This is a genomic window from Micromonospora sp. NPDC047467, assembly GCF_040643095.1.
Classification (GTDB): Bacteria; Actinomycetota; Actinomycetes; order Mycobacteriales; family Micromonosporaceae; genus Micromonospora.
Genome location: NZ_JBEYTO010000009.1, coordinates 206,558 through 262,010 on the forward strand (window position 1 = coordinate 206,558; position 55,453 = coordinate 262,010).

Below are 55,453 nucleotides of genomic sequence, written 5' to 3' on the forward strand. Positions count from 1 at the left end.
GCACCGGACCGATCGCGACGCCGCCGGTGAGCGTGGCGGTCCAGATCCCGATCGCGGTGCCGCGCTGCCTGGCGTCGTGGAACATGTTGCGCACCAGGGCGAGCGTGGACGGCATCAGGGTGGCCCCACCCACGCCGAGTACGGCGCGGGCGGCGATCAGCGTCTCGGCGCTGTCGGCGTACGCGGCCAGCAGGGACGCCGCCCCGAACGCGACGGCGCCGATCAGCAGGAGCCGGCGACGGCCGATCCGGTCGCCGAGGGCGCCCATGGTGATCAGCAGCCCGGCCAGCACGAAGCCGTAGATGTCGAAGATCCAGAGCTGCTGGGTGGCCGTGGGGCGCAGCTCCTCGCTGATGAACGGGACGGCGAAGTAGAGCACCGACACGTCCATCGAGACCAGGAGCAGCGGCAGCATCAGCACCGTGAACCCGATCCACTCCCGCCGGCCGGCCCGCGGTGCCGGGGTGATGGTCGTCGTCATGATCAACCCTTTCTGCGTATGGCGTACGCTGTTATGCGTAGACCATACGCAGAACTAGGATGGCGGAGCAAGGAGGACATGTGGCGGCGAAGACAGACGACAGCGGGCCAGTGATCCCGCCGGCCATCGAGAGCGCCTGGGGGCTGCGGGAGCGGCCACCGAAAGGCCCCCGACCGGGGCTGAGCGTGCCCACCATCGTGGACGCCGCCGTACGGGTCGCCGACGCCGACGGGCTCGCCGCCGTCTCGATGAGCAGGGTGGCCAAGGAGCTGGGCGCCGCCACCATGGCCCTCTACCGGTACGTCAGCGCGAAGGACGAGCTGCTGATGCTCATGGTGGACACCGGGTACGGCCCGTCACCCGGCCCGCCCCCGCCGGAGCACGACTGGCGCGCCGGCCTGACCCGCTGGGCCTGGGCCGAGCACGAGGTGCTGCGGCACCGGTCCTGGCTGCTGCACGTGCCGATCACCGGCCCGCCGATCACGCCACAGCAGCTCGGCTGGCTGGAGGACGGGCTGCGCTGCCTCGACGCCACCGCTCTCGCCGAGGGCGAGAAGATGTCGGCGCTCCTGCTGATCACCGGGTACGTCCGCAACGAGGCCACCCTCACGTCGCAGATCGCCGAGGGCAGCCGGGCCGCCGGCATCGCGCCGGGCGAGGTGATGCCGGCGTACGGTCGGATGGTGGCCCGCCTCATCGACCCGGCCCGCTTCCCGGCGCTGCACCGGGTGCTGACCGCCGGCGTGCTGACCCAGGACGACGACCCGGACGACGAGTTCACCTTCGGCCTCGACCGCATCCTCGACGGCATCGAGGCCCTGATCCACCGCCGAGCCGCCTGAGGAGGCCGGATGCTGCACCGGGACACCGTCGACACCACCGTCCTGCCGCCGGGTGAGCGGTTCGGGATGTGGCTGGACCTGGTCGCGCGCACGTCGGCGCCCCTGCGGATCCAGTCCGCGCACAGCGCCGACTTCGCCGCCCGCGCCGACTTCCTCCACCTCGGCCCGATCCAGCTGGTGGAATACCGGTACCCGTCGCTGGACGCCACCCGCACCCGCAAGCTGATCCAGCGCTCCGACCCGGAGTTGTACGTCCTCGCCCTCACCACCGGCGGCGTCGGCACCTCCAGCCAGGACGGTCGGCACAGCGAGATCCAGACCGGCGAGTTCACCTTCTACGACGCCTCCCGCCCGCACGACGTCTGTCACCACGCCACCGAACCGGAACGCGACCAGGCCACCTCGATCATCACGCTGATTCCGCACGCCGCGCTGCCGTTGCCGCCGCAGCGGCTGGCCGCGCTCTACGGCGGCCGGATGCCCGGCAGCGAGGGAGTCGGGGCGCTGCTGGCGCAGTTCCTGCTCCGGATCAACGGGCACCCCGAGCAGTACCACGCCGCCGACGCCAACCGGCTCGGCGCGGTGGGACTGGACCTGGCCACCACCATGCTCGGGCGGCACCTGGTCGCCGAGGACGCGGTGCCCACCGAGGTACGCCGACGCGCGCTGGTCACCCAGGTGCAGGCGTACGTCCACCGCCACCTCGGCAACCCGGCACTCACCCCGCAGGTCGTCGCGGACGCCCACCACATCTCGCTGCGCACACTGCACCGGCTGTTCGAGGGTGAGGAGTCCACCGTGGCGTCGTACATCCGGGACCTGCGGCTGGCGCGGTGCCGCCGTGACCTCACCGACCCGGTGCTGCGTACCCAGCCGGTGCAGGCCATCGCCGCCCGCTGGGGCTTCTCCGACAAAGCCCACTTCAGTCGGGTGTTCCGGGCCGCCCACGGGCTGAGCCCGCAGGCGTACCGCGAGAGCCACTCCGATCCGGCGCGGATCGTCAATCAACCGGCACCCATGCGCAACGCGCCCCGGGCAAACTGACAACCATCGGGGGCTGTGGCGAGGCGCCCGCCGCCAGGCGGCGGCGGGCGGCCGCCCGGTGTCGCCTCAGGCCTTCTCCAGCAACTCCAACACGACGCGTTCGGCCTCCTCGCGCGGCGCCCGCGGATCCAACGACGCCACCACCCCGTCGTGGTAGAGGTCGACCACGCGGGGGTCCACGTAGGAGGTACGCGCCACGGTGGGCGTGTTGCCCAGCAGTTCGGCCACCTCGCGCATCACCGCCACGACGGCCTTGCGCCGGGCGGTCATCGAACGCGCCGGGCCGACGGTGGCCAACTCGGTGGCGGCCAGCACGGTGGCATGCCAGGTGCGGAAGTCCTTGGCTGTCATCTCCCCACCGCTGGCGTCGCGCAGATAGACGTTGACCTCGTCACTGCGCACGTCGCGCCACTCCCGACCGTCCCAGTAGCCGAACAGCCGGTCCGCCGTACGCCGGCGACGGCGCAGGTTGGTCAGCACCTGGCACAGCTCCGGATCCTCGATCCGGCGCACCTGCTCGATGCCGCCCTTCGCGGGAAACTCGAAGACCACACAGCCCTTGCGGGACCGGGCGTGCTCGGGCCGCAGGGTGGACACCCCGAACGTCGGCTCGTCGCCGGCCGCGTACTGGTCGCTGCCGACCCGGAACATCCCCATGTCCAGCAGCCGGGCCACCGTGGCCAGCACCCGGTCCCGACCCAGCCCTCGGCCGTCCAGGTCGCGCCCCACCCGCTCGCGCAGCACCGGCAGCCGGCGGGCCACCTCCAGCATGTGGTCGAACTTCGCCTCGTCCTGCTTCTCCCGCCACAGCGGGTGGTAGAGGTACTGCTTGCGGCCGGCCACGTCGACGCCGATCGCCTGGATGTGCCCGTTCGGGTACGGCGAGATCCAGACGTCCTGCCAGGCCGGCGGGATGACCAACTCACGCAGCCGGGCCAGGACGTCGGGATCCTTGACCGGGGCGCCGGCCGGATCGACGAAGAGCCACCCCTTGCCACGCCGTCGACGGCCGTACCCCGGCCGACCCGGATCGCTACGCCGCAACCGCACCGGAGACCCGCACCACCCGTTCCACCTCGTCCACGGCGGCCAACACCTCGTCGAGGTGCACTGCCGTCAACGCCGGATGACTTCCTACCCCGTCCCACCTGGGCTTATGCTCGTCGCCGGCCCAGAGCACCCGGTGCCGGGGCCGATCCGGCGGCGGGCCCCACCGGGCCGGCGGCACCGGCCCGAAGAGCACCACCGACGCCGTGCCGTAGCCGGTGGCCAGGTGAGCCACGCCGGTGTCCCCGCTGACCACCAGCCGGGCGTCGGCGACCAGCGCGGCCAGCGCGCCGAGGTCCGTCCGACCGGCCAGCACCGAGTCGGGTGGCAGACCGGCCGCGTCGGCCACCCGGGCGGTCAGCGCCCGCTCGTCGGCCGAGCCGGTGAGCAGCACCCGGTGCCCCCGGTCGGTGAGCGCCCGCGCCAGCGCGGCGAACCGCTCGGCGGGCCAGCGCTTGGCGGGGACGTTGCTGCCGGGATGCAGCACGGTGGCCCCGACGGGCAGACCGCTCGGCGCGGGTCGCCGCAGCGCGAGGTCGGTGCGGTCGGCCGGGATCCCGTACCAGGACAGCAGCCGGCACCACCGGTCCACCTCGTGCTCCTCGTCGACCCAGCGCGGGCCGTCGCCGAACCCGGCGTCGGTGTTGGCGAAGGCCAGCAGCCGTGCGGGACGGGCGGCGGCGAGCAGCCGGTGTGACTGTGGGCCGCGACCGTGCAGGTTGACCGCGACCAGCGGGGCCGGACCGGGCCAGACCGGCCCGTCCAGCCCGGAGGTGTCCACCAGCCGGCCGACGCCGCCCACCAGGTCGACCAGCGGCGCCAGCGCGGTGGGCGCGGCGAGCGCCAGTTCCCGACCCGGGTACGCGGCGCGCAGCGCCCGCAGCGCGGGCGCGGCGGTGACCAGGTCGCCGACGCCGAGGGCGCGCAGCACGAGGATCACGGGTACGACGTCTCCTGCTCGGCGCAGACCACCAGCTCGCGGACCGCGCAGCCGGGCGGCTGGTTGAGCGCGAACATGACCGCCGCGGCCGTGTCCACCGGATCGTTGAGGTTGGCGTCCGGTCCCGGTTTGTACTGCGGGTCGCGCTCGTCGAAGAACGCGGTCCGCATTCCCCCGGGAATGAGCAGGGTGACCCCGACCTGGCCGGCCAGCTCGGCGGCGAGGGCACGGGTGAAGCCGACCACGCCGAACTTCGCCGCGCAGTACGCGGTGGCGTCGCTGACCGCCTTGACGCCCAGGGTGGACGCGACAGTGACGATGCGTCCCCGCGAGGTCAGCAGGAACGGCAGCGCGGCCCGGATCACCGCGGCGGTGGCCAGCAGGTCGACGGCGACGATCCGGTCCCAGGTCTCCCCCGGCACGTCGGCGAGGCGACCCGGCACGTCCATGCCGGCGGCGGTGACCACGGCGTCGAGGCCACCGGCCTGCTCGGCGAGGTGCTGGGTGGCCACCTCGGCGGCCCGGGTGTCGGCCAGGTCGCACTCCGTCCAGGACACCCCGTCGACCGGCGGCTGCCGGTCCAGCACCAGTGGCCGGCCACCCGACGCGGCCACCGCGGCGACCACCGCCGCGCCGAGCCCGCTGGAGCCGCCGGTGACCAGGACGGTGGGCCCGGCACCGGGGCTCATGGCGGTCATCGGGTCCCCTCCCGCGTCATCGACACCGGCGCGACGACCGGATGCTCCGCTCGGCCGAAGGCCGGGTCGACGCCGGCGCCCCGCCCGCCGGAGCGGGCGATCATGTCGGTGGTGGACCGACCGTCCAGATAGGGCACCACCACCGTGTTCCCACCCCAGCGGCGCAGGACCTCCGCCTCGGGCAGCGTGGTGGCGTCCCCGCCGCCTGTCGCGTAGTCCCCACCCTTGACCCAGACGTCCGGCCGCAGCCACGACAGCACCGCGTCCGGCGTCGGCTCGTCGAAGACCATGACCGCGTCCACGCAACCCAGCGCGGCCAGCAACCGCGCACGGTCACCCTCGGCCATCACCGGCCGGTCCGAGCCCTTGAGCCCGGCGACACTCGCATCGGAGTTCACGCACACGATCAGGCAGTCACCCAACTGCCGGGCGGCCTGCAGGGTCGCCACATGCCCGGCGTGCAGCAGATCGAAGCAGCCTCCGGTGGCCACCACCGTGCCGCCGGCGGCCCGTACCTCGGCGAGCAGCCCCGCGACCGCCGCGACGCCCACCCGGTCAGCGCCCAACCCCACGACGCCGGACAGGCTCGGTGCCGACCGCCGGGTCCGCGACACCGGCTCACCCCTCGCGCCCACCGGCGGCGGCAGGGCCGCGGCCACTCCCCCACCGGCAACGTACGCGGACGCCTCGGCGACCGCCGCCTGCACCGCCTCGGAGACCAGCGCGCCCTCGGCCAGGGCGAGACTGGCGGCGGCGGCGAACCGGTCACCGGCCCCGCAGGTGTCCCCCTCGGCGCTGCCCGGGGTCGGCACCACCAGCGGTGTCGACCCGGCGTGGCAGAGCAACGCGCCGTCCCCGCCCAGGGTCACCGCGACCGCGCCGGCCCGCCAGCGCCGCCGCAGCCCCTGTGCGCCCCGGGAGGCGGTGGCCAGGCGGGACGCCCCGGGCAGCGCGGGCACCAGCTCGCGTACCTCCGACTCGTTCGGGGTGGCCAGGTGGACGCCGGGCACGGCGGCCGGGCCGCGCGGGTGCGGATCCCACACCACCGGCGCGCGGGTGGCGGCCAGCGCGGCGCGCAGCGCGGGCTGCCGGGCCACCCCCCGGCCGTAGTCGCTGACCAGCACCGCCGACGCCGCACCGATCACCCGCAGCACCTCGTCGGAGGGCTGGCCCGGCTCACCGGACGCACCGCCCCGGTCGTGACGCAGCAGCACCCGACCCCGGGCCCGCAACCGGATCTTCTCCGGCGTCGCCCCGCACAGGGCCAGCGGGTACACCCGCACTCCGACGGCGGCGAGCAGCGCACTGAGCCGCGCGCCCCCGGCGTCGTCGGCGAGCGCGGTCACCAGCACCACGTCGGCACCCTGGGCGGCGGCGAACACCGCCGCCAGGCCCGCGCCGCCGGGCCGGTCGACCGCCGAGGTCTCGTCGAGCACCGGCACCGGGGAGTCCGGGCAGAGGCGGTTCACCATCCCTTCCACGTCCCGGTCGAGCAGGGTGTCGCCGACGACCACCACGGGTCCCCTCACGCTTTCCTCCTCATCCTCACGCGTCGACCTGTTGCTCCGCACCGCCGTCGAGCACCACCTCGACGCCGGTGCGTACCGGCCTGCCGGACGGAAGCCGACCGGCCGGCGCGGGCTCGGTCGGCGCCGGTCGGGCGGGTACGGCAGCGGCCAGCGCGGCGGGCAGTTCCTGTTCGAGGTACTCGCACAGCAGGTGGCTGGTGACGAGGTGCAACTCCTGGACGACCTGGGTGTCGACCGACGACACGGCGAGCACCTCGTCGCAGGCGTCGGCGAGGGGGTTGGGGGCCGGCCCGGTGAGCGCCCAGGTCGTGAGGCCGGCCTCACGGGCGGCGTGCGCGGCGGCGAGCAGGTTGGGGCTGGCGCCGCTCGTGCTGAGCAGCAGCAGGACGTCGCCGGGGCGGCCGTGGGCGCGCACCTGGCGCGCGTAGACCTCGTCGTAGCCGTAGTCGTTGGCGATGGCGGTCAGCGCGCTGGTCTCGGCGTGCAGGGCGATGGCCGACAGCGGCGGACGGTCGTCGTGCAGCCTGCCGACCAGTTCGGCGGTCAGGTGCTGGGCCTCGGCCGCGCTGCCACCGTTGCCGGCGACCAGCAACCGGCCGCCGCCGGCCAGCCGGTATGCCAGGTCCGCGCCCCAGCGCGCCAGCTGCGGCTCACACCGCCGGTAGGGCGGCAGCGCCGCCGCGAGGTTGTTCAGGTGGGTGTCGAGCAGGCTGCCCGCCGGCATCAGGCCACCACCCGCGTCGGCCGGCGGACCGTGGCGACCTCGCCGTAGATCCCGGCTAGGCGTTCGGCGGTGGCCGCCCACGAGTACCGCGACCGGGCCCGCTCGGCTGCCGCCGTGGCGTACCGGAAGCGCCGGATCCGATCGTCGAGCAGACGCTGGATCGCGGTGGCCAGGGCGTGCGGGTCGCGCGCCGGCACGAGGTCGCCGGTCGTCCCGTCGACCACTGTGTCGCGGATGCCGCCCACGGCGGTGCCGACGACCGGCACGCCGCAGGCCATCGCCTCCAGCGGGGTCAACCCGAACGGCTCGTACCAGGGGGCGGCGACCAGCAGGTCCGCCGAGCGGTACCAGCGGCCCATCTCCTCCCGGGGCACCGCGCCGACCAGGTGCACCCGGTCGGCGACCCCGCACGACTCGGCCAGCGCCCGCAGCCGCCGGGCGTACGGGTCGGTCTCCAGCAGCCCCTCGGGCGGCCCGCCGACCACCACGCACTCGGCGTCGGGGACCAGCGCCATCGCGCGGACCACCGTCTGGAAGCCCTTGCGTTCGACCAGCCGGCCCACCGTCAGGATCCGCGCCCGACCCGGCTCGCGGTCGGCGACCGGCCCGAGCGGGGTGAACGAGGCGAGGTTGACCCCGGAGGGGACGACGGTCATCCGGGATCGGGGCACCCCCATCCGCACCAGCTCGCCGACCTCGTCGCGGCACTGCGCGACGACCCGGTCCACCGAACGGCCCAACTCCCGCTCGTAGGAGATGCGCCGGGCCGGGCTGGTGTCCTGCACGCCCTGGTAGCGGCGCTTGACGGTGCCCAGCGCGTGGTACGTCTGCACCACCGGCACCCCGGTCTGCCGGCCGGCCGTCAGCGCCGCCAGGCCGCTCATCCAGAAGTGCGCGTGGATCACCTCGGGCACCCAGTCCCCACCCCGCCACCGCTCGACCAGCCACCGACTGAACTCCCGCATGTGGGGCAGCAGCGCGTCCTTGGCGACCGGCTCGGCCGGGCCGGCCGGCACGTGCACCACGTCGTACCCGTCCGGGGTGCGGACGGTCACCGGCAGGTCGGGGGCGTCACGGCGGGTGTAGACCCGCACCTCGTGCCCGGCTGCGGCGAGCGCGGCGGACAGTTCCGCGACGTGGGTGTTCTGGCCGCCGGCGTCCTCGCCTCCGAGGATGGCGAGCGGGCTGGCGTGCTCCGAGATCATCGCGATCCGCATACTTCCTCCTCCAGCAGCCGGTCCCAGTCAGCGAGGAAACGGTCGAGGCCGTACCTGTCGCGCGCGGCGGTCCGCGCCGCCGCGCCCGCCTGACGTGCGGCGGCCGGTTCGGCGATGAACCGGCTGGCGGCGTCGAGCAGGGTGTCCATCCGGGTGGCGAGGGCCCCCGCCTCCGGGGGCACCGCGGTCACCGCCTCGGTGGTGGCGAGCGCGACGACCGGCATGCCGATCGCCATCGCCTCGATGAGGCTGAGCCCGAGCGAGGTCCAGCGGCACAGGTGCAGGTACGCGCGCCGCCGGGCCAGCTCGGCGTGCATCCGGTCCTGGGGTACGTCGTCGTGGCTGGTGAGCCGGTCGGCGGGCAGCCCGAGGTGGTCGGCGAGACCGGCGACGCCCATGCCGAACACGTCCAGCGGCGCGATCTCGGCGAAGCGGGGCAGCAGGTCGGTGCCGGTGACCCGTCCCCGCCGCACCGGCTCGTTGATCACCACGGCGAGCCGGTCCAGTTCTCCGGTGTACGACACGGCGGGTGCGACGATGCCGTGGTCGACCACAGTGGTGCGGGTGCCGCCGGTGTCCCAGAAGATCTGGTTGAACCCGGTGACGTGGGCGACGAGCAGGTCGCTCCGGTCGGCCATCGGGTGGCGGGTGTTGGGCACGTCGCCCTTGGGGGTGTTGTGCTCCACGTAGATGGCGGGGACGTCGCGACCGGGCCGGCGACCCAGCCACTGTTCGGCCAGGTCGACCTCTTCGGGACGTTGCAGGATGACCAGGTCGACGTCGCTGCCCGGCAGGTCGTCGGGGGCCACCTCGACGGCGCTGTCCGGCCAGGGATAGGTGCGGGCCCGGCCGAGGCCGTACGGGCCGCGGTCGGGTGTGGTGGGAACCAGGTAGCGGTGTTTGCCGTGCACGAACGACGTGGTCCAGGAGCCGTGCACGTGCCAGAGCAGGATGTTCATCGGTCGCCACCACCGCTGACCAGCGTCCGAACCGCGTCGACCACCTCGGCCGGGTCGACGCCGCTCAGGCACGGATGCCCCGGTACCGGGCAGGTGGCCGCCCGGGTGTCGCGGCACGGCGCATCGGCGTCGCCGAGCCGGACGGTGGGCACCCGGTACGGCCCCCACTGCCCGAAGGGGACGGTCGGCGCGAAGAGGCTCACCACCGGCACTCCGGCCGCCGCCGCCAGGTGCGCGGGGCCGGTGTTGCCGACCACCACCGCGGCGGCGGCGGCCACGATCGCGGCCAGTCCGGCCAGATCGGTTCGGCCACCCAGGTCGGTGCCGCCGGCCGCCGCCACCGTCGCGGTGACCGCACGCTCGTCGGGTCCGCCGGTGACCAGCACCCGGTGCCCGGCGGCGGTCAGCGCTCCGGCGATCCGCGCCGCCAGCGCGGTCGGGCAGGCCCGGCTCGACGCGGCCGAGCCGGGATGCAGCACGACGTAGCCGGGTTCACCGGCGTCGACCGGGCGGGGTGGCACGGCATCGGGCCGGAGCCGGAGCACGGGTTCGTCGCCGTCGGGCAACCGGTGTCCGGCTGCGGCGGCGAGGGAGAGCGCCCGTTCAGATTCGGGAACGCCCACCGGGACCCGGTGGCGGATGTCCACGAGGGACCCCGGGTAGTCGTCGCTGATCGCGGCGATCCGGGAGATCCCGGCCATCCGCAGCAGCAGCGCCAGCGGCAGGGCGGACTGGTGGAACGAGGTGAACACCACCGCCTGGTCCGCGCCGACGGCGGCGAGGCGGTCGGTCAGGGTCCGCATGGCGGCCGGGTCGACCGGCTCCGGCGCGGGGTCGACCCACGGCAGCGGATGCTCGATGATCTCGTCGACGCCGGGCAGCAGCTCGGCGGCGGCCCGCCCGCGCGGCCCGCACAGCAGCACCACCCGCTGGGCGCCGGCCGCGACAGCGCGGATCGCCGGCCCGGTGACCAGCACGTCCCCGGCCGAGTCCGACCGCACCACCAGAGCCGTCCCCACCGGCTCGGTGACCTGCGCGGGCCGCACCGCCTGCTGGCGGCGCAGGATCTCCCGTACCGCCGAGGGCAGGTCGCTGGCCACCCAGCCGGCGGCGGCGACCTCCTCCGGTCGGGTCACCGGGGTGGGCACCAGCACACCGGCGGCGCCCGCCGCCAGCGCGGCCGCCACGTCGCGACCGATGTCGCCCACCACCACGCACCGCGTCGCACTCGTGCCCAACTCCCGGGCGGCGGCGTACACCAGCCCGGGTGCCGGTTTGCGGCAGTCGCACCCGTCGGCGTCGTCGTGCGGGCAGACCAACCACGCGTCGAAGCGGCCCAGCAGTTCCTCGACGCGGGCGTGCACGGCCCGCATCTGCTCCTCGCTGAAGAAGCCCCTCGCCAGGCCCGACTGGTTGGTCACCACGGCCAGCCGCAGCCCGGCGGCCCGCAACTCGTCCAGCGCCGCCCGCGCGCCCGGGACCGGCCGCACCTTCTCCGGGTCGCCGTTGTACGGCACGTCCTCGATCAGGGTGCCGTCGCGGTCCAGCAGCACCGCTTCGTACAGGGCACCTCGCAGAGACCCGACAGACCCGGAAACGACCCGACCAGCACCGGCATAAACCCGGGCTGACCTGCGCTGATACGGATCCTCCTGGTCCTGTCGCACAGCCGGCGGGTTCCCTGCGCCCCGAGGAGTAAACGTCGTCGTCGGCGCCGTGGGCCAGCGCCGCCAGCGGTGCCCCGCGTCGGCCTTACCCACAGCCGAAGAGAAGCTAACCCAACGCCCCTGTTAGCCCTCGCAAAGGCGCGGGTATGGGAGCACAGTGGCGATAGTGGAGAAAGTGATCGAGGCTTCCCCGCAGCAGGTGTTCGACGTGCTGGCCGACGGGTGGACGTACAGCGACTGGGTGGTCGGGACGGCGCACGTCCGCGACGTGGACGACGCCTGGCCCCGGGTGGGCAGTCGACTGCACCACCGGGCCGGGCCGTGGCCGCTCTCGTTGCAGGACGCCTCGACGGTGCTGGTCTGCGAGCCACCGCACCGGCTGGTGCTGCGGGCCGGGCTCTGGCCGGCCGGCGAGGCGATCGTGGCGTTCACCCTGGAACCGGTCGACGGAGGCTCCACCCGCGTGCGTATCGGGGAGGATTTCGCCGCCGGGCCGCTGCGCTGGGTCCGCACCAAGGTCAACGACCTGGTGCTGCACCTGCGCAACCGGGAGACACTCAACCGGCTCTCCGACATCGCCACGCGGCAGAAGGGGCCGCGGTGACGCGGACCGTCGTGGCGCCGGGCGTGCGCGCCACGCCCTGCGGCCAGCCCAGCGGCCTCCGGACGGGGAGCCTTTTCAATCCGGATCGGGCAACTGGCTACCCTCTGAGGTAGCCGTGTCCGCAAACCGAGGATGTCCGACATGATCGAGCCCGTCCAGTTGCCGTCGCCGTGGCGAGACGCACACCTGACTGTCGTGGTGCCCACCTACAACGAGGCGGGCAACCTCCCGGCGCTGGTCGAGCGGCTGCTCGCACTGCCGCTGCCGGGCCTGCGCATCCTCGTCGCCGACGACAACTCCCCCGACGGCACCGGCGACGTGGCCGACAAGCTGGCCATCGAGCACCCGGAGCGCATCGAGGTGATGCACCGGGCCGGCAAGGAGGGCCTGGGTCGGGCGTACGTCGCCGGGATGACCCGGGCGATCGAGGGCGGCGCCGAGTTCGTGGCGCAGATGGACGCGGATCTGTCGCACCCGCCGGCGGCGCTGCCGGGGATGCTGGGCGCGCTGCTCTCCACCCAGGCCAGCGTGGTGATCGGTTCCCGCTACGTGCCCGGCGGCGAGCTGGACGAGAACTGGCCGCTCTACCGTCGGGCCCTCAGCGGCTGGGCGAACCTCTACGTGCACACCCTGCTGCGGGTACGCATCCGGGACCTGACCGCCGGCTTCAAGATCTGGCGGGCCGACGCGCTGCGGGACATCGGCCTGGAGCGGGTGCAGTCCAACGGCTACAGCTTCCAGGTGGAGATGCACTACCTGGCCACGAAGCTCGGGCACACCATCCTGGAGGTGCCGATCCGCTTCGAGGAGCGGCGCGACGGCGAGTCGAAGATGACCACCGCGACCAAGGTCGAGAGCGCGCTGATGCCGTTCAAGCTGCGCAGCAAGCACCGCAACATCACCGGCTGACCGACGCCCGGCCGGCCCGCGCGGCGGGCCGGCCGGGTCAGTCGGGATAGACGGCGCGGTGGGCGGTGGCGATGGCGGCAGCGTACGCCCGCCCGGTGAGGGCACGGTCGCGCGCCAGCGCCGCGCGGGCGGCGTTCGCGCCCGGCGCGCCGTGCACCCCGCCGCCGGGGTGCGCCGACGCGCTGGCCAGGAAGAGCCGGTCCACCGGCGTGTCCGCCCGGCCCAGACCGGGGATCGGGCGCAGGAACAGCTGCTGGTACGCGGCCGCGGTGCCGCCGCCGAGCGCCCCGCCGACCAGGCTCGGGTTGCCCCTCTCCAGGTCCGCGGGGCCGGCCACGTGCCGGCCGACGACGAGCTGCCGGAAGCCCGGGGCCGCCGCCTCCAGGACGTCCTCCATCCGCTGCACGTGCCCGGCGATGTCCTCGGCCCGCCAGTCCCGGCGGAACGGCAGGTGGGTGTACGCCCAGAGCGACTCGGTGCCCGGCGGGGAGTGGCTGGGATCGGCCACGGACATCTGCCCGACCAGCAGGAACGGGTCCCGGGGCAGCTCGCCGCGGGCCAGCTCACCGGCGTAGGAGGTCAACCCGTCGAGGTCCGCGCCGAGGTGCACGGTGCCGGCGCCGGCGATCTGCCGGTTGGTCCACGGCACCGGCGCGGAGAGCGCCCAGTCCACCTTCAGCGTCGAGCCGTCCCACCGGAAATGCGCCAGGTCCTCCACCAGCCGCGACGGCAGCATCGCCGCACCGACGAGGTCGAGGTAGAGCGCCGGCGCCGGCACGTCGGCGAGGACCGCCCGGCGGGCCCGCCACAGCGTGCCGCCGTCGGTGCGCACCCCCATGGCCCGGCCCCGGGCGGTGAGCACCCGGTCGACGCGGGCGCCGTAGAGGATGCGTCCACCGCGGTGCTGTAGCCGGGCCACCAGCGCGTTGGTGATCTGCCGCGCGCCGCCGTCGGGCACCGGCCAGCCGACCTGCTGCCCGAGCATGGCCAGCAGCCAGCCGTACACGCCGGACCCGGCCTCCTCGGGGGACAGGTCGGTGTGCAGGGCGCAGCCGGCGAGCAGCGCCGGCCCGCCGGGGCCGTCGAAGAGTTCGTCGCCGAGCTTGCGGACCGGCACCACCAGGCGCCGGGCCAGCCGCAGGGCGCCCGCGATCCGCAGCTGGCGCAGCAGGCCGAGCCCACCGCGCACCGGCGGGAACGGCGTGGTGATGGAGGTCAGCATCGGCTCGGCCACGTCGAGCCAGTCGGAGTACGCGTTGAGCCAGCGCTTGCCGTCGCCGGGGGCGAACTGCTCCAGCGAGGCGGCCGTGACGTCCGGATCCCGATTGATCACCGCGGCCCGGCCGTCGGGCAGCAGGTGCGCCAACACGTCCGGGGCGTGCCGCCAGCGCAGCCCGTGCCGGCCCAGGTCGAGCCCGCGCAGGACGGGCGAGGCGTACCCGAGGGGGTAGAACGAGCTGTAGAGGTCGCTGAGGTAGCCGGGCGCGGTCACCTCGGCGGACTGGACCGCGCCGCCGGGGACCGAGGTCGCCTCCAGCACCACCACGTCCCAGCCGGCGTCGGCGAGCAGGTTGGCCGCGACGAGGCCGTTGTGCCCGGCCCCGACGACGACGGCGTCCGCGTTCTGCGCGCCGGTGGTTGTCATCGGATCCGCCTACCCGGCGCGCAACCGGGCGAAACGCGTTTGCCGGGCCGGGGCCGGGGCATGCAGCGCCGCATGTACACGGTTGCGCAGTTGGTGGGCGGGGTGTGGGGCGCGGGCGGTGCGGGCGGCGAGCTGGTCGTCCACGATCCGGCGGACGGCTCGCCGGTCACCTCGGTGCCGGTGGCGACGGCCGACGAGGTCGGTAAGGCGGCGCAGGCGGCGCGGGAGACGGCCGCCGAGTGGGCGGCGACCGCGCCGGCCGCGCGGGCGGCGGCGTTGCACCGGGCGGCGGACGCGGTGGCGGCGGTCATCGACGAGTTAGCGGCGGCGGTGACCGCGGAGATGGGCAAGCCCCTCGCGGACGCCCGGGGCGGGGTCGAGGCGGGCATCGGCACCCTGCGACAGTACGCGGAGCTGGCACCGCTGCGCGGCGGGCGGACACTGAACGGCGGCGCGGACGCGGTGGACTTCATGACCCCGCAGCCACGGGGTGTGGTGGCCGCGATAACCCCCTGGAACGACCCGGTGGCGGTGTCCTGCGGGCTGCTCGGCGCGGCCCTGGTCACCGGCAACGTGGTGCTCTACAAACCCAGTGAGCGGACGCCCGCGACCGGCTGGCTGCTGGCCCGCGCCCTGGACGAGGCGCTGCCCGCGGGTGTGCTGTCGCTGCTCACCGGCGGCCCGGAGGTCGGTGCGGCCCTGGCCGCCCAGGACGTCGACGTGGTCGCGCACGTCGGTTCCACCGCCACCGGGCGCTCGATCGCCGCCGCCGCGGCCCGCACCGGTGCGAAGGTGCTGCTGGAGAACGGTGGCAGCGACCCGTTGATCGTCGACGCGGACGTCGACCCGCTGTGGGCGGCCGGTCAGGCCGCGCTCGGCGCGTTCGCCAACGCCGGGCAGATCTGCGTGGCTGTGGAGCGGATCTACGTGCACCGGCAGGTTGCCGAGGATTTCGTGGCAGCGCTCGTGGGGCACGCTGACGCGCTGCGGGTAGGGCCGGGCCGGGACCCGGGCACCGAGCTGGGCCCGTTGGTCGACAGACGGCACCGCGACCACGTGCACGGTCAGGTGACGGCGGCCGTGGCCGACGGCGCACGGGTCCTCGTCGGCGGTGCGGTGCCGGACGGGCCGGGGGCGTTCTATCCGGCCACGGTGGTCACCGACTGCCGGCACGACATGCCGCTGGTGCGGGAGGAGACCTTCGGCCCGGTCGCCCCGGTGGTGGTCGTCGACTCGTTCGACGAGGCGTTGCGCTGCGCCGCGGACTCCCCGTACGGGCTGGCCGCCACCGTGTTGACCCCCTCGATGAGTCACGCACAGCGCGCCTGGCGGGAGCTGCCGGTCGGCACCGTCAAGATCAACGCGGTGTTCGGGGGCGCACCGGGTGGCGCCGCGCATCCGCGCCGGGCCAGTGGACAGGGCTTCGGGTACGGCCCGGAACTGCTGGACGAGTTCACCGCCACGAAGGCGGTGCACATCGAGGCGCCGGGCGGCGGGCACTGGTGAACGGGGTACGGGCGGACGCGCCGCGTCCGCCCGTACCGCGTCGGTGTCTGTCTGCCGGCGTCAGTCGCCGCGGGCCCTGCGGGTGGCCCGGTCGTTGGCCTTCTCGATCGCCTTGACCAGTTCCGGCTTGGTCATGCTGGAGCGGCCGGCAACGTCCAGCTTGCGCGCCACCGACAGCAGGTGGTCCTTGGTGGCGTTGGCGTCCACCCCACCCGCCGTGGGTGCCCGCCGCTCCGGTCCGCCGCCGGCGGCCTGCTGGTCACTCGGGCCCTTGCGGCCCTTGGGCTCCCAGTGGTCGCCCACCTTCTCGAACTCGTGCTTCACCGCGGCGAAGGCGGTGCGGTGCGACCGCTCCCCCTCGCCGTAGGTCTGCACCGCCGAGTCGTGCGTCTTCTCCCAGGTGCGCTGCGCCTTATCCGGGGAGCGTCGCAGCGTGCTGGGCATGTCCTCGCGCCCGGGCATCTCGTCCTCCTCCGTGTGGACAGGGTCACCGTGACCGTTCCCCGCTGGCGGGGCGGCAAACCGTAGACGGCGACGGTACGGCGCGGGCGGGTTTGTCGATTTCCCGCCGCGGGTACCGGCCGGGCCAGGCTCGACCGGATGATCGGTCATCCGGCGGCCGGGGGCACAGGGAGCGGGCATGACGACCACGGAGCCCGGTACGGCGATCGACGGCGGACCCGGCGGCCGGGTGCCCCGGCGGATTCGGCAGCTGAGCTGGCGGACCTGGCGGGGGGTGCTGGTCCGCAGCGTGCGCAACTTCGTCACCGACAACTGCTCGGACTGGGCCGCCGCGCTGACCTACTACGGCGTGCTGGCGCTCTTTCCGTCCGCCATCGTGGTGGTGGCCCTGGTCGGCCTGGTGTCCAGCGGCGAGCAGACCGTCGACACGGTGGTCGACCTGGCCGAGCAGATCGGCGCCGGGTCGGTGGTGGCCGACGACGGCGTGGTCGGGGTGATCCGGGCCGTGGTGGTCGAGCAGAGCAACGCGAAGGTGCTGTTGAGCTTCGGTCTGCTGGGCGCGCTCTGGTCGGCGTCGGGTTTCATCGGCGCGTTCACCCGCGCCTCGAACGCGATCTACGGGGTGACCGAGGGCCGGCCGGTCTGGAGGCTGCGACCGTTGCAGATCGGCCTGGCCGCGATCACGCTGGTGCTGCTCGCGGTGGTCGCGCTCGGGCTGATCGTCAGCGGCCCGGTCACCGACGCGGTCGGCGACCTGATCAACGCCGGTGGCCTGGCCCGCACGGTGTGGAGCGTGGCGAAGTGGCCGGTGCTCGCCATGATCATGATGGTGTTGCTGTCCCTGCTGTTCTGGATCGCCCCGAACGTGCGCCAGCCCCGGTTCCGCTGGCTCACCCCCGGCGGGGCGGTCGCCCTGCTCGCCTGGGCGGCGGTGTCCGTCGGCTTCGGCCTCTACGTGGCCAACTTCGGCTCGTACGACACGACCTACGGCAGCCTGGGCGCGGCCATCGCGTTCCTGGTGTGGCTCTACCTGTCCAACTCGGCCCTGATGCTGGGCGTGCAGATCAACGCCGAGGTGCAGCGGGGCCGGCGGTTGCAGGCCGGCGACCCCGACCCGGAGGAGCCGGTGCTGCCGCCGCGCAGCCCGGCCGACTCCTGACCGCGGCTCCGACCGGATGTCCGGTTCGCGGCCGGCCCGGACGACGGTTCGTGGCTCCGTGCCGGTTTACCCGCCGGGGTGCCGGGTAGCGCAGAAGGCATGGAGCGTGGCAACAGCAAGCACGGACCGAGGATCGACGAGCAGATGAGCCAGGAGGTCAGCGGCCTCGTTCAGGGGCCGGGGACCGGTGGCTCTCGGGTCGACGAGTCCCGGGTGCCGGAACCGGCCGGCGAGGACCAGCCGGAGACCACCACGGCCCAGGCCGGCGACCTGCGCACGGGCACCCCACAGGGGATGAGTTCCGCCGACGTCGAGCAGCGCAGCCGGCTCGGCCGGTTCATCTCGATGAGCGCGCTGCCGGGCGACCGGCTGGTGCTCATCGCCAGCGCCCGCGAGAACGATGCGCCGGACGACATCGTGGCGGCGCTGGAGCGGCTGCCCGACGGCACCGAGTACCAGACGGTCTCCGAGGTCTGGGCCGCGCTCGGGCACAAGAACGAGACAACCCGCTGGTGAGAGGGATCGCCCCCCGATCCTGACGACAACCGGCGACCGAAGGAGGTTCCTGAGATGAGTGGCGTTACCGAGCACGTCGAGGTTTCCGTACCCGTCCGCACCGCCTACGACCAGTGGACGCAGTTCGAGGAGTTCCCCCACTTCATGGAGGGTGTGCGGGAGGTTCGGCAGCTCTCCGACACGATGACCCACTGGACGGTGGACATCGCCGGTGTGAAGCGCGAGTTCGACGCCGAGATCACCGAGCAGCTCCCCGACGAGCGGGTCGCGTGGCGTTCCACCGGTGGCACGCAGCAGGCCGGTGTGGTGACCTTCCACCGGCTCGACGAGGACAAGACCCGGGTCACCCTGCAGCTCGAGTTCGAGCCGCACGGGGTGGTCGAGCAGGCCGGCGACAAGCTCGGCATCGTCGACCGGCGGGCCAAGGGCGACCTGGAGCGGTTCAAGACGTACATCGAGCGGCGCGGTCAGGAGACCGGCGCCTGGCGCGGGACGGTGGACCGACCGCAGCCGTGATCGTGAGCTGCGTTCGCGCGATGGCCGCCGGGGTTCCCGGCGGCCATCGCCGTCTCTCCGGCCGGTCACGACCGTTTGCGATCATCGCGCCCGGGTACGGCTGATGTCATGACGGACGACAGGGTGTGGCGGGACGAGGAACGACTCCCACTGGAGGAGTTGGAGCGCGCCGTGGCGGGCTCCAGCATCGACGGGCAGGCCGACGACGTGACAGGCAACGACGCCGGTGAGGAGGCCGCGTTCGGGCACGGGCCCGCGGCGGCGGATCGTGGCGGTCAGGCCGAGGGCGCCGGGCGGGTACCGACCGACCCGGAGCGCGCCTACCGTCCGTCGACCACCGGCCGCACCGGCCCGGACACCGGATAGTCCCCGCTGGGCGTACCAGCCCTGGACTGGGCGGGCGCATCGGCACCGGGCGTACCCGCTGCGGTGTGCTCCCCGCCGGCCCCCGCATCGGGCCGGCGGGCGCCCAGCTCGTAGAGCACGACCAGCGCCAGCGCGAGCACCACCAGCGCCGGGCCGAGGACCTGCACCGACGTGGCGCCGATCAGCATGCCGAGCCCGGCCGGGACAAGCGCTCCGCCCAGCCCGGCGGCGCCGATCTGCAGGCCGATGGCACGGTCGGCGTGGGCCGCGCCGACCCGCTCGGCGGTGGTGAGGGTGAGCAGCGGAAACACCGGCGCGGCGGCGAAGCCGACCACGACCAGGCCGAGCACGGCGAGCGCGGCCGGCCCCGGTACGGCGATCAGCGCCGCGCCCGCGGCCATGCCGGCCAGGCTGGCCCGCAACACCAGCCGGGGCCCCAACCGCTCGGCCACCACGCCCTGCACCACGCGGCCAACGAACAGGCTGCCCCAGTACGCGGAGACGCAGCCGCCGGCCACGGCCGCGCTCAGGCCACGCCCCTCGGTCAGCAGCAGGAACGCCCACAGTCCGGCGGACACCTCGATGGCCACGTAGAGCGTGAAGGCGAGCGTTCCCGACCAGACCGCCGGCAGACGCAGCGTCGCCAGGATCGGGACCGGTGCCTTTGGCGTGGCGGCCGACGTCTCGCCGCCCGGCGCGGGGACCGGGTCGCGGCGCTGCCAGGCCCGCACGGTGAGCGCGAACGCGGTGGCGAGGACGAGTTGGGCGGCGGCCACGATGCCGTACCCCCACCGCCAGCTCAGCCCGGCGCTCAGCACGCCGGTCATGACCAGCGGTCCGATCGCCACGCCCAGTCCGAAGAAGGCGTGCAGCCAGTTCATGTGGCGCGGGCCGAAGGCTCCGGCGGCGTACGCGTTGAGCCCGGAGTCGATCGCCCCGGAGCCCAGCCCGAGCAGCAGCGCGCAACCCACGATCACGGCCATGGTGGGGCTCAGGGCGTAGCCGGTCAGCGCCAGGCTGGCCAGCAGGGTGCTGCCGGCGAGCAGCGCGCCCACGCCGAGGCGGGCCAGCGTGAACCCGGCGAGCACGCTGGAGGTGAGGTAGCCGACGGTGCCCGCGGTGAGCAACAGCCCGACCGCCCCGGTCGGTACGCCGAACTCCGTGCGGATCGACGGCCAGCCGACCCCGAGCAGCCCGTCGGGCAGGCCGAGGCTGACGAACCCGAGGTAGGCCAGCAGGAGCAGCGAGGCGCGGGGCGGCGTGGGCGCGGTCACGAGACACCATCCTGCCGCAGCGGCAGTTTAGTGCCGAGGCCAGGCGGCCACCGGACGCGACAGGAAGTGCCGTCCGAACGGTCGAGAAAGCGGACAGCTCATCCAGAATCGGCCGATCGGGTGACGGCAAGGCGGTCGGTTCGCGTCAGACTTTCGGGATGCATCAAGGCACCGGAATCCTCTCCACGCGTCAGCGCCGCCTCGCCTGGCTCGGCTTCCTGCTCGCCGCACTGCAGGCGCCCGTGTCGGCCTGGCTCGTCTCCGACGAGTCGTGGCTGTTCAGCGTCTGCGTCGCGATCATGGTGGCGACCGTGATCATCGCCGACGACGCGGCCCGCCGCCGACCGGCCGACGCCACCGCCGGCGACTAACCCTCGCCGGCCGGTCGGGCCTCGTGCCCCGGCCGGCCCCGGCTACGGCGGTGCTCCTTCATCTCCGCCTCGTACAGGTGCCGCCGTCCGCCCACCAGTTCGTCGCGGGCCTGCTGGTCCAGCTCCCGAAACAGTGCGTGGTAGCCGTCGTCGAAGTCCTCGACGATCTGGAACGTCCACCGGCCGGCGATCACGTTGCGGCCCAGCAGCTCGGTGTCGATCCGCTCGGCGATCCGTGGGTGCCCGGCGGCACGGAACCGCTCCACCGCGTCGTCGAGCATCAGGTCGGCGTGCCCGATCAACTGGTGCAACGAGTACAGGTGCCCCCGGGCCCGTTCCACGCATTCCAGCGCCTCGCTGAGCTTGCCGAGCGCGGCCACCGTCGCGTCGCTCACCCCCGCCGGCCGTCGGTGCTGCTCATCCGGCCCGTCCACCTGCTCCCCCATCGGTACCTCCGTGTGCCCTCCTGCGCCCTGCCTCTCCTGCTGCCCCGTCTGTGCCGGATCAACCCTCGCGGCCAACCCCGAGTCGTCCGGTGGCACCACCCACACCCGCCGAGTGGACGAAGCCGATCCGCTCACCGATCGGTTAGCCTCGGTCACCATGCGTGTGCCGTTCAGCCGGGTCGCCTCCCGTACCGCCGTCGACTCGGCGCAGTCGAGCCTGGCCGCCCTCACCGTCTCCGTGGGCACCGCCGGGCTGGCCGCCGCGGCCGTGCGACCCGGGCTGCTCGCCCTGGTCGACCAGCACGCGGCCGCCGTTCGGGACAGCCTCGACGGGGACCGCCGGCCGCTGACCGCCGCGGCGCTCGCCGGCTACGCCGAGGGCGTCCGCACGGCCGCGTACGAGCACGGATGGGTGCCGCCGACCGGCCCGGTGGACTGGAGCGAGCCGGAATGGCCGCTCACCCGGTTGGTCGCGGTCTGCGCGCTGGCCCGCTCGCTCCAGGGCGCCTGAGAGCGTCGGGCGGCGGCAGCACACGCGAGAGGGCGCCCGCGCCACAACGCGGACACCCTCTCCTGGCGATCCGTTCTGGTTCGCCCCGCTACGGGCGGTACTGCTGAGTTTCGTCGGCCGCACCGGACTGGTACGTGCCGCGCCCACCGGACATCGTCGACTGCTCGTCGACCCGGGGCATGTTCTGGGTGCGCTCGCCGCCACGGTCGGCCATCTGCCGCTCCATGTCGCCGCGCCCGGCAGCGGTGGCCCGCCGGTTCTCCTGCACCGCCCGGGCTTCCTCGGCCGCCCGGTGCAGCCAGCCGTCCCAGCGGTTCTGCATCGGTTTCACCAGACCGCCACCGACACCGACGATCAGGATGCCGGCCACCGTGGCGAGCACCGCGATCAACACCGGTGTGGTGACCGTGGTGGCGATACCCACCTGGTTCAGCGCGGCGATCACGCCGAGCGCGATGATGAAGATCGCCGTCAGGTCGGCCAGGACCTTGCCGTACGAGAGACCGCCCAGCGCCCCGGTGACCAGATCCCGGACGGCGTTGGCGATCGCGGCTGCCACCACCACGACGATGATCGCGACGAACGCCCGTGGCAGCCAGGCCACCACGCCCCTGATCAGGTCACTGATCGCGTTGGGCCCCCAGACGCCGAAGGCGAACTGCAGGGTGAACAGCAGGACCGCGTAGTAGGCCAGCCTGGCCAGGATGTCGCTGGCGTCGTACTTCGTTCTCTCCAGTGCCCGTTTGATGCCTCCGCGTTCGACCGCTTCGTCGAACCGCAACCGTTCCAGCACCGTGTCCACGATCTTGAGGACCGCTCGGGCGATGAGCCAGCCGATCACGAGGATGACGATGAAGGCCACTGCCTTCGGGATGAAGAGCAGCACCGACCTCCACGTGTCGGCGATGGCATCGCCAATGTCGGCCTGCCGAACCGCGAGGGTTTTCAGCATGATGTCCCTCCTGTCGCATGGACTGCGACGGGCGCATACCCGGTCACCGGTGCGGCAGTCCGAGCGGCTCGCAGCCATTTTTCCGACAAGTCGACCGACAGTGGTCCTGACCAGCCCGGACAGGCACGGCTCCAGACCTGGTGGCGACCCGCCGCCATGATCAGATGCAGCTGTCCGGCGGGCGACTAGGCTGCGAACATGCCAGGAACGGTCGGGCGAGTCCCCACGCCAGCAACCCCGGTCCCGGGCGCAACCACCGGGCCCGGCGCGACCGCTGCCGTGCTCGCCCACGACTGGGCAGCCACTGCGCTGGGCCCTCGTGACAGCTGGGACCCGGCGCTGCGGGCCGTGGTCGAGCTGTTGCTCGCCTCGCCGATGCCGATGGCACTGGCGTACGGCGACGACCACATCCTGCTCTACAACGACGGCTACGCCGAGTTGCTGGGTTTCCGCCACCCGTCCGCTCTGGGCCGTCCCGCCGGCGAGGTGCACGCCGAGGTCTGGACGCTGCCCGGGTTCGGTGAGGTGGCCGAGCGCGTCTACCGGGAGGGCGTGTCGTTCCTGGAGAAGGAGTCCACGGCTCTCGTGGCCCGTGGGCACTCCGGCGTGGCCGAGCAGATGGTCTTCACCAGGGGCCACTCGGCCGTCCGCGACGGCTCCGGCCGGATCATCGGCGTCCTGACCGTCGCCGCCGAGACAACCCACGTGGCCGAGCAGTTGCAGAGCCTCAGCCAGGTCGCGGCGGCGCTCGCCGGCACCCTCACCCTCGACGACGTGGCCCGGGTCGCCCTGCGCTACACGATCACCACGTTCGACGCCGACCGGGTCTCGTTCGTGGTCGACGAGGGCGGCGGTGGTTGGCGGATGGTCCGCCGGGTACGCGGTGAACTGCTGGACGAGGTAGACGAGCGGTTGCCACCGCTGTGGCGGCGGGCGTCGGCGGACTGGTCCGGCCCGGTGGCGCAGGCCGTCCGCTCCGGCGAGCCGTCGTTCACCGGAGACGGGCAGCCGCTGCGCGAGACGGCCACGGACCGTCACGACCAGAAGGTACGGTCGCTTGCCGTGCTGCCGCTGGGCACCTCGGTGGTCCAGGGGGGGTTGACGGTCGGCTACCAGGTGCCGCACGCCTGGTCGGCCGCCGAGCGGGCGCTGCTGGCCGCCTCGGCGGAGTTGATCGGCCAGGCGGCCGAGCGGGCCCGCCGGTTCGAGACCCAGCACGGCACCGCCCAACTGCTGCAACGCAGCATGCTGCCGGAGAACCTCCCGGACCTTCCGCGGCTGCGGATCGCTGCCCGCTACGACCCGGGGGTGGACGGCAACGCGGCCGGCGGGGACTTCTACGACGCCTTCCTCCTGCCCACCGGCGGGCTCGGAGTGGTGCTCGGCGACGTCGCCGGGCACGACGTGCAGGCCGCGGCGCGGATGGGCCAGGTGCGGGCGGCGTTGCGGGCGCTGGCCCTGTCCGACCCGGCGCCGGACGCGGTGCTGGCCGGGCTGGACCGGCTGGTGACCAGCCTCGGCGCCGAGGCCCGCACGCACGAGCTGTTCGTCACCGTGGTGTTCGGCGTCATCGACGCGCAGCGGCGGGAGCTGACCCTCGCCAGCGCCGGTCATCCCGCTCCGCTGATCCGTCGGTGCACCCCGGACGGCCGGTCGTACGCCGAGTACGTGGACGTGCCGGCCGGCCCTCCGCTGGGGTTGGGCGGGCGGCCGGCGACGACCACCGTCGCCTTCCCCCCGGGCGACACGCTGCTGCTGTTCAGCGACGGCGTCGTGGAGCGTCGCCGGCAGAGCCTCACCGCCGGGTTGGACGCCCTCGGCGATGCCGTGGCCAAGGCCGGCAGCAGTGATCCCCGTGCCCTCTGCGCGGTGGCCACCGCGTCGGTGCCCGGCGGCACCGAGGACGACGTGGCCGTGCTGGCGGTCGAGCACGCGCTCCAGCCGAGCCGCTCGGCGGCGATGGAGGTTCCGGCGGAGCCGACCGCGCCGAGCCGGGTCCGGCACTGGATGACCGGTCAGCTCACCGAGTGGCAGGTCGCCGAGTCGGTGATCGGCGCGGCGGTGCTGTGCACCAGCGAGCTGACCACCAACGCGCTGCTGCACGCGGGCACGGCCGCCCGGGTGGAGATCGACCTCAGCCCGGAACGGCTGCTGGTCTCGGTCGCCGACTCCGGCACCCGGGGCACCGTGACCCGGGCGCGCACCGACACGTTGAGCAGTCGCGGTCGTGGTCTCGGCCTGATCGAGGAGCTCAGCGACGCCTGGGGCACCGACCCGTCGGTGCGCGGTTCCACGGTCTGGTTCGAGATCCTCGTTTCGCCGGCCGAGCCTCGCTGAGGTCGGCCGGGCGCCGCACGGTCCACAGCAATCAGCCGGCAACCGGACGGGTAGGAGTGCCCCCATGGCTACCGAACGACCCACCGGAGTCCTCTTCGACGTCGACGGCACCCTCGTCGACACCACCTTCCTACACACGGTGAGTTGGTGGGAGGCGTTGCGCCAGGCCGACCAGCCGGTGCCGATGGCGACCGTGCACCGCTCGATCGGGATGGGCGCGGACAAGCTCCTCGATCACCTGCTCGGGCCGGAGCGGGACCGCGACGACGACCCGAAGCTGCGCGACGCGCACGACACCCTGTACGCCGAGTACTGGGAACGGCTCACGCCGCTGCCCCGAGCGGCGGACCTGCTGCGCGCCTGCGCCGAGCGGGGGCTACGGGTGGTGCTCGCGACCTCCGCCGCCGAGCACGAGGTCGGTGCGCTGCGCCGGGCGCTGGACGCCGACGACGTGATCGACACCGTCACCTCGTCGGCGGACGCGCGGCAGAGCAAGCCGGCACCGGACATCCTGGTGGCGGCGCTGGAGCAGTCCGGGCTCGCCGCCGAGCGGGTCGTCTTCGTCGGCGACTCGGTCTGGGACGTCGCGGCGGCGGGCAAGTTGGACATCCCCTGCGTGGGGCTGACCTGCGGCGGCACCAGCCGGGGCGAGTTGGCGGGCGCGGGCGCGGTGGCGGTGTACGACGACCCGGCCGCGCTACTCGCCGGGCTGGCCGAATCACCGCTCGCCAGGCCCCGATAGGTCACATCGGATGACGTGAGCGCGTACGCATAGCGGCACGCCGTTCGGGGCATCTGTGGCCACCTGCCCGCACCGCGCGGGTGCGGCGAAGGGGTGGTGCGGTGGACCCGGTAGACGTGGTCGACGTCGAGTTCGCGCTGGTGGGCCTGGGAACTCTGCTGGCGGGCGTCCTGCCCCGGGTGTTGGAGCGCCGCCCACTGTCCATGCCGATAGCGTTCCTCGTCCTCGGCATGGTGGTGTTCCTGCTGCCGATCGGGCTGCCGACACCGGACCCGCTGGCCCACCCGGAGCTGGCCACCCACCTGACCGAGATCGGGGTGATCGTCGCCCTGATGGGCGCCGGCCTGAAGATCGATCGTCCGTTGAGCTGGGCCCGCTGGTCGTCGACCTGGCGACTGCTGGCCATCGCGATGCCGCTGTGCATCGCGGCGGTGGCGCTGCTCGGTTGGTGGTGGGCCGGCCTGGTGCCGGCGGCGGCGCTGCTGCTGGCCGCCGCGCTGGCCCCGACCGATCCGGTGCTCGCCGCCGACGTGCAGGTCGGCGAGCCGACCGATGTGGAGGATTCCGAGGACGAGGTCCGCTTCGCGTTGACCTCCGAGGCCGGCCTCAACGACGGGTTGGCGTTCCCGTTCGTGTACGCGGCCATCGCCATCGCCTCGACCAGCCTCGCCCCGCGCGAATGGCTCGCCGACTGGTTCGCCGTCGACGTGCTCTGGAAGGTCGGTGTCGGTGTCGGCGGCGGCCTGCTCATCGGTTGGCTGCTCGGCAAGCTGTTCTTCCGGGCGCCCAGCCAGTTGCGGCTGGCCCGGCACGCCGAGGGGTTCCTGGCGCTGGCCGCCACCTTCCTGGCGTACGGGCTGGTAGAGGTGGCAGGCGGGTACGGCTTCCTGGCGGTGTTCGTGGCCGCGCGGGCGATCCGGGCCGCCGAGCGGACCCACGAGTTCCATTCGGTGCTGCACGACTTCGCCGAGCAGATCGAGCGGTTGCTGACCCTGGTGCTGTTACTGCTGCTGGGTGGCGCCATCGTGGGCGGCCTGCTGGCACCGCTGACCTGGCAGGCGGCGGCCGTCGGGCTGATGCTGGTCTTCCTGGTCCGACCGGTCGTCGGCTGGCTGTCGCTGCGCGGCGCGCCGGGCCGGCCGGCCGAGCACTGGGTGATCTCGCTGTTCGGCATTCGCGGGGTGGGCTCGTTCTACTACCTCGCGTACGCCACCACGAAGGCGGACTTTCCGCAGGCGGAGCTGCTCTGGGCAACGGTCGGGCTGGTGGTGCTCGTCTCGGTGGTGGTGCACGGGGTCGCGGCCACCCCGGTCATGCAGTTGTTGGACCGGCAGGGCGAGCGGACCGGGGACCCGTCCGAACGCGACGGCGACGCCCGGCCCGTCGCCGCCGGGCACGCCTGAGCCCTGGCCGTCAGGTGAGGCGGGCCGCCAGCGCGCGGCCGAGGTCGCGGCCGGAACGCCAGGCGCTCTGCACCCGGGGCTTGCCGAACGCGTCGCCGGCCAGGCCGATGCCGTCCCCGTCGAGGTGACAGGTGTCGCCGGTGGCGTCGCCGGTCGGCTTCGCGTACGTCCAGCGGTGCACGTGCACGTCGGTCGCCTCCTCGGGCACCCCGAGCAGGTCCCGCACGGCCTGTTCGATCGCCGGGCCGGCGCCGGTGGGTTGGGCCAGGTGCCCGGCGGCGAACTCCGGCACGGTGTGCGCGACAAGCACCGGCGCGTCGTCCCCTCGCCGGTCGCCGTCGTCGCAGACCAGGTTGAGCACCGGGTGGTCGTTGACGAACGCGCCGTGGAAGGCCGGCCAGCGCCGGGACGGGAACCGCAGCACCGCGGACAGCGTGGGTGACCAGGACTGCGCCCGCACGGCCCGGGTGGCCTCGGCCAGGGCCGGGTCGAGCAGCAGGGCGGCCTGCGTCCCCGGCATCGCCAGGGCGGCCGCGTCGAACCGCTCGCCGTCCACGGTGGGCCCGGGTTCCACGGTGAGCACCAGCCGGTCGACGGTCACCGGCACCGGCCCGGCCAGGTGTTCGACAAGCGACCGCAGCCCGCGTGGCGCGGCGTAGCGCATCGGGCCGGGCGCGTCGTGGCGGCCGTGCGCGTCGTACGACTGGAAGGTGTCGGTCCACTCGCGGACCAGGCCGGCGGCGCGCCACTGGTCGACCACGGCGGCGAAGTCCGGGTCGCTGACGGTGAAGTACGCGGCGCCGATGTCGGCGGGGCGACCTGCGAACCGCTTGCTGGCCATCCGGCCGCCACACACGTGCCCCCGCTCACGGACCCGCACCGGCACGCCGGCCCGGACCAGCTCCACCGCGCAGGCCACCCCGGCGATGCCCGCCCCGACCACCACCACACCCCGGTCCCCGCTCATCGGTTGATCGTAGGTGCCCGGTCGGCGGCATGGACCGGTGCCGACCGGCAGGACTAGCGGCGGGCCGGCAGCCGGTGCAGCTCGACCTCGGTCAGGCGCGCGGCGCGGATCTCCGCGGTGAGGTAGGTGGCGTGCGGCTGGGACCGGCGGTCGGTGGGTGAGCCGGGGTTGAGCAGGCGCAGCCCGCCGGGGGCCACGGTGTCCCAGGGGATGTGTGAGTGCCCGAAGACCAGCACATCGACGTCGGGGAAGCGGGCCGCGCACCGCTGCTCGCGACCGGTCCGGGGGCCGGTTTCGTGCACCACGGCGACCCGCAGGCCGTCGAGGTCGACCCGGGCCACCTCGGGCAGCCGGGCCCGCAGCGCCGGGCCGTCGTTGTTGCCGTACACCCCGATCAGTCGCCGTGCCCGCGCGGTCATCGCGTCGAGCAGCGACTCGTCGACCCAGTCGCCGGCGTGCACCACCACGTCCGCCGCCTCGATGGCCGTCCAGAGCGGCCCGGGCAGGTCCCGGGCCCGCTTGGGCAGGTGGGTGTCCGCCGTGAGCACCAGCCGCATCCCGGCATTGTCCCGCGTTCGTGACACGCCCCTGTGCCGGGGTGGCTCAGGACCGCGCCGGGGTGAAGTGCGCCGGCGGCATGCCACGATCGCGCAGCTCCGGGTCCCGCTCCACATCGGTAAGGATGCCGGCGGCGTTGATCAGCCCGATGTGCGAGAACGCCTGGGGGAAGTTGCCCAACTGCTCCCCGGTCAACGGGTCGATCTGCTCGGCGAACAGGCCCAGGTCGTTGACCCGGGCGGCCAACGCGCAGAACAGCTCGTGCGCCCGACGCCGCTCACCGGCGAGCGCCAGGCACCCCACCAACCAGAACGAGCAGATCACGAACCCCGCCGGGTCACCGTCCCAGCGGCGCAGCAGGCCGTCGTGCGACAACTGCCGCTCCACCGCGCGGACCGTCGAGCGCATCCGCGGGTCGTCGGCCGGCAGGAACCCCACCAGCGGCATCACCAGCACCGACGCGTCCAGGTCGTCGGAATCGAAAATCCCGGTGTACGCCCCGAGCCGCTCGTTCCACCCCCGCGCCAGCACGGTCGCGCGCACCTCGTCGCGGGCGGCTGCCCAGCGGGCCACGTCCTGCGGCGAGCCGAGCCGGTCACCGAAGCGGACGGCCCGGTCCAGGGCGGCCCAGCACTGCACCTTCGACGACACGTGGTGGTGCTCGATCCCGCGCTCCTCCCACATGCCCGCGTCCGGTAGCCGCCAGTCCCGCACGGCCTGGTCGGCGAAGAACCGGAGCAGATGGTGGATCTCCGGGTCGAACGGCTCCAGCCGGTCGCGCATCAGCCAGGCCGCATCCAGCGCCTCGCCGAAGATGTCGGTCTGCCGCTGCCGCCACGCGTCGTTGCCGATCATGACGGGCGGACTGTCGCGGTAGCCGTCGAGCTGTTCCAGGCGGTGCTCGGTGAGGTCCCGCTCCCCCAGCACCCCGTACATGATGGGCACCAGCCCGTCGTCGACCCGGCCCATCGCCTGGCTCAACCAGGCGAACTGCCGCTGCACCTCGTCGAAGCACGCCGACCGCCACAACGCCCGCAGGGTGAGGCTGAAGTCGCGCACCCAGACGTAGCGGTAGTCGTAGTTGCGGTCCCCGCCGACCTTCTCCGGCAGCGAGGTGGTCGCCGAGGCCACCACCGCCCCGCTGGGCCGGTACGTCATGCCCTGCACCACAAGCGCGCTGCGCCGCACCTGCTCGGCGTAGGGGCCGTCGTACCCGTGCTGCCGGACCCAGGAGCGCCACCCTTCGACCGTGTCGGCGATCGTCTGGTCGGCCCGCGGCAGCTCCGGTGGCGGGGCGTCGTAGGTCGGGGCGTACCCGAGGGAGAAGTTGTGGGTCGTGCCGGCGCGGGCGGTGAACGTCGCGGCGGCGTCGCCGTCGCCGCAGCTCAGCCGCACGCTGCCGCGCAGCCTGAGCCGGGCGGCCCCGGCGACCGCCTCCAGGGCGCCGTCGCGTTCGACCAGGTACGCCGTGGTCCGCCCGTACTCGAAGCAGGGTCGGTAGTGCACCCGCATCGGCACCTCGCCGGAGAGCCCGCGCACGCTGCGGACCAGCACCTGCGGCGAGTGCATGCCGATGTCGTGCCCGCGTGCGCCGGGTTCGAAGGCGAGCGCGTCGGTCAGCGCCACCTCCCCCTGGTCGGTGCGGAAGACCGTCCGCAGCACGAGGCTGTCGTCGAGGTAGCGGCGCTTGACGGTGAAGTCGGCCTCCGGCCGGATCGACCAGTGCCCGGCCTTCTCGTCGAGCAGCCGGGCGAACACCGACGGCGCGTCGAAACGGCCCGGGCACCACCAGTTCACCGAGCCCGAGCGGTCCACCAGCGCAGCGCTGCGGCCGTCGGCGAGGAAACCGTGGTCGCTGATCTGTCCGCTCTGCACCTGCCTACCTACCCGGGCCGGCACGGCACATGCCTTACCCGCGACGGCATACGCCGTGGCGGATGGCGTTACCGCTCGACGCTTACGGGAACCCGGTGCTCTGACGAGGGAGGATGCTCATGACCTCAGCTTCGGGGCCGGCCGCCGCGTGGCGGCCCGGCACACAGGGCGGCGACCTGCTCCCGGCCGGTCCGGCAGGGCGCCTGTCGACACCGGCCGGCGACGGGCACGGGCCGGAGAGCGGCCCGCCCACCGTGACGATCGGTTCGTATCCGGACTATCCGTCCGCGCAGCAGGTCGTCGACCATCTGGCCGACAACCGCTTCCCGGTGGAGCACAGCGCCATCGTCGGCACCAACCTCACACTGGTGGAGACGGTGCTCGGGCGGATGACCACCGGCCGTGCCGCCCTGCTCGGCGCCGGCACCGGCGCCTGGTTCGGGCTCTTCATCGGCCTGCTGTTCGGCATCTTCACCGTCGGCAACTGGGTGGCGGTGATCCTGGTGGGCCTGGTCATCGGTGCGATCTGGGGTGCCGTGTTCGGCGCCGTCGCGCACGCGATGACCGGCGGGCAGCGGGACTTCACCTCGGCCAGCTCGCTACGCGCCGGCCAGTACGCGGTGATCGTCGACGCGCAGCTCGCCGACCAGGCCCGGCAGGTGCTGGCCCGGCTGCGGATGCCCCAACCGGCGCCAGCGAACGCCCGCTGAGCCACCGACCACGCACCGGCCGTCCCGGCAGCACGCCGGGGCGGCCGGTCAGTCGTGGTACGCCAGCTCTCCGGCCCGCAGCGGCACGTCGACGCGGTTCTCCGGCGGCGCCAGCGGGCAGGCCCAGCGGTCGTCGTAGGCGCAGCTCGGGTTGTAGAGATAGTTGGCGTCCAGCCGAACCCGGTCGCCGGGCAGCAGCTCGACGCCCCGACCGAAGGTGCCCTTCACCGTGTCGGTGAGGTACCGGCCGCCGCCGTAGGTCTCCTGCCCGCAGGTGCCGTCGCGCAGGGGCACGAACAGCCCGCCCCCGTACGCCTCGATCCACCACAGGGTCAGCGGCCCCCACGGCGTCTCGGCCACCGCGACCCGGCGGTACGCGACCACGCCGTCCGGGCCGCCGGTGTCCACCCGCAGCTCGCCGGTGGCCGGTCGCAGCGGCGCCTCGACCACCGCCTCCGGATTGGGCGGGAAGTAGCGCACCCCGGTGAAGCCGGCGCGGTCGGCCGGCGGGATCGGGCTCTGCGGGTGGGTGGCGAAGAGGTCGTCGCGGCCGGCGCGGAAGCCGGCGAGGTCGACGTCGGACAGGTACAGCCGGGCCACCCGCTCGCGCCAGTCGGCCAACTCGAGATCCTGCACCCCTGCGAGCCTAGGCGGTGGCCGGCCAGTTGCTCAGGACAGCGTCGAGGGCGTCGAGGGTGCGCGCCCAGGAGTCGTCGGCGGAGCGGGGCGTGTGGCGGAACCCGCCGGTCCTCTCCAGGCTGACGAAGCCGTGGAAGGTGCTGTGCATCATCCGCACCGCGTCGGTCTGGTCCGGCTCGGCGAGTCGGTAGCCGCGCAGGATCGCCCGGGTCATCTCCGCGTGCCGGACACCCGCGCTCGCGGCGGCCGTCTGGGGGTCGAGGTCGATCTGCATGGCGGCGTACCGCCCGGGGTGCTGTTTCGCATAGTCCCGGTACGCGTTGGCGAAGGCCACCAGCGCGTCCTTGCCGGCGCGGCCGGCCAGCGCGTCGGCGACCCGGTCGGCCAGCTCCGCGAGCGCCAGCAGCGCCACCCGGACCCGCAGCTCCTGTGCGTTCCTGAGGTGGAAGTAGAGGCTCGCGTCCTTGACGCCGAAGGCGCGGGCGAGCGCCGCGACGGTGACGTTGGGCAGGCCCACCTCGTCGGCCAGGTCGGCGGCGGCCAGGGTCAGGCGCTCGGCGGTCAGCCCCGCACGTGCCACGCGGCAGCCTCCAAAACTAGCCTCCTTATTCGTTTGCCTAGGAGAGCTAGGCTACTACCTATGTTAGAGGTTACCGAATCTGCCATCCGCAAGTCCTTCGTCAACTGCACGCAGGGTGAGGCGAAGCGGATGGCCGTACCAAACGATCTTGAAATGCGCCCCTGGGACGACCTCGACTTCCTCGGCTGGCGGGACCCGGCGGCGCCGCAGCGGGCCTACCTGGTCACCGAATCCGACGGGAAACTCGTCGGAGTGGTGCTGCGGGCCGCGACGCACCAGACCGGGCGCGGGCGGCACAGCATGTGCTCGCTCTGCCTGACCACGCACGTCGGCGACGGCGTCTCGTTGATGACCGCACGCAAGGCCGGTCCGGGTGGCCGGCAAGGTGACTCCGTGGGCACGTACATCTGCTCCGACCTGGCCTGCTCGCTCTATCTGCGCGGGAAGAAGCGCGCCGAGCCCCGCATGCCCGAGCCCCTACCCCTGCCGGAGCGGATCGACCGCGTCAGGACCGCCCTCGCCGCGTTCCTCCGCAAGGTCGCCGAGTGACACCCTCCGACTAACGGTCGGTCGCCAGGCGGGCGTGCAGGTGCTCGTCGTGGCGGCGGCCGTCGCCGTACTGGTACGACTCGCGCAGCGTCCCCTCGGCGAGGTAGCCGGCCCGGTCGGCGACCCGGCAGGAGGCCGAGTTGGCCACCGCGTGGCACAACTCCACCCGGTGCAGCCGCAGGTCGGCGAACGCCCAGTCGGTGAGCCGACCGACGGCGCGCACCGCCACCCCACGGCCACGCGCGGCCGGCACCGTCCAGTAGCCGATCGAGGCGTCGCCGTGGTGAATGTGGTGCAGTGACACCGAGCCCAGCAGGTCGCCACCGGTCGCGGCGGTCACCGCCATCGAGGCGTGGTCGCCGGCCGACCAGTCGGCCCGGCGCCGGACCCAGAGCAGGGCGGCCTCGTCGTCGACCGGGCCGCCACCCTGCGGGTTCCACTGCGCGATAGCCGGGTCGCGCAGGGCGTCGCGCACCGCCGGGGCGTCAGCGTCCCGCCAGGGACGCAGCAGCAGGTCGCCGGCGGCGAGTTCCACGTGTTCCACGAGGCGGGAGTCTGGCACACCCCGCGCCGACTCCGCCGCCCCATTTCCGCAGTGTTCCTTCAAAGCTGCACCACTCAGGCGGAAAGGCGGACTCAGGGTGATGCAGACGACGGGTTACGGCACTAGTTAAATTTTTAACGAGTGCTATCGTCGAAGCTGTGACAGAGAACCTGGACAGCACCCGATCGGCCGCCTGGCGCGCCTACATCGAGGCGAGCCAGCGCCTGTTCACCCAACTGGAAGACGACCTGCGGGCCGACAGCGGCCTCAGCTTCGCCGACTACCACGTGCTGGTCCTGCTCTCCGAGGCGCCGGGGCAGCGGCTCCGGATGGGTGAGCTGGCTGGCCGCCTGGTCTTCTCCCCCAGCCGTCTCACCTACCAGATCTCCTCGATGCAACGCCGCGGGCTGGTCAGCAAGCAGGCCTGCCCGGACGACCGGCGCGGCAGCGAGGCGGTGCTCACCGCCGCCGGGCTGCTCACCCTCTCCGAAGCCGCACCCCACCACCTGGCGTCGGTGCGTACCCATCTGATGGACGACCTCGACGACGCCGAGGTCGCCTGCCTCACCCGGGTCTTCGACCGGCTCGGTCACCGCCTGCGGGCGGCCCGGACCACCCCGAACACCCACGCCACGAGTCAAGGAGCCTCCGATGCCCGCGATCACCGTTGACAACGTCCTCGTCCTGCCCCGCCTGCCCCGGCTCGACGAGAGCACCAGCTTCCGCAAGGTCCGCACGGTGACCACCGCGCCCAGCGGCTTCGAGGGCGAGGGCTTCCCGGTCCGCCGGGCCTTCGCCGGGGTGTCGACGAGCGACCTGGACCCGTTCATCCACCTCGACCAGATGGGTGAGGTCGACTACGCGCCGGGCGAGCCGAGGGGGACATCGTGGCACCCGCACCGCGGCTTCGAGACGGTCACCTACATCATCGACGGGGTCTTCGACCACCAGGACTCGCACGGTGGCGGCGGCACCATCACCGACGGTGACACCCAGTGGATGACAGCCGGCAGTGGCCTGTTGCACATCGAGGCGCCGCCGGAGCACCTGGTGGTCAGCGGCGGGCTGTTCCACGGCACCCAACTCTGGGTCAACCTGCCCCGCGCGGCCAAGATGAACCCGCCCCGCTACCAGGACATCCGTGGCCGGGAGTCGGCGCTGCTCACCACGCCCGACGGGGGCGCGCTGATCCGGGTCATCGCCGGTGAGGTGGCCGGGCACCGCGGCCCGGGCTCCACCTTCACGCCGATCACCATCACGCACGTCACCGTGCAGCCGGGGGCGCAGGTCGACCTGCCCTGGCAGCCCGACTTCAACGCCCTGGTGTACGTGCTCGGTGGGCGCGGAACGGTCGGCACCGACCGTCGGCCGGTGCGTACCGGTCAGCTCGCCGTGCACGGGCCGGGTGACGCGTTGCGCTTCAGCGCCGACCCCACGCAGGACGGCAACACCCCCGCGCTGGACCTCTACATCATGGGCGGCAAGCCGATCCGGGAGCCGGTGGCGCAGTACGGCCCGTTCGTGATGAACACCCGGGACGAGCTGATCCAGGCGTTCGAGGACTTCCAGGCCGGCCGGCTCGGCGTGATCCCCACCGAGCGGGTGCCGCACACCGACGGTCAGGGCTCGCGGCCCTGACCTCGGTCGACCTCTGAGATCGGCGCCGGCACCCCGGAGGGTGCCGGCGCCACCTCAGGAGACCGCAAAAATCCCAGCGACGCCCAGAATCACCATCACCAACACCGCTACCAGCGCCCCCCGTTCGCTCTCCACCGCCGGCTCGCGGTGCTCGGTCACGGGGTTCGTCGTCTCGCGGGGCATGGTGTGGCCTCCTCGGTTGTCGCGTCGAACGGATGGCGGCGGTCCGACCGGTCAGGTCGGCCTGGCGTGCGTATGCACGGCCGGGGTCCTACCGTGAGGACGTTGTCGACCTCGGGGAGGGCTGGATCGTGCCGTTGCGGGACTGGTTCCTCACCGCGCAGGAACGCGCCAACCCGGTCTCTGGGTTACCCGTATGGACCACGGGAAACCTCGCCGAGCCGCTGATTCACGGTGCGGCGTACTTCGACCGGCTGGTCGACGAGGTGCAGACGCTGGCCGCCGGTGACCACCTGTTCTTCACCGACTGGCGGGGCGACCCGGACCAACTCCTGCGCCCGGACGGCCCGACGGTGGCCCAACTCTTCGCCCAGGCCGCCCAGCGCGGCGTGGTGGTCAAGGGGCTGATCTGGCGCTCACACCTCGACGCGCTGGCCTACAGCGAGGCGGAGAACCGCGACCTCAGCGAGACGATCGCCGCGGCCGGCGGTGAGGTGCTGCTCGACCAGCGGGTCCGCCGCGGCGGTTCGCACCACCAGAAGCTGGTGGTGCTGCGGCACCTGAACGCCCCGGAGCGCGACATCGCGTTCGCCGGTGGAATCGACCTGTGCCACAGCCGCCGCGACGACACGGCACACCACGGCGATCCGCAGCCGGTGCCGATGTCCCCCCGGTACGGCCCCCACCCACCCTGGCACGACGTGCAGCTCGCGGTGCGCGGCCCGGTGGTCGGCGCGCTGGACACCCTGTTCCGGGAACGCTGGACCGACCCGATGCCACTGGACTCGGAGAACCCGATGGCGTACCTGCGGGACCGGCTACGCGGGTCGGACCTACGTCCGGACCCGCTGCCCGAGCAGCCCGCCGACCCGCCCGAGTGCGGACCGCACCAGATCCAGGTGCTGCGCACCTACCCGGCCGTGCGGCCGCGCTACTCCTTCGCGCCCGACGGCGAGCGCACCGTGGCCCGCGGCTACACCAAGGCGGTACGCCGCGCCCGCCGACTCATCTACCTGGAGGACCAGTACCTCTGGTCGGCCGAAGTGGCGGAACTGTTCGCACATGCCCTGCGGGACAATCCCGAGCTGCACCTGGTCGCCGTGGTGCCCCGGCACCCGGACGTGGACGGCAGAATGGCGCTGCCACCGAACATGGTCGGCCGCGAGCAGGCGCTGTCGCTGTGCGAGCGCGCCGCACCGGACCGGGTGCACGTGTTCGACGTGGAGAACCACGCCGGCGCGCCGGTCTACGTGCACGCGAAGGTCTGCGTGGTCGACGACGTCTGGGCCAGCGTGGGCAGCGACAACTTCAACCGCCGGTCCTGGACGCACGACAGCGAGTTGTCCTGCGCGGTGCTCGACGACACCCGCGACCAGCGGGAGCCCACCGACGCACCTGGCCAGGGCGACGGGGCGCGGGTCTTCGCCCGGGACCTTCGACTGCGACTCTGGCGCGAGCACCTGGACCGCGACCCGGCCGGCACGGACGACGCCGACCTGCTCGACCCGGCGCGGGCCGTCGCGGCCGTCACGGCCGCGGCCGACGCGCTGCAACGCTGGTACGACGGCGGTCAGGTCGGCGACCGGCCGCCCGGCCGGCTGCGCCCGCACCGCCCCGAACGTCTGCCGTGGTTCACCCGGGCGTGGGCGTTGCCGGTCTACCGGTTGGTCTACGACCCCGACGGCCGGCCACTGCGGGCCAGGCTGGCCGGCACCTGGTGAACCTGCCGCGCCGGCTCGGGCAGGTCGGCCCCGCCCGGGTACACGCTGAACCCGCCGGGGTAGGCGAACGATGAGCGCGGCGAGTAGTAGCCGAAGCCGATGATCAGCGGGTTGGCCGGGCGCAGCGCGTACATCGGGTGCCCGGGCAGGAACTCCACCGACTCGATCTCGAACGGCGCGACCGGCTCCGCCACGTACGGGTAGACCGAGCTGAGGAGTTGACCGTCGCGACGGGTGAAGTAGCGGTGGTGCCCACTGCTGATCAGGTGGCCGGTCTCCCCCACGCGGCAGCGCGCCCGGACCAGCGGCGTCCCGTCGACCTCCGTCTCGGAGAACAGGTCCTCGCCGTCCGCCTCGATCCGGGTCCGGCCGGCGAGCACCGGGGCGCCGCGGGCGGTGGCGTAGTCGCGGACCATCCGGCTGGACGCCACGTAGTGGGTCCACCAGCCACCCGGGCTGATCCCGCCGGGGGCGTCGACGCCGACCAGCGAGACACCGAGGTAGGTCAGCGAGTAGGCGCCGAAGCCGGAGGTCTGCGTCTCGTCGTCGACGACGTACTGGTTGAGGAACACCTGCCGATCCGGGCGCGGGCGCAGCCCGGGCGGGACCAGCGCGGCCACCGCGTCCGGGTCCGCCGGCAGCCAGCTGACGTAGAGCGTGCGACTGTTCACGACGAGCTGGGGAGCGGCTGGATCGAGCACGGTGCCTCCGAACCGGGTGTGTACACCGAAGCTACGGGCAGTCCCGCCGACGGGACAACGACAGATAGACGACACTCCGGGCCCAATGTCGGATTTCGTGTTGACCGATCGGCGGGTCCGACGAACCGGCCGGACAGGAAGGAACGGGACGGCCGGCTGCCGAGGGATCACCCGAAGATTGGGTACGTGACCTCACAGCCCTGCCAACTGTCGTCCCTTTTTGTCCCGTTTCATGGTTCAACACGGCTTAAGTACATCAGCCTTTCGGCTGGATTTCCGAGGGCCGATCAGGCTAAGGTGAGTCCCGAACGGCCCATTCACAGCTAAACCAAAGCGTCACGCCTTTTTGTCCGCGGACGAGGTGCAGGGAGGACCACCCATGACCGCGCCAACGATCACCGAGCAGCCGAGCACCGCCGCTGCCGAGCAGACGAGCACCACCAAGCTCGACCCGCGGGCGCTCACCGACAGCGCCGCCGATCTGCTCAACGCCATGGCCGCGCTGCCCGTCAACCACCCGTCGCGCGCCGCTCTGCGGGACCGGGCCATCGAGGCCTGGCTCCCCCTGGCCAACCACCTCGCCCACCGCTACAGCGGGCGGGGCGAGCCGACCGACGACCTGGCGCAGACCGCCGCCGTCGGGCTGATCAAGGCCATCGACAAGTTCGACCCGTCCCGCGGCGTCGACTTCGCCGGGTACGCCATCCCCACCATCATCGGCGAGCTGAAGCGACACTTCCGCGACCGCACGTGGGACATCCGGGTGCCGCGTCGCCTCCAGGAGCTGCGGCTGGCCATCTCCGACGCCAACAGCTCGCTTCTGCAGACCCTCGGCCGCTCGCCGACGGTGGCCGACATCGCCGCCCACCTCAAGCTCACCGAGGAAGAGGTCCTGGAAGGCCTGGAGGGCGCCCGCGCCTACAACGCGGTGTCGCTGTCCACCCCGACCGGCGACGGCGAACGCGCCACCGAGCTGGGCGACATGCTCGGCGGCGAGGACAGCGAGTTCGAGCTGGCCGAGCTGCGGGTCGCTCTCGGCCCCGCGCTGGCCACGCTCGACGAGCGGGAGCAGAAGATCCTCACGCTGCGGTTCTACGGCAACCTGACCCAGTCGCAGATCGCCGACCAGATCGGTGTCTCGCAGATGCACGTCTCCCGGCTGCTGGCCCGGGCGCTGACCAAGCTGCGCGGCCAGCTCGACGGCACGTACTGATCGCACCGCACGCTTTGAACGGTTGACGGTCGAGGGCCGGGTCGGCGGACCCGGCCCTCGACCGCGCCTACACACCAGCACACGCTCGGCGTACCGGCCGGGTCACTGCCCCCCGGACAGCGGCCCGGCCGGTTTCGTCAGCGCCCCGCCGGCTCCCGCCACATCGGCCAGAACGGCGTGCCGTCCGGCACCCGGAACGGCTCGCCGGCCCGGTAGCCGTGCCGGGCGTACAGGTCCCGGCTGCGGGGGTCACTCGCCTCCAGGTAGGCCGGCATGTCGTTGGCGTCCAGCCAGGCGTGGTGGTGCTCCAGCAGGGCGGTGCCCAACCCGTGCCCCTGCCGCCCCGGCTCGACCGCCAGGAAGGCGAGGTGGTGATGGTCATCATGGGGGTGGTTCGCCGCGAACAGCTCGTCGAGATGCTGGAAGCGGTCGGTCCACTCGCCGCAGGCGGCGGCGAGCCGGGCGTCGTAGTTCGGCGGTGGCGGGGCCGGCTCACCGACCGACGGCAACCAGACCGCGACAGCGGACCGGTCCGCGGTGCCGAACACCAGGCCGTGCCGCATCGCGTGGTCGACGATGATCTCGAAGTCCCCGGCCAGCACCGCCTCCCGCTTGCTCGCGTCCGGCACCAGCCACCGGGTCACCCGCAGGGCGGTGAACGCCTCGGCGATCCGACCCGCCACCAGGGCCGTGTCCTCGGGCCCGAGCCGGTCGATGTCCGCACTCATCGGGCTGCCTTCGTTCGCGACTGCGGGGCTCGCAACCCCGGCTCACTCCTCGCGCTCACCGGGGCACCTCCGCACTGGCCGGCGCCGGTGGCTGCTCCGCCGGCCGTACGGCCGCTGCGGCGCTCGCCGCGCCGAGGCCGATCCTCGCGTACGTGTCCGGACGGTTGCTGCGCAGCAGCAGCGCCCAGCCGATGCCCAACGCGGCCGCCACCGGGTACACGGCGGGCAGCATCCAGCGCAGGCTGGAGTCCGGGGCGACGCCGAGCAGGTTGGCGAAGTTCGACACGGCCAGCCAGATGATCACGACGAGCGCGATGGTGGCCACGCCGGGTGCGATGGCCCGCCGCCACAGCGTCTCGGTGCCGCCGGAGCGGGCGAAGTAGGCGATCACCGCCACCGAGGTGGTGGCGATCAACAGCAGCACGCCGAAGCCGCCGCTGGTGCCGACCCAGAAGAACAGCTTGACCACTGGATCCCAGCCGTTGACGGCGTAGAGCAGGATGACCAGCAGGCCGAGGACGCTCTGCGCCAGCGAGGCGGCCCGGGGAGCGCCGCTGCGCGGCGAGGTTCGCCCGAACACCGCCGGCAGCACCCGCTCCCGGCCCAACGCGAACGTGTAGCGGGCCGTGGTGTTGTGGAAAGAGATCATCGCGGCCAGCACCGAGGTCAGGAAGAGCACCTGGCCGATGGTGACTGCCGTCTCCCCCAGTTGCGCGGCGGCCAGGTTGAAGATCAGCCCGACGCTCTGCTCGCCAGCCTCGGCGACGATCCGGTCCGACCCGACCGCGACGGTCATGGTCCAGGAGGAGAGCGCGTACAGCGCGGCGACGATGCCCACCGAGAGGTACGTGGCCAACGGCACCGTCCGCTTCGGGTCCTTGCTCTCCTCGCTGAACACCACGGCGGACTCGAAGCCGACGAAGCCGAGGATCGCCAGCACCAGCACCGCGCCGACCCCGGGCACGAAGAGGTTGTCCGGCGAGAACCCAGCGAAGTCGACCTCGCCGCCGGCCGGGTTGCCGAGCTGACCCAGGTCGAAGATCAGGACCACGACGATCTCGGCGACCAGCAGCGCCGCCAGGACCAGACCGTTGATGTCCACGCGGAGCAGGCCGAGCAGCCCGACCAGTGCCCACGCCACCAGGGCGACGATCGACCAGTGCGGGTGCCCGCCGAAGATCCGGTCGAGCACGGGCTCGGCGGCGATGCCGATGGTGCCGTAGAGCCCCACCTGGAGCGCGTTGTACGCCACCAGTGCCATCCAGGCCGCCCCCACGCCGGCCGGGCGGCCGAGGCCACGAGAGATGTAGGCGTAGAACGCGCCGGCGTTCTCCACCCGGCGGGACATCGCCACGTAGCCCACCGAGAAGAGGGCGAGCACCGCGGCGACCACCAGGAAGGCCAGCGGGATACCGGTCACGCCGATGACGCCGTAGCCGGTGGTGACGACACCGGCCACCACGGTCAGCGGCGCGGCGGCGGAGAGCACGAAGAAGATGACCGACGGGATGCCGAGGCGGCCACGGGCGAGGGCTTCGGAGACGTTGCTGGGTCTGTCGACTGTCGATGTCGAGGGCATACGACTACTCCGGTTGTCGAGAGGGGTTGGGGATTACCGGGGGGTCATGGAACACCGCGCAGGACTGCCGCGCCGACGGCGGCCTCGGTGTGGCCGACGAGTTCCTTCAGAGGCGGCGGCAGCGCGGGGATGAGGACGTTCAGGCGGTGGTGGGCGCGCGGTCCGGCGCTCCACAGCACCTCACGGGTCAACCCGGCGGCCACGATCAGGCCGAGCAGCAGCGCGTCCGGCACGCTCGGCGGGTCCGGCCGGTCCAGCAGGGCCCGCAGCCGGGTGGCCGGCCACGCCACGGCGTTGAGGTCGATCGGCAGATAGCTGACCGAGGTACGCAGCAGCCGGCGGCTCTCCTGGCGGCGCAGCACGCCGGCCCGGGCCAGCCGCTCGCCCACCGAGGTCGTCGCGCTCTGGGCCAGGAAGCTGAGCCAGGTGGTGACCGCGTGGTGCTGTGACTCACCGATCAGCTGGTCGAGCACGGTGTGCGCCAGCGCGTCGGCCGGCGGGCGTCGGTCCAGGACGGCGACCTGCCCGCCCGAGACGGTGATGTGTCCGTAAAGGATCAGCTCACCGAGCAGCCCGCCGGCCAGGCCGAGGCCGGTCGCCGCCGGGTGGAGTTTGGCCTTGCCACGACTGTCGTTGTGAGCGATGAGGAAGAACTCGTCGGCGATGAGCAACGGCCCTCCCGCACAGTGTGTGTCCACAGTGATCGCGACCGGGAAAGGATGCACCCACAGCTACTGCAATGCAACTCCCAGATTTGAAAGTTGCACTCCGTGCACTCGCGACCTGCGGATCTTGTCGTGTCAGACTCGGACGGTGACCGTCTCCCGCACCCTCCGGCCCGCCGCCAGCCCGACCGTGCGCCGTCGACGCATCGCTCGGGAGCTCCGCCAACTCCGCGAGCACGCGGGCATGACCCTCGATGTGGCAGCCCGCCAACTCGACATGTCCAAGAGCAATCTCTCCCGGATCGAGAACGCGCAGATCGGCATCAAGCCGCGCGACGTCCGGGCGGCGCTCGCGCTCTACTCGGTCACCGGCGCGGACGCCGAGGCGCTGATCGAGATCGCCCGGGGGGCGCAGCAGCGCGGCTGGTGGCAGAACTACAGCGACGTGCTGCCGGAGTGGTTCGAGTTCTACGTCGGGCTGGAGGCCGAGGCGGCGGCGCTGCGCACGTACGAGGCCGAGTCGGTGCCCGGGCTGTTGCAGACCGAGGCGTACGCCCGGGCGATCTTCCGCCGCACGGCGGGCGAGGACGGGCTGGAGCGCAAGGTCGCGGCCCGGCTGCACCGGCAGGGGGTGCTCCGTCGCGACGAGCCCGCCCAACTGTCGGTGGTGCTCAACGAGGCGGTGCTGTTGCGTCCGGTCGGCGGCCCTCTCGTGATGGCCGAGCAACTGGCGCACCTGACGCGCATCGCACAGCTACCCAATGTGACGGTCCAGGTACTTCCGTTCGCGGCGGGCGGGCACCCGGCGATGAGCACACCGTACGTGATCCTCAACTTCGCCGACGCTGCCGACGCGTCCGTGGTTTACCTGGATAACCTCACGGTGGGGCTGGCTCTGGAGGATGCCGATCATGTGCTCGGGTATAGCCTTCTGCACGAGGAGCTGTGCCGGATGGCACTCGATCCGGGGGCATCGATGACCCGTCTCGAGGAGGCTTCTCGTAACTTTGCGTGACCGCATCTGTGGCACGCCGACACAGACGAGAGGTACGGCGGATGACGGCGCTCGACCTGACCCGGGCGGACTGGCGCACCAGCACGCGCAGCAGCGGCAACGGCAACTGCGTGGAGGTCGCGACAGCCGACGGTCAGGTCGCCGTCCGGGACAGCAAGGACCGCTCCGGCCCGGTGCTCGCCTTCGGGCCGACGGCCTGGCGCCTCTTCCTGCGGGGCCTCGGCGAGGTCCACCGGGGCTGAGCCCCACGAGCCGGTGCGAGACTGTGCCGTGCTCTCCGACGTAACCCTGGACCTGCCGGTACGCCCGGCGCTGCCAGCGCTGACGGCCGCGCTCGACGCGGCCGGCGCTGCGGTCCTGGTGGCCCCGCCGGGTACCGGCAAGACCACCCTCGCCCCGCTGGCCGTGGCCGACCGGGTCGACGGCCGGGTGGTGATCGCGCAACCCCGCCGGGTGGCGGCACGCGCTGCGGCCCGGCGGATGGCCGAACTGCTCGGCGAGCGCGTCGGTGAGCGCGTCGGCTACGCGGTACGCGGCGAGCGCCGGGTCGGCCCGGCCACCCGGATCGAGGTGGTCACCACCGGCCTGCTGGTCCGCCGGCTGCACCACGATCCGGAGCTGCCCGGCACCGGTGCCGTGCTGCTCGACGAGTGCCATGAGCGGCAGCTCGACGCCGACCTCGCGTTGGCCTTCACTGTGGAGGCGCGGGCCACCCTCCGGCCGGACCTGTGGCTCCTCGCCATGTCCGCCACGCCCGACACCGACCGGTTCGCCGCGCTGCTCGGCGGGGCCGACGCCGCCCCGGTGGTGCGGGCCGAGTCGGCGCTGCACCCGGTACGGCGGATCTGGGCGCCGCCGTCCCGGCCGATCGCGCCGCCCGGAGCCGGACCGGTGGATCGCGCCGTCCTCGATCACGTGGCGGCCACCGTTCGGCGGGCACTGCGCGAACAGGACGGTGACATCCTGGTCTTCCTGCCGGGGGCCGGTGAGATCGCCGCGATCACCGGCCGACTCGCCGACCTGCGGGACACCGTCGCGCTGCTGCCGCTGCACGGCCGTCAGCGCGCCGCCGAGCAGGACGCGGCCCTGCGGCCCCGAGCCGGCGCGACCGACGACCGGCGGCGCGTGGTGCTGGCCACCGCGCTGGCCGAGACCAGCCTCACCGTGCCGGGCGTGCGGGTGGTGGTGGACGCCGGACTCTCCCGGGTGCCCCGCGTCGACCTGGCGCGCGGGCTGGGCGCGCTGATCACCGTGCCGGTCTCCCGGGCCGCCGCCACCCAGCGCGCCGGGCGGGCCGGCCGGGAGGCGCCCGGGCACGTCTACCGCTGCTGGTCCGAGGCCACCCACGAGCGGCTGCCCGCCCGGCCGGAGCCGGAGATCGCCACCGCCGACCTGACCGGGTTCGCGCTGGAGCTGGCCGCCTGGGGTCAGCCGGACGGCGTCGGACTCGCCCTGCCCGACCCGCCGCCGGCCGCCGCCATGGCGGTGGCAAGGGACACGCTGGAGACGTTGGGCGCCGTCGGCGCGGACGGGCGGATCACCGCGCGGGGGCGGGCGATCGCCGCCGCTGGCGCGCACCCACGGCTGGCCCGGGCGCTGCTCGACGGCGCCGGGCGAGTCGGCGCGGACCGGGCGGCCGAGGTGGTAGCCCTGCTCGCCGAGGAGAGCGCGGCCGGCCCGGGCGACGACCTGGTGGCCGGCTGGCGACGGCTGCGCACCGGGGTGGACGCGGGAGCCACCGCCCGCTGGCGCACCGAGGTACGCCGGCTGCGCGCCGCGCTGCCCGCCAGCTCTCCACCGCGGGGACGCGCCGGCTCGGCCGGGCTCACCGACGATCTCGCCGCCGGGCTGCTGGTCGGTCTCGCGTACCCCGAACGGTTGGCGCGGGTGCGGCGGCCGGGCGGCTCGGCGTACCTCATGACGGGCGGCACCGCCGCGGAGCTGGCGGTCGGGTCGGGGTTGACCGGTTCCGACTGGCTGGCGGTCGCCGTCGCGGACCGCACCCCCGGCGCGCCCTCGGCGCGGATCCGCCGGGCCACCCCGCTGGACGAGGCCACCGCCCGTGAGGCCGCCGGTCCGCTGCTGTCCACGCGCCGGGAGGTCGGCTGGACCGACGGGGACGTGGTGGCCCGGGAGGTGACCCGGCTCGGCGCGATCGAGCTGGTGGCGCGGCGGCTGGACCGCCCGGACCGGACGCAGGTGGCGGAGGCGCTGCTGACCGGCCTGCGCCAGGAAGGGCTGGGACTGTTGCCCTGGACGCCGGCGGCACGGGCACTGCGCGAACGGATGGCGTTCTGCCGGCACCACCTCGACGGCGAGTGGCCGGACGTCGGCGACGAGGCGCTGCTCGCCGCCGCGCCGACCTGGCTCGGCCCCGAACTGGCCGCCGCCCGGCGACGTGCCGACCTGGGCCGGGTGGACGTGACCTCGGCGCTGCGCCGGCTGCTGCCGTGGGCGCAGGCCGCCCGGCTGGACGAGCTGGCCCCGGAGCGGATCGAGGTGCCGAGTGGTTCACGGATCCGGCTGGACTACGCCGACCCGGCGGCGCCGGTGCTGGCGGTGAAGCTCCAGGAGACCTTCGGCTGGCCGGCGGCGCCCCGCATCGCGGGCGGCCGGGTGCCGGTGCTGCTGCACCTGCTCTCCCCCGCCGGCCGGCCGGTGGCCGTCACCGCCGACCTGGCGTCGTTCTGGCGCACCGGCTACCCGCAGGTCCGCGCGGAGCTGCGGGGGCGCTACCCCCGCCACCCGTGGCCGGAGGACCCGGGCACCGCGACGCCCACCCGGCGTGCCGCGCCCCGGCGACGCTGACGGCCGGCTACTCCTCGACCACGTCCGCCACCACCACTGTGACGTTGTCCGGCCCGCCCGCGTGCAGCGCCAGGTCGATCAGCTTGCCTGCGCAGGCGGCCCGGTCCGGGTAGGTGGTGAGCACCTCGGCGAGGGTGTCCGGGCGGACGACGTTGGAGAGGCCGTCGCTGCACAGCAGCCATCGGTCGCCGGCCCGGGGCACCATTGTCGCGTACGACGGTGAGACGTTCTCACCCTGCAACGCCTGGGTGACGACCGCCCGGCGCGGGTGGCTGCTGGCCTGGTCCGCGGTGATCACACCCTGGTCGACAAGCATCTGGACGAAGGTGTCGTCGCGGGTGACCTGCTTGAGCACGCCCTCGCGGAACAGGTAGGCCCGCGAGTCGCCGACATGGGCGAGGGCCAGGCAGGTGCCGGTGCGGGCGAAGAGCAGCGCGGTCAGCGTGGTGCCCATGCCCTGGCGCTCCGGGTCCTCGGCGACCGCCTGCCGGATCCGGGTGGTGGCCAGCGCGATGCCGCCCTGGAGGGCGGCCACCAGGGCGTCCTCGGGTGTCTCCACGTCCAGCGGAGCGACCGCGTCGATGGTGAGCGCGCTGGCCAGGTCACCGGCGGCCATTCCGCCCATGCCGTCGGCCACGGCGACGAGCCAGGTGCCGGCGTGCAGGGCGTCCTGGTTTCCGCTGCGGATCAGCCCACGGTCGCTCGTTCCCACGGAACGCAGCTTCAGGGTCATGGGTGGCAGCCTGCCAGGCGAAGGGCGCAGTTGTCTCTAGGAGATCAGGACGACGGCGCGTGGCGCGGCGAATCTCACGTCCGCGCGTCGTCGTGTCGGGGCGGGTGGGCCGACCGACCGCCCTCGCCGGACGCGACAACCCATCCAGTCAGATCAATTGACAGGACGTACGGCCGCTGGAAATATCGAGCCGACACCTGGGAGCGCTCCCAAGTTTCCCACCACCACCCGCCCCACTTCCCGTCCCGGAAGGACTCCCCGTGACGCCATCCCGACGCCGCCTCCTGCTGGCCGCGGCGACCACCCTGGCCCTCGTCGGCGCAGGCGCCGGCGCGGCCCACGCCGACCCACCACCGGACGCCCCCGAGCAGATCGACAACGGCGACTTCAGCGCCGGCGTGAGCCCGTGGTTCTCCTACGGCACCGACGCGCTCGCGGTGACCGACGGCCGGCTCTGCACCACCGTCCCCGGTGGGCTGGCCAACCCGTGGGACGCCGGCATCGGCCAGGACGGCGTGCCACTGATCGCCGGCGCCGAATACACCCTCGGCTTCGAGGTCTCCGCCACCCCCGGCACCGCCGTCAAGGCGGTGCTGCAGCTCGGCACCGCCCCCTACACCACGTACGCCGCCGTGGACGCCGCCGCCACCGGCACCGCCCAGCGCTTCGAGCAGACCTTCACCGTCCCGGACGACAACCCCAGCGCCCAGCTGATCTTCCAGGTCGGCGGCAGCGCCGAGGCGCAGACCATCTGCCTCGACGACGTGTCGCTGCGCGGTGGCGAACCGCCCGAGCCGTACGTGCCGGACACCGGGCCACGGGTACGGGTCAACCAGGTCGGCTACCTGCCCGGCGGGCCGAAGAACGCCACAGTGGTCACCGAGGCCACCGGGCCGTTGCCCTGGCAGCTGCGCTCGGCCGCCGGCGCCGTCCTGGCCAGCGGCACCACCACCGCGCGGGGCGTGGACGCCGCCTCCGGGCAGAACGTGCAGACCCTCGACTTCTCCAGCTACCGCACCCCCGGCAGCGGGCTGACCCTCACCGTGGACGGCGAGACCAGCCACCCGTTCGACATCTCCGGCACCCTCTACGACCGGCTGCGCGCCGACTCGTTGCAGTTCTTCTACGCCCAGCGCAGCGGCATCGCCATCGACGGCGACCTGATCGGCGACGAGTACGCCCGCCCCGCCGGCCACCTCGGCGTGGCACCCAACCAGGGCGACACCAGCGTGCCGTGCCAGCCGGGCGTCTGCGACTACTCGCTGGACGTACGCGGCGGCTGGTACGACGCCGGCGACCACGGCAAGTACGTGGTCAACGGCGGCATCGCCACCTACCAGCTGCTGAGCACCTTCGAGCGGACCAAGACGGCGGCCACCGCGGCCGGCGGCGCCGGGCTGGCCGACAGCACGCTGCGGGTGCCCGAGCGCGGCAACGGCACACCGGACATCCTCGACGAGGCCCGCTGGGAGCTGGAGTTCCTGCTGCGCATGCAGGTCCCCGCCGGCAAGCCGCTCGCCGGCATGGCCCACCACAAGATCCACGACCGGAACTGGACCGGCCTTCCGCTCGCCCCGCAGGACGACGCACAGCCGCGCGAGCTGCACCCGCCGTCGACCGCGGCCACCCTCAACCTCGCCGCCACCGCCGCCCAGTGCGCGCGGCTCTTCGCCCCCTACGACGCGGCGTTCGCGACCCGCTGCGCCACCGCGGCGAAGACGGCCTACAGCGCGGCCAAGGCACACCCCGCGGTGTACGCCAGCCCGACCGACGGCAACGGCGGCGGCGCGTACGACGACAGCAACGTCTCCGACGAGTTCTACTGGGCGGCGGCCGAGCTGTACCTGACCACCGGTGCGCAGACCTACCTGACCGACCTGACCGCCTCGCCGCACCACACCGGCGACGTGTTCGACCCGCGGGGCTTCGGCTGGCAGAGCGTCGCCGCGCTCGGCCGCCTCGACCTGGCCACCGTGCCCAACGGACTGCCCGCCGCCGACCTGACCCGGGTCCGCGCCTCGGTCACCTCGGCCGCCGACGCGTACCTCGCCGAGCTGCGCCGGCAGGCGTACGGGCTGCCGATGCCCGGTGACGCCAACAGCTACTTCTGGGGTGGCAACAGCAACGTCATCAACAACGCCGTGGTGCTGGCCACCGCGTTCGACCTGACCCGCAACCCCGTCTACCGCGACGGCGCCGTGCAGGCGATGGACTACATCTTCGGCCGCAACGCGTTGAACATCTCCTACGTCACCGGCTGGGGCGAGCACGCCGCGCAGAACCAGCACAGCCGGATCTTCGGCCACCAGCTCGACCCGAGCATGCCCCGACCGCCCGCCGGCTCCATCGCCGGTGGCCCGAACGCCGCGCTCCAGGACCCGTTCGCGGCACAGTTGCTCGACGGCTGCGCGCCGATGTTCTGCTACGTCGACGACATCAACTCGTACGCCACCAACGAGGTGGCGATCAACTGGAACTCGGCGCTGACGTGGATCTCCTCGTTCCTGGCCGACCAGGGCGACGCCGGCGCGGTGCCGGCCACCACCTGCTCGGTGCGCTACGACAACTACGGCACCTGGCAGGGCGGCACCGGGTTCACCGCGCAGCTGACCATCAACAACACCGGCGCCACGGCCGTCAACGGCTGGAGCGTGCGGTTCGCGTTCACCGGCGACCAGCGCGTCCGTGAGGCATGGATGGCCAAGGTCACCCAGGCCGGCGCGACGGTGACCGCGAAGAACGAGTCGTACAACGCCAAGATCGCACCCGGCGGCACGGTGACGTTCGGCTTCAACGCGACCACCACGGGCGGGGCCAACCCCGACCCGGGCCTGGTCACCGTCAACGGGGCGGCCTGCTCACTGACCTGACCCTGACCCCTCTGGCCGGTAGGGCTGGTGGCCGCTCCTTCGTCGAGCGGCCACCAGCCCTCGCCGCTGATCCGACGTCGACCAGGGCGACTGCGCGTCGAACCGCGCCGCGCCCTCGGGCCTTCGGCGGTAGCGATAGGCCCTCTACGGGTCCTTTGGAGCTGATGACGTAAACGATTCGCCCCCCGGTCCCGGGGGCGGCCAGTGGCCGCGTGAAGCACGTCGGTGTGCCGACGGTGCAGTTCGGCGGTGGCACCAAAACCCGGTGGACCGCGGCCGGGGACGTCAGCCATGGTGAGGGCCATGGACGGGCGCGAACTCACCGACGCCGAGCGTCGAGTGTGGGCGGCGATGCCGGCGGGGACGCGAGCCGCGCTGGTCGGCCTACCTGCCACGGACCTGCGTACCCTGCTGCTGACCGTGGCCCGCGACCGCGCGGCCACGGTGCGGCCGTCCGATGTCGTTCGTCGCTGGCACGAGGACCGCTTCGTCCGCCCGGCCCGCGCCGACCCCGGGGTGCTCGCTCAGGTCGAGGCACGAATGTGGCAGTTGCTGCCGGCCGACGTCTCGGGAGTGGAGCTGTCGCCGGTCGTACCGGTGGGCACCTGCTCGGCGGTCACACCGGTCAGCCAGAACAGGATCGTCACCACGATGCGCGCCAGCGAGGTGCTGAGCGATCCCACCAACGCCCTCGCCATTGAGGCGGCGGTGCGCCGTCGTCGCAGTAGCGAGGTGCACCTTGCCGCTGCCCACCGGGTGCTGCGGGCGCAGGACTTCGGCGCCGACGCGTCGGCGCACTTCCGGCTGTTCGCCCTGGTGTCCAGCGCTCGGGACGCCGGTTCGGGCAGCACGCAGGCCCGGCTGCTGATCCGGCACCTCACCTACTGGCAGACCGTCCTCACCGAACTGGCACCCGCGGCCGCACCCCAGTTGCACGTCACGGTCTTCGACGACCCGGCCGTCCGGGAGCGACTGGCCGACACCGTCCGCCCGGCACTCGACGGTGGCACGGTGCCACTCCTGGACGAACCGGAGCGGGAACGGGGCCGCGGCTACTACCGTGGCTGCGCCATGCGAATCACCGTCCAGGGTGGCAGCCTGGAGGTCGGCGACGGCGGCCTCACCGACTGGACCGCCCAGCTCACCGGCGACGCCAAGGAACGCTGCCTCGTCTCCTGCCTCGCCACCGAACGCCTCGCCGAGCACGCGGACCGCTGAGCGCTGGCGACGGCCGGCGACATCCGATACCTCCATCCGGGGGACCGGCGTCCAGCGAAGAACCCGGCTTTCAGCACCGCAACGCAGCCGCAGGAAACGTCTGTCGTCGTCCGCGCCCGCGAGCACGGCGGCGCCGGATTCTGTTCGCCAGGCAATCGAGACGTCGCCGAGCAGCCGAGCCCGCCGCTCGCCAAGCAAAAAGTTGTCGTACGCATGTTCCAATCTGGGTCAGTGATGGAGGAGTTGGCGCAGGCGGAGGCGGCAGTCGCCGTGTGCGTCGACGCGGCGCCGTGGGCTCTGGGCGAGCACGACCTCGTCGCGGCGCTCGACGCCACGCACCGGCTTGAGCAGCGCTTGGCGGCCGTGAAGCTCGCTCTGGTGCGCGAGCTGGACGGCCGAGGCACCGCAGCGGCGCAGGGTGCGTCGTCGACGGCGGTCTGGCTGCGCGACCGGCTGCGGCTCACCGTCCCCGCCGCTCGCCGGTTGATCGACCTCGCCGCAGCGCTGGATGCTGGGCCACCCGGGGTCCGGGCCGCCCTGGCCGACGGGGACATCAGCGTGGAGCAGGCCCGGGTCATCGGCGACGCGGTTGGCACGGTGCACGCCGCTGCTGGCGCGGAAGCCGCCGACAAGGCTGTCAGTGTGCTGGTCGAGTGGGCCGGGCAGTTCGAGCCGACCCTGCTGCGCAAGCTGGGCACCCGGATCCTCGACCACGTGGCTCCGGAGGTCGCCGAGACCACCGCGAGGTCAGCGCTGGAGGCCGAGGCGCGCCGAGCCGACCGGAATCGTCATGTCACGCTGTCCGAGCTGCCAGATGGCCGCCTGCGGTTGACCGGCAGCCTCGACGCCGAAGCCGCCGGTTTGCTACGCGCCGCGATCGACCCGTTGACGGCGCCGTCAGGGCCGGACGATCCGCGCAGTCCCGGGCAGCGCCGCCACGACGCGCTCGCCGACATCTGCCGACTCGCCCTGCGGACCAACGAGCTGCCCGAGCACGGCGGCGAGCCCGCCCAGATCGTCGTCACCACCGGCTTCGACGCGTTGGCCCGGCAGTTCGACGCCGGCACACTCGACACCGGCCTCCGGCTCACCCCGGAGTCGGTACGCCGGCTCGCCTGCGACGCCGCGATCCTGCCCGCCGTCCTCGGCGGCGCAGGCCAGGTCCTCGACGTCGGCCGACAACGCCGCCTCATCACCGGCCCACTGCGACGCGCCCTGGTCCTGCGTGACGGCGGCTGTGCCTTCCCGGGCTGCGACCGCCCGCCCCGCTGGTGCGACGCCCACCACATCCGACACTGGGCCGACGGCGGCAACACCAGCCTGGCCAATTCGGTGCTGCTCTGCGCCCATCACCACCGGCACCTCCATCACGGCGACTGGGCCGTCCGACTGGGCGGCGACGGTCACCCCGAATTCGTGCCGCCGGCCTGGCTCGACCCCGACCGACTCCCCCGCCGCAACCAGTACCACCGGCGGACGTGACCACCGGGGACCTGAACACCGGCGGCGGACATCGCAGCCCCACCAGCCAAGGCTGCGGACCGGAAACGCGCAGCGGGCAGCGCACCGTTCACGGGGGCGCGCCTCCGGGACGGGGCAGGGGCCGATGTGACCAGCCTCGCGTCGTTCGGGACCACGAACGTCGCCCGGCCTGCCTAGCGTCGGCGTCATGACTGTCAACGGGGACGCAAACAATCGACACACCGGGGCTGCGCGGCTCGCCTTCTCGGCTCTACGCACCGGGCGCTGATGCGGGGCGTGTCGCCCCTACCGCCGCCGGGGCGACTGCGCACACTCTCCCTCGCCACGCTGGCGAACACCGTCGGCTCGGGACTGTGGCTGACCGGCGCGGCTCTCTACCTCACCCGGGACGTGGGGCTCTCCGCCGTCCAGGTGGGCACCGGGCTCAGCGTGGCCGGGCTGATCGGACTGACGGCGAGCGTGCCGCTCGGTGGCTTGGCCGACCGCCGGGACCCACGGACCCTGCGGGCGGTCCTGCAACTGGTGCAGGCCGCCGTGGCCGGCGCGTACCTGATGGTCGGCTCGTTTCCGGTCTTCCTGCTGGTGGCCACACTGGACGCGCTGCTGGCCTCCGGCAACCTCGCGGTCCGCGCCGCGCTGGTCGCCGCCGTCGCCGGCCCGCAGGGGCGGGTGCACGCTTTCGCCACGCTGCGGGCGGTGGCGAACCTGGGTATCGCGGTCGGGGCAGGGCTGGCCGGGTTCGCGCTGGCCGCCGACACGCACCTGGCGTACCAGATCCTGGTGGCCGGCAACGCGGCCACCTATCTGGTGTCGGCGGCGCTGTTGTTGCGGCTGCCGGCCTTGGCACCGGCCGCGCATTCCCCGATGGCCGCCGGGATCTCTCGGAGGCGGCCGCTGCGGGACGGTCGTTTCCTCGCGGTGAGCGGCGCGGCGGCGATACTCGGTCTCCACCAGACGGTGCTCACGCTGGTGGTGCCACTGTGGGCGGTGACCCTGATCGGGGCGCCCCCGCCCGTCGTGTCGGCGGTCCTGCTGACCAACACGCTGCTCACCGTGCTGCTGGCGGTACGGCTGAGCCGTGGCGTGGACACGGCGGCCCCGGCGGCCCGGCAGATGCGCCGGGCCGGCCTGGTGCTGGCGGTCGCGATGTTGCTGTACGCGGCCGCCGCCAGCCTGCCCACCACCGTGGCGATCGCGCTCCTGCTGGTCGCCACCGTCGTCTACACGGTTGGCGACCTGTGGCACAGCACCGCCGGGGCGGGGCTCGCCTACGATCTCGCTCCGCCGGACGCGGTCGGCGCCTACCAGGGAGCGGACGGGATGCTCGCCGGCCTGGCCCGTGCCGTCGCCCCGGCCGTGCTGACGCTGGTGGTGCTCGACGGTGGCGTGCCCGGCTGGCTGGCGGTGGGTGCTCTCTTCGCCGCGGTCGGCCTGGCCGGGCCGGCGCTCACCCGGTGGGCGTTGGCCGCCCGCCCGGGGTGTAGCAGCATGACGGCATGACCGACCAGCAGAGCATCACCATCCGCCCCGGCGGCCCCGACGACGCCGCGACCGTGCTGCGGCTGCTCGACGGCGCTACGGCCTGGCTGGCGGCGCGCGGCCGGACCGGCCAGTGGGGCACCGAGCCGGCGTCCACGGATCCACGCCGGATCGCCCAGGCCGACGCCTGGACCTCGGGCGGCGGCCTGCACCTGGCGATGCTCGGCGAGCACCCGGTCGGTGCGCTGGTGGTCGGCGACGCCAGCGACGACGTGCCCCCGGCCACCGAGCCGGAACTCTACGTGCGGCTGCTGGTCACCGACCGGGAGCACGCCGGCCTGGGAATCGGGGCGCGGCTGCTGGAGCACGCCGCCGACCTGGCCCGGTCGCGAGAGCTGGGGCTGCTCCGGGTGGACTGCTACGGCGGCGACGATCGGGCGCTGGTCCGCTTCTACGAGGGCTGCGGCTTCACCGCCACCGACACGTTCACCGTCGTGCGACCGGGACGCGACCCGTGGCCCGGGCAACTCCTCGTCCGGCGGCTCGGCTAACCGCCCGACGCACGAGGCCGGCGCACGAGGCCGACGAACGAGGCCGACGAACGAGGCCCGCGCACGACGCCTGAGGCCGGCGGTTGCCGGATCCTCAGCCGATCTCCTCATCGACGAAGCACCAGCGCCAGGCCTCGCCGGGCTGCGCCGAGCGGATCACCGGGTGACCGGTGGACGCGAAGTGCTTGCTCGCGTGCTGGTTCGGCGACGAGTCGCAGCAGCCGACCTGTCCGCAGCTCAGGCAGGTACGCAGGTGCACCCAGTAGGTCTCGCCGGCGGCGACGCAGTCGGCGCACTCGTCGGGGGTACGCGCCTCGGCGGCACCGGCCTCGGTCAGGTGTTGACAGCTCACTTCTCGACCTCCCGCAGCAACGACTCTTCCAGGTCCAGGTCACGATAGGCCCGCACCAGCACCTCCTCAGGGATCCGACCGGCGTCCCGGGCAGCCCGGAAGACGTCCCGCTCGGCGTCGATCATCTTTTGTCGCAGCCGACCGTACGCCTCGGAGGGGGTTTCCCGCTCGGTGCCACCGAGCCGTTCCCAGGCCATGTTCGTCCGGTCGTCCAGGGCCCGGCGCAGCCGGTCCACCACCGCCGGTGGCGCGTCGTCGGCCAACTCGTCGAGGCGGTCCCGAGCAGCCCGGCTGGCCTGCTGCTGCACCCCGGCGGCCGACAGGGCGTCCTGCACCGGGTCGTCCTGGGGAAGCTTCAACCGGCGGGCGACCAGCGGCAGCGTGGCCCCCTGACCGACCAGGGTGAAAACGATCACCGCGAAGGCCAGCCAGATGAACAGCGCCCGGGGGTACGGCTCGCCGTCGGCCAGGGTCAGCGGCAGTGCCAGCGCGGCGGCCAGTGTCACCACGCCCCGCATCCCGGCCCAGCCGATGACGATCGGGACCTTGGGCGACGGGGCCGGATCGCGGTGGCGGATCCGGGGCACCAGCCGGGCCAGGTAGGTGGCCGGGAAAAGCCAGACGAACCGGGTCAGGAAGACCGTGGCGAGCACCGCGACGGTGATCAGGACGAGCGAGCCGACCGGCTCGTCGAGGTCGCTGAGCACCTCCCGCAGTTGGAGGCCGACCAGCAGGAAGACCAGCCCCTCCAGCAGGAACCGGGCCAGCCGCCAGAACGCGCCGACCTGCAACCGGGAGGCCGCCGAGAGCAGTTGGGGCAGCTTGTGGCCGAGCGCGAGCCCGGTGACCACCACGGCGACCACACCGGAGGCGTGCACCGACTCGGCGGCGAACACCACCGCGAACGGGATGATCAGCGACAGCGCGTTGTCCAGCAGCGGGTCGGTGATCCGCCGGTGGAAGAAGCCGAAGACCAGCGCGCCGAGCGCGCCGATGAGGATGCCGCCGCCGGTGGCCCGCAGCACCTCGGTCGCGACGTCGGCGGCGCCGACCGCAGAGCCGATGGTGGCCATGGTGGCGACCCGCAGCAGCACCAGCGCGGTGGCGTCGTTGACCAGGCTCTCCCCCTCCAGAATGGTGACCACCCGGCGGGGCAGCCCGACCCGCCGCGCGACCGCCGTGGCGGCCACCGCGTCCGGCGGGGCGACCACCGCGCCGAGGGCCAGGCAGA

At 73.4% G+C, this 55,453-nt stretch carries 56 protein-coding genes (2 of these 56 cut by a window edge); 28 read left to right on the forward strand and 28 right to left on the reverse strand.

The window, feature by feature from the left end:
* Positions 1-481: the 5' portion of an MFS transporter gene (locus tag ABZ780_RS24710; protein ID WP_357487634.1), read on the reverse strand. It extends 1,109 nt beyond the left edge of the window; the window shows 481 of its 1,590 coding nt (coding positions 1-481); its start codon is at positions 479-481; its stop codon lies off the left edge, out of view.
* An 80-nt stretch (positions 482-561) separates the two neighbouring features.
* Between ABZ780_RS24710 and ABZ780_RS24715 the strand changes: the two genes are divergently transcribed.
* The gene (locus tag ABZ780_RS24715) at positions 562-1,323 is read left to right on the forward strand and encodes a TetR/AcrR family transcriptional regulator (RefSeq protein ID WP_357006257.1); all 762 of its coding nucleotides are present in this window, start codon (positions 562-564) and stop codon (positions 1,321-1,323) included.
* A 9-nt stretch (positions 1,324-1,332) separates the two neighbouring features.
* Positions 1,333-2,367: a helix-turn-helix domain-containing protein gene (locus ABZ780_RS24720; RefSeq protein ID WP_357487635.1), complete on the forward strand. Its 1,035-nt coding sequence runs from the start codon at positions 1,333-1,335 to the stop codon at positions 2,365-2,367.
* A 66-nt stretch (positions 2,368-2,433) separates the two neighbouring features.
* Here ABZ780_RS24720 and ABZ780_RS24725 read toward each other — a convergent pair whose 3' ends face one another.
* Genes ABZ780_RS24725 through ABZ780_RS24760 form a run of 8 tightly spaced genes read right to left on the reverse strand, consistent with a single transcriptional unit; the run spans position 2,434 to position 11,034 of the window.
* A complete protein-coding gene (locus tag ABZ780_RS24725) occupies positions 2,434-3,417 on the reverse strand; it encodes a DNA topoisomerase IB (RefSeq protein WP_357006251.1) in 984 nt (327 codons plus the stop codon).
* Positions 3,401-4,354, reverse strand: coding sequence for a glycosyltransferase family 9 protein (locus tag ABZ780_RS24730; protein ID WP_357487636.1), 954 nt, complete (start codon positions 4,352-4,354; stop codon positions 3,401-3,403). The genes ABZ780_RS24725 and ABZ780_RS24730 overlap by 17 nt, the downstream gene beginning before the upstream one ends.
* Positions 4,351-5,052, reverse strand: coding sequence for an SDR family oxidoreductase (locus ABZ780_RS24735; RefSeq protein WP_357006245.1), 702 nt, complete (start codon positions 5,050-5,052; stop codon positions 4,351-4,353). Before ABZ780_RS24735 ends, ABZ780_RS24730 begins: the two co-directional genes overlap by 4 nt.
* Positions 5,049-6,581, reverse strand: a complete 1,533-nt coding sequence (locus ABZ780_RS24740; protein WP_357487637.1) for a PfkB family carbohydrate kinase — start codon at positions 6,579-6,581, stop codon at positions 5,049-5,051. The genes ABZ780_RS24735 and ABZ780_RS24740 overlap by 4 nt, the downstream gene beginning before the upstream one ends.
* A gap of 16 nt (positions 6,582-6,597) precedes the next feature.
* Positions 6,598-7,308, reverse strand: coding sequence for an SIS domain-containing protein (locus ABZ780_RS24745; protein WP_357006815.1), 711 nt, complete (start codon positions 7,306-7,308; stop codon positions 6,598-6,600).
* Complete coding sequence (locus ABZ780_RS24750) at positions 7,305-8,522, reverse strand: glycosyltransferase (protein ID WP_357487638.1); 1,218 nt, start codon at positions 8,520-8,522, stop codon at positions 7,305-7,307. The genes ABZ780_RS24745 and ABZ780_RS24750 overlap by 4 nt, the downstream gene beginning before the upstream one ends.
* Entirely contained in the window at positions 8,507-9,481 is a 975-nt protein-coding gene (locus tag ABZ780_RS24755; protein WP_357487639.1) for a glycosyltransferase, read from the reverse strand. Before ABZ780_RS24755 ends, ABZ780_RS24750 begins: the two co-directional genes overlap by 16 nt.
* Entirely contained in the window at positions 9,478-11,034 is a 1,557-nt protein-coding gene (locus tag ABZ780_RS24760; RefSeq protein ID WP_357487640.1) for an HAD-IIIA family hydrolase, read from the reverse strand. The genes ABZ780_RS24755 and ABZ780_RS24760 overlap by 4 nt, the downstream gene beginning before the upstream one ends.
* 271 nt (positions 11,035-11,305) lie before the next feature.
* Here ABZ780_RS24760 and ABZ780_RS24765 point away from each other — a divergent pair, with 271 nt between their 5' ends.
* Both ABZ780_RS24765 and ABZ780_RS24770 read left to right on the forward strand, forming a co-directional pair.
* Positions 11,306-11,752, forward strand: coding sequence for an SRPBCC family protein (locus ABZ780_RS24765; RefSeq protein ID WP_357006231.1), 447 nt, complete (start codon positions 11,306-11,308; stop codon positions 11,750-11,752).
* 141 nt (positions 11,753-11,893) lie between these two features.
* Positions 11,894-12,661, forward strand: coding sequence for a polyprenol monophosphomannose synthase (locus tag ABZ780_RS24770; protein WP_357006228.1), 768 nt, complete (start codon positions 11,894-11,896; stop codon positions 12,659-12,661).
* A 37-nt stretch (positions 12,662-12,698) separates the two neighbouring features.
* Here ABZ780_RS24770 and ABZ780_RS24775 read toward each other — a convergent pair whose 3' ends face one another.
* Entirely contained in the window at positions 12,699-14,306 is a 1,608-nt protein-coding gene (locus ABZ780_RS24775; RefSeq protein ID WP_357487641.1) for an NAD(P)/FAD-dependent oxidoreductase, read from the reverse strand.
* A gap of 72 nt (positions 14,307-14,378) precedes the next feature.
* Here ABZ780_RS24775 and ABZ780_RS24780 point away from each other — a divergent pair, with 72 nt between their 5' ends.
* Positions 14,379-15,812 (forward strand): aldehyde dehydrogenase family protein, encoded by a 1,434-nt coding sequence (locus ABZ780_RS24780; RefSeq protein WP_357487642.1) that lies wholly within the window; start codon positions 14,379-14,381, stop codon positions 15,810-15,812.
* A 60-nt stretch (positions 15,813-15,872) separates the two neighbouring features.
* On the opposite strand, the gene ABZ780_RS24785 is transcribed toward ABZ780_RS24780, so the two are convergent.
* Positions 15,873-16,274 (reverse strand): ChaB family protein, encoded by a 402-nt coding sequence (locus ABZ780_RS24785; protein WP_357487643.1) that lies wholly within the window; start codon positions 16,272-16,274, stop codon positions 15,873-15,875.
* Positions 16,275-16,452: 178 nt separating this feature from the next.
* Between ABZ780_RS24785 and ABZ780_RS24790 the strand changes: the two genes are divergently transcribed.
* The 4 genes from ABZ780_RS24790 (at position 16,453) to ABZ780_RS24805 (ending at position 18,831) form a co-directional block, all read left to right on the forward strand.
* Positions 16,453-17,433: a YihY/virulence factor BrkB family protein gene (locus ABZ780_RS24790; RefSeq protein WP_357487644.1), complete on the forward strand. Its 981-nt coding sequence runs from the start codon at positions 16,453-16,455 to the stop codon at positions 17,431-17,433.
* A 99-nt stretch (positions 17,434-17,532) separates the two neighbouring features.
* Positions 17,533-17,949: a DUF2795 domain-containing protein gene (locus ABZ780_RS24795; protein ID WP_357487645.1), complete on the forward strand. Its 417-nt coding sequence runs from the start codon at positions 17,533-17,535 to the stop codon at positions 17,947-17,949.
* Positions 17,950-18,003: 54 nt separating this feature from the next.
* Positions 18,004-18,465, forward strand: a complete 462-nt coding sequence (locus ABZ780_RS24800; RefSeq protein ID WP_357006210.1) for an SRPBCC family protein — start codon at positions 18,004-18,006, stop codon at positions 18,463-18,465.
* A 108-nt stretch (positions 18,466-18,573) separates the two neighbouring features.
* Positions 18,574-18,831 (forward strand): hypothetical protein, encoded by a 258-nt coding sequence (locus ABZ780_RS24805; RefSeq protein ID WP_357006207.1) that lies wholly within the window; start codon positions 18,574-18,576, stop codon positions 18,829-18,831.
* Here ABZ780_RS24805 and ABZ780_RS24810 read toward each other — a convergent pair.
* The gene (locus ABZ780_RS24810; RefSeq protein WP_357487646.1) at positions 18,786-20,105 is read right to left on the reverse strand and encodes an MFS transporter; all 1,320 of its coding nucleotides are present in this window, start codon (positions 20,103-20,105) and stop codon (positions 18,786-18,788) included. The two genes, ABZ780_RS24805 and ABZ780_RS24810, sit on opposite strands and share 46 nt — an antisense overlap.
* Positions 20,106-20,263: 158 nt before the next feature.
* On the opposite strand from ABZ780_RS24810, the gene ABZ780_RS24815 reads away from it, so the two are divergent.
* Positions 20,264-20,476 (forward strand): hypothetical protein, encoded by a 213-nt coding sequence (locus ABZ780_RS24815; protein ID WP_357006203.1) that lies wholly within the window; start codon positions 20,264-20,266, stop codon positions 20,474-20,476.
* On the opposite strand, the gene ABZ780_RS24820 is transcribed toward ABZ780_RS24815, so the two are convergent.
* A complete protein-coding gene (locus tag ABZ780_RS24820; RefSeq protein WP_357006201.1) occupies positions 20,473-20,922 on the reverse strand; it encodes a hypothetical protein in 450 nt (149 codons plus the stop codon). The genes ABZ780_RS24815 and ABZ780_RS24820 overlap by 4 nt on opposite strands.
* A 157-nt stretch (positions 20,923-21,079) precedes the next feature.
* Between ABZ780_RS24820 and ABZ780_RS24825 the strand changes: the two genes are divergently transcribed.
* On the forward strand, positions 21,080-21,433 hold the full coding sequence (locus ABZ780_RS24825) for a DUF6401 family natural product biosynthesis protein (RefSeq protein ID WP_357487647.1): 354 nt from the start codon (positions 21,080-21,082) through the stop codon (positions 21,431-21,433).
* Between the two features lie 88 nt (positions 21,434-21,521).
* On the opposite strand, the gene ABZ780_RS24830 is transcribed toward ABZ780_RS24825, so the two are convergent.
* Positions 21,522-22,385: a hypothetical protein gene (locus tag ABZ780_RS24830; protein ID WP_357487648.1), complete on the reverse strand. Its 864-nt coding sequence runs from the start codon at positions 22,383-22,385 to the stop codon at positions 21,522-21,524.
* 198 nt (positions 22,386-22,583) lie between these two features.
* Here ABZ780_RS24830 and ABZ780_RS24835 point away from each other — a divergent pair, with 198 nt between their 5' ends.
* The 3 genes from ABZ780_RS24835 to ABZ780_RS24845 all read left to right on the forward strand — a co-directional run bounded on the left by ABZ780_RS24835 (position 22,584) and on the right by ABZ780_RS24845 (position 26,867).
* Positions 22,584-24,722 carry a SpoIIE family protein phosphatase gene (locus tag ABZ780_RS24835; RefSeq protein WP_357487649.1) on the forward strand — a complete coding sequence of 713 codons (2,139 nt, stop codon included), beginning with the start codon at positions 22,584-22,586 and terminating at the stop codon, positions 24,720-24,722.
* A gap of 64 nt (positions 24,723-24,786) precedes the next feature.
* The gene (locus ABZ780_RS24840) at positions 24,787-25,464 is read left to right on the forward strand and encodes an HAD family hydrolase (RefSeq protein WP_357006193.1); all 678 of its coding nucleotides are present in this window, start codon (positions 24,787-24,789) and stop codon (positions 25,462-25,464) included.
* A 101-nt stretch (positions 25,465-25,565) separates the two neighbouring features.
* A complete protein-coding gene (locus ABZ780_RS24845; protein WP_357006190.1) occupies positions 25,566-26,867 on the forward strand; it encodes a cation:proton antiporter in 1,302 nt (433 codons plus the stop codon).
* Positions 26,868-26,877: 10 nt separating this feature from the next.
* On the opposite strand, the gene ABZ780_RS24850 is transcribed toward ABZ780_RS24845, so the two are convergent.
* The 3 genes from ABZ780_RS24850 to ABZ780_RS24860 form a co-directional block, all read right to left on the reverse strand.
* Entirely contained in the window at positions 26,878-27,816 is a 939-nt protein-coding gene (locus ABZ780_RS24850) for an FAD-dependent oxidoreductase (protein ID WP_357006813.1), read from the reverse strand.
* Between the two features lie 71 nt (positions 27,817-27,887).
* The gene (locus tag ABZ780_RS24855; protein ID WP_357006188.1) at positions 27,888-28,391 is read right to left on the reverse strand and encodes a metallophosphoesterase; all 504 of its coding nucleotides are present in this window, start codon (positions 28,389-28,391) and stop codon (positions 27,888-27,890) included.
* Positions 28,392-28,437: 46 nt separating this feature from the next.
* A complete protein-coding gene (locus tag ABZ780_RS24860) occupies positions 28,438-30,267 on the reverse strand; it encodes a glycoside hydrolase family 15 protein (protein ID WP_357006186.1) in 1,830 nt (609 codons plus the stop codon).
* A 119-nt stretch (positions 30,268-30,386) separates the two neighbouring features.
* On the opposite strand from ABZ780_RS24860, the gene ABZ780_RS24865 reads away from it, so the two are divergent.
* Positions 30,387-30,977, forward strand: coding sequence for a general stress protein (locus ABZ780_RS24865; protein ID WP_357006184.1), 591 nt, complete (start codon positions 30,387-30,389; stop codon positions 30,975-30,977).
* Between the two features lie 48 nt (positions 30,978-31,025).
* Here ABZ780_RS24865 and ABZ780_RS24870 read toward each other — a convergent pair whose 3' ends face one another.
* Positions 31,026-31,613, reverse strand: a complete 588-nt coding sequence (locus tag ABZ780_RS24870; RefSeq protein WP_357006182.1) for a DUF1684 domain-containing protein — start codon at positions 31,611-31,613, stop codon at positions 31,026-31,028.
* A 10-nt stretch (positions 31,614-31,623) separates the two neighbouring features.
* Positions 31,624-32,196 carry a WHG domain-containing protein gene (locus tag ABZ780_RS24875; RefSeq protein WP_357487650.1) on the reverse strand — a complete coding sequence of 191 codons (573 nt, stop codon included), beginning with the start codon at positions 32,194-32,196 and terminating at the stop codon, positions 31,624-31,626.
* 60 nt (positions 32,197-32,256) lie between these two features.
* Here ABZ780_RS24875 and ABZ780_RS24880 point away from each other — a divergent pair, with 60 nt between their 5' ends.
* Entirely contained in the window at positions 32,257-32,745 is a 489-nt protein-coding gene (locus tag ABZ780_RS24880) for an FBP domain-containing protein (protein ID WP_357006179.1), read from the forward strand.
* A gap of 10 nt (positions 32,746-32,755) precedes the next feature.
* Here ABZ780_RS24880 and ABZ780_RS24885 read toward each other — a convergent pair whose 3' ends face one another.
* A complete protein-coding gene (locus ABZ780_RS24885) occupies positions 32,756-33,289 on the reverse strand; it encodes a GNAT family N-acetyltransferase (protein ID WP_357487651.1) in 534 nt (177 codons plus the stop codon).
* A gap of 158 nt (positions 33,290-33,447) precedes the next feature.
* On the opposite strand from ABZ780_RS24885, the gene ABZ780_RS24890 reads away from it, so the two are divergent.
* Entirely contained in the window at positions 33,448-33,960 is a 513-nt protein-coding gene (locus ABZ780_RS24890; protein WP_357006174.1) for a MarR family transcriptional regulator, read from the forward strand.
* Complete coding sequence (locus ABZ780_RS24895) at positions 33,941-34,927, forward strand: pirin family protein (protein WP_357006172.1); 987 nt, start codon at positions 33,941-33,943, stop codon at positions 34,925-34,927. Before ABZ780_RS24890 ends, ABZ780_RS24895 begins: the two co-directional genes overlap by 20 nt.
* Positions 34,928-34,981: 54 nt before the next feature.
* Here the strand turns inward: ABZ780_RS24895 and ABZ780_RS24900 are convergent, their stop codons facing one another.
* Complete coding sequence (locus tag ABZ780_RS24900; RefSeq protein WP_280116081.1) at positions 34,982-35,110, reverse strand: hypothetical protein; 129 nt, start codon at positions 35,108-35,110, stop codon at positions 34,982-34,984.
* A 128-nt stretch (positions 35,111-35,238) separates the two neighbouring features.
* Between ABZ780_RS24900 and ABZ780_RS24905 the strand changes: the two genes are divergently transcribed.
* On the forward strand, positions 35,239-36,828 hold the full coding sequence (locus tag ABZ780_RS24905; protein ID WP_357487652.1) for a phospholipase D-like domain-containing protein: 1,590 nt from the start codon (positions 35,239-35,241) through the stop codon (positions 36,826-36,828).
* On the opposite strand, the gene ABZ780_RS24910 is transcribed toward ABZ780_RS24905, so the two are convergent.
* A complete protein-coding gene (locus ABZ780_RS24910) occupies positions 36,777-37,529 on the reverse strand; it encodes a hypothetical protein (RefSeq protein WP_357006167.1) in 753 nt (250 codons plus the stop codon). The two genes, ABZ780_RS24905 and ABZ780_RS24910, sit on opposite strands and share 52 nt — an antisense overlap.
* A 379-nt stretch (positions 37,530-37,908) precedes the next feature.
* Here ABZ780_RS24910 and ABZ780_RS24915 point away from each other — a divergent pair, with 379 nt between their 5' ends.
* Positions 37,909-38,742: a SigB/SigF/SigG family RNA polymerase sigma factor gene (locus tag ABZ780_RS24915; RefSeq protein ID WP_357006164.1), complete on the forward strand. Its 834-nt coding sequence runs from the start codon at positions 37,909-37,911 to the stop codon at positions 38,740-38,742.
* 137 nt (positions 38,743-38,879) lie between these two features.
* Here ABZ780_RS24915 and ABZ780_RS24920 read toward each other — a convergent pair whose 3' ends face one another.
* The 3 genes from ABZ780_RS24920 to ABZ780_RS24930 are packed head-to-tail and all read right to left on the reverse strand — an operon-like array spanning position 38,880 to position 41,720.
* The gene (locus ABZ780_RS24920) at positions 38,880-39,470 is read right to left on the reverse strand and encodes a GNAT family N-acetyltransferase (RefSeq protein WP_357006161.1); all 591 of its coding nucleotides are present in this window, start codon (positions 39,468-39,470) and stop codon (positions 38,880-38,882) included.
* 55 nt (positions 39,471-39,525) lie between these two features.
* Complete coding sequence (locus tag ABZ780_RS24925; protein ID WP_357487653.1) at positions 39,526-41,049, reverse strand: APC family permease; 1,524 nt, start codon at positions 41,047-41,049, stop codon at positions 39,526-39,528.
* A gap of 44 nt (positions 41,050-41,093) precedes the next feature.
* Positions 41,094-41,720, reverse strand: coding sequence for a GPP34 family phosphoprotein (locus ABZ780_RS24930; protein ID WP_357006157.1), 627 nt, complete (start codon positions 41,718-41,720; stop codon positions 41,094-41,096).
* Between the two features lie 184 nt (positions 41,721-41,904).
* Between ABZ780_RS24930 and ABZ780_RS24935 the strand changes: the two genes are divergently transcribed.
* Genes ABZ780_RS24935 through hrpB form a run of 3 tightly spaced genes read left to right on the forward strand, consistent with a single transcriptional unit; the run spans position 41,905 to position 45,537 of the window.
* Positions 41,905-42,729 (forward strand): helix-turn-helix transcriptional regulator, encoded by an 825-nt coding sequence (locus ABZ780_RS24935; protein WP_357487673.1) that lies wholly within the window; start codon positions 41,905-41,907, stop codon positions 42,727-42,729.
* 41 nt (positions 42,730-42,770) lie between these two features.
* Positions 42,771-42,971 (forward strand): DUF397 domain-containing protein, encoded by a 201-nt coding sequence (locus ABZ780_RS24940; RefSeq protein WP_357006155.1) that lies wholly within the window; start codon positions 42,771-42,773, stop codon positions 42,969-42,971.
* Between the two features lie 28 nt (positions 42,972-42,999).
* Entirely contained in the window at positions 43,000-45,537 is a 2,538-nt protein-coding gene (hrpB, locus tag ABZ780_RS24945) for an ATP-dependent helicase HrpB (RefSeq protein ID WP_357487654.1), read from the forward strand.
* A gap of 7 nt (positions 45,538-45,544) precedes the next feature.
* On the opposite strand, the gene ABZ780_RS24950 is transcribed toward hrpB, so the two are convergent.
* On the reverse strand, positions 45,545-46,270 hold the full coding sequence (locus tag ABZ780_RS24950; protein ID WP_357487655.1) for a protein phosphatase 2C domain-containing protein: 726 nt from the start codon (positions 46,268-46,270) through the stop codon (positions 45,545-45,547).
* A gap of 260 nt (positions 46,271-46,530) precedes the next feature.
* Between ABZ780_RS24950 and ABZ780_RS24955 the strand changes: the two genes are divergently transcribed.
* The 5 genes from ABZ780_RS24955 to ABZ780_RS24975 all read left to right on the forward strand — a co-directional run bounded on the left by ABZ780_RS24955 (position 46,531) and on the right by ABZ780_RS24975 (position 53,870).
* A complete protein-coding gene (locus tag ABZ780_RS24955) occupies positions 46,531-49,140 on the forward strand; it encodes a glycoside hydrolase family 9 protein (RefSeq protein ID WP_357487656.1) in 2,610 nt (869 codons plus the stop codon).
* 303 nt (positions 49,141-49,443) lie between these two features.
* The gene (locus tag ABZ780_RS24960) at positions 49,444-50,358 is read left to right on the forward strand and encodes a hypothetical protein (RefSeq protein WP_357487657.1); all 915 of its coding nucleotides are present in this window, start codon (positions 49,444-49,446) and stop codon (positions 50,356-50,358) included.
* 231 nt (positions 50,359-50,589) lie between these two features.
* Positions 50,590-51,840 carry a DUF222 domain-containing protein gene (locus ABZ780_RS24965; RefSeq protein WP_357487674.1) on the forward strand — a complete coding sequence of 417 codons (1,251 nt, stop codon included), beginning with the start codon at positions 50,590-50,592 and terminating at the stop codon, positions 51,838-51,840.
* A gap of 267 nt (positions 51,841-52,107) precedes the next feature.
* Positions 52,108-53,340, forward strand: a complete 1,233-nt coding sequence (locus ABZ780_RS24970) for an MFS transporter (protein ID WP_357487658.1) — start codon at positions 52,108-52,110, stop codon at positions 53,338-53,340.
* Positions 53,337-53,870, forward strand: coding sequence for a GNAT family N-acetyltransferase (locus ABZ780_RS24975; RefSeq protein ID WP_357487659.1), 534 nt, complete (start codon positions 53,337-53,339; stop codon positions 53,868-53,870). The genes ABZ780_RS24970 and ABZ780_RS24975 overlap by 4 nt, the downstream gene beginning before the upstream one ends.
* A gap of 94 nt (positions 53,871-53,964) precedes the next feature.
* Here the strand turns inward: ABZ780_RS24975 and ABZ780_RS24980 are convergent, their stop codons facing one another.
* Together ABZ780_RS24980 and ABZ780_RS24985 are read right to left on the reverse strand one after the other, a co-directional pair.
* Complete coding sequence (locus tag ABZ780_RS24980) at positions 53,965-54,222, reverse strand: UBP-type zinc finger domain-containing protein (protein WP_357006136.1); 258 nt, start codon at positions 54,220-54,222, stop codon at positions 53,965-53,967.
* Positions 54,219-55,453: the 3' portion of a Na+/H+ antiporter gene (locus ABZ780_RS24985; protein WP_357487660.1), read on the reverse strand. 337 nt of this gene lie beyond the right edge of the window; the window shows 1,235 of its 1,572 coding nt (coding positions 338-1,572); its start codon lies beyond the right edge, outside the window — the gene reads right to left on this strand; its stop codon occupies positions 54,219-54,221. The genes ABZ780_RS24980 and ABZ780_RS24985 overlap by 4 nt, the downstream gene beginning before the upstream one ends.

What these genes read in the sequence shown, in the direction of transcription:
- ABZ780_RS24805 (WP_357006207.1), top strand. Translation starts at nt 18,574, where the DNA reads ATGACGGACGACAGGGTGTGGCGGGACGAGGAACGACTCCCACTGGAG.
- ABZ780_RS24840 (WP_357006193.1), top strand. Translation starts at nt 24,787, where the DNA reads ATGGCTACCGAACGACCCACCGGAGTCCTCTTCGACGTCGACGGCACC.
- ABZ780_RS24790 (WP_357487644.1), top strand. Translation starts at nt 16,453, where the DNA reads ATGACGACCACGGAGCCCGGTACGGCGATCGACGGCGGACCCGGCGGC.
- ABZ780_RS24925 (WP_357487653.1), bottom strand. Translation starts at nt 41,049, where the DNA reads ATGCCCTCGACATCGACAGTCGACAGACCCAGCAACGTCTCCGAAGCC.
- ABZ780_RS24800 (WP_357006210.1), top strand. Translation starts at nt 18,004, where the DNA reads ATGAGTGGCGTTACCGAGCACGTCGAGGTTTCCGTACCCGTCCGCACC.
- ABZ780_RS24825 (WP_357487647.1), top strand. Translation starts at nt 21,080, where the DNA reads ATGCGTGTGCCGTTCAGCCGGGTCGCCTCCCGTACCGCCGTCGACTCG.
- ABZ780_RS24970 (WP_357487658.1), top strand. Translation starts at nt 52,108, where the DNA reads ATGCGGGGCGTGTCGCCCCTACCGCCGCCGGGGCGACTGCGCACACTC.
- ABZ780_RS24820 (WP_357006201.1), bottom strand. Translation starts at nt 20,922, where the DNA reads ATGGGGGAGCAGGTGGACGGGCCGGATGAGCAGCACCGACGGCCGGCG.
- ABZ780_RS24895 (WP_357006172.1), top strand. Translation starts at nt 33,941, where the DNA reads ATGCCCGCGATCACCGTTGACAACGTCCTCGTCCTGCCCCGCCTGCCC.
- ABZ780_RS24780 (WP_357487642.1), top strand. Translation starts at nt 14,379, where the DNA reads ATGTACACGGTTGCGCAGTTGGTGGGCGGGGTGTGGGGCGCGGGCGGT.
- ABZ780_RS24960 (WP_357487657.1), top strand. Translation starts at nt 49,444, where the DNA reads ATGGACGGGCGCGAACTCACCGACGCCGAGCGTCGAGTGTGGGCGGCG.
- ABZ780_RS24815 (WP_357006203.1), top strand. Translation starts at nt 20,264, where the DNA reads ATGCATCAAGGCACCGGAATCCTCTCCACGCGTCAGCGCCGCCTCGCC.
- ABZ780_RS24735 (WP_357006245.1), bottom strand. Translation starts at nt 5,052, where the DNA reads ATGACCGCCATGAGCCCCGGTGCCGGGCCCACCGTCCTGGTCACCGGC.
- ABZ780_RS24880 (WP_357006179.1), top strand. Translation starts at nt 32,257, where the DNA reads ATGTTAGAGGTTACCGAATCTGCCATCCGCAAGTCCTTCGTCAACTGC.
- ABZ780_RS24830 (WP_357487648.1), bottom strand. Translation starts at nt 22,385, where the DNA reads ATGCTGAAAACCCTCGCGGTTCGGCAGGCCGACATTGGCGATGCCATC.
- ABZ780_RS24855 (WP_357006188.1), bottom strand. Translation starts at nt 28,391, where the DNA reads ATGCGGCTGGTGCTCACGGCGGACACCCACCTGCCCAAGCGGGCCCGG.
- ABZ780_RS24900 (WP_280116081.1), bottom strand. Translation starts at nt 35,110, where the DNA reads ATGCCCCGCGAGACGACGAACCCCGTGACCGAGCACCGCGAGCCGGCG.
- ABZ780_RS24755 (WP_357487639.1), bottom strand. Translation starts at nt 9,481, where the DNA reads ATGAACATCCTGCTCTGGCACGTGCACGGCTCCTGGACCACGTCGTTC.
- ABZ780_RS24795 (WP_357487645.1), top strand. Translation starts at nt 17,533, where the DNA reads ATGGAGCGTGGCAACAGCAAGCACGGACCGAGGATCGACGAGCAGATG.
- ABZ780_RS24975 (WP_357487659.1), top strand. Translation starts at nt 53,337, where the DNA reads ATGACCGACCAGCAGAGCATCACCATCCGCCCCGGCGGCCCCGACGAC.
- ABZ780_RS24915 (WP_357006164.1), top strand. Translation starts at nt 37,909, where the DNA reads ATGACCGCGCCAACGATCACCGAGCAGCCGAGCACCGCCGCTGCCGAG.
- ABZ780_RS24775 (WP_357487641.1), bottom strand. Translation starts at nt 14,306, where the DNA reads ATGACAACCACCGGCGCGCAGAACGCGGACGCCGTCGTCGTCGGGGCC.
- ABZ780_RS24940 (WP_357006155.1), top strand. Translation starts at nt 42,771, where the DNA reads ATGACGGCGCTCGACCTGACCCGGGCGGACTGGCGCACCAGCACGCGC.
- ABZ780_RS24785 (WP_357487643.1), bottom strand. Translation starts at nt 16,274, where the DNA reads ATGCCCGGGCGCGAGGACATGCCCAGCACGCTGCGACGCTCCCCGGAT.
- ABZ780_RS24770 (WP_357006228.1), top strand. Translation starts at nt 11,894, where the DNA reads ATGATCGAGCCCGTCCAGTTGCCGTCGCCGTGGCGAGACGCACACCTG.
- ABZ780_RS24835 (WP_357487649.1), top strand. Translation starts at nt 22,584, where the DNA reads ATGCCAGGAACGGTCGGGCGAGTCCCCACGCCAGCAACCCCGGTCCCG.
- ABZ780_RS24865 (WP_357006184.1), top strand. Translation starts at nt 30,387, where the DNA reads ATGACCTCAGCTTCGGGGCCGGCCGCCGCGTGGCGGCCCGGCACACAG.
- ABZ780_RS24750 (WP_357487638.1), bottom strand. Translation starts at nt 8,522, where the DNA reads ATGCGGATCGCGATGATCTCGGAGCACGCCAGCCCGCTCGCCATCCTC.
- ABZ780_RS24920 (WP_357006161.1), bottom strand. Translation starts at nt 39,470, where the DNA reads ATGAGTGCGGACATCGACCGGCTCGGGCCCGAGGACACGGCCCTGGTG.
- ABZ780_RS24950 (WP_357487655.1), bottom strand. Translation starts at nt 46,270, where the DNA reads ATGACCCTGAAGCTGCGTTCCGTGGGAACGAGCGACCGTGGGCTGATC.
- ABZ780_RS24720 (WP_357487635.1), top strand. Translation starts at nt 1,333, where the DNA reads ATGCTGCACCGGGACACCGTCGACACCACCGTCCTGCCGCCGGGTGAG.